The organism is Synechococcus sp. O70.1 (assembly GCF_047462215.1).
GTDB lineage: Bacteria > Cyanobacteriota > Cyanobacteriia > Thermostichales > Thermostichaceae > Thermostichus.
The window spans coordinates 1-57128 of sequence record NZ_JANSIT010000013.1; the positions used below are offsets into that span (position 1 = coordinate 1).

General features: G+C 56.8%; 50 protein-coding genes, 2 tRNA genes and 1 other RNA gene (1 of these 53 running past the window's edge). 27 read left to right on the forward strand and 26 right to left on the reverse strand.

Translation table 11 applies throughout. The annotated features are described in order from the left end of the window. Together NW833_RS08350 and NW833_RS08355 are read left to right on the forward strand one after the other, a co-directional pair. A partial coding sequence (locus NW833_RS08350) for a secretin N-terminal domain-containing protein (RefSeq protein ID WP_414412163.1) occupies positions 1-1901 on the forward strand: 1901 nt, incomplete at its 5' end. Between the two features lie 710 nt (positions 1902-2611). Further along, positions 2612-4147: an aminotransferase class I/II-fold pyridoxal phosphate-dependent enzyme gene (locus NW833_RS08355; RefSeq protein WP_414412164.1), complete on the forward strand. Its 1536-nt coding sequence runs from the start codon at positions 2612-2614 to the stop codon at positions 4145-4147. A 4-nt stretch (positions 4148-4151) separates the two neighbouring features. On the opposite strand, the gene NW833_RS08360 is transcribed toward NW833_RS08355, so the two are convergent. Next, the gene (locus NW833_RS08360) at positions 4152-5615 is read right to left on the reverse strand and encodes a hemolysin family protein (RefSeq protein WP_414412165.1); all 1464 of its coding nucleotides are present in this window, start codon (positions 5613-5615) and stop codon (positions 4152-4154) included. Between the two features lie 132 nt (positions 5616-5747). On the opposite strand from NW833_RS08360, the gene NW833_RS08365 reads away from it, so the two are divergent. Further along, positions 5748-6662 carry a branched-chain amino acid transaminase gene (locus tag NW833_RS08365; protein WP_414393039.1) on the forward strand — a complete coding sequence of 305 codons (915 nt, stop codon included), beginning with the start codon at positions 5748-5750 and terminating at the stop codon, positions 6660-6662. A gap of 67 nt (positions 6663-6729) precedes the next feature. Beyond that, entirely contained in the window at positions 6730-7248 is a 519-nt protein-coding gene (locus tag NW833_RS08370; RefSeq protein WP_414410548.1) for a phosphoribosyltransferase, read from the forward strand. Positions 7249-7329: 81 nt separating this feature from the next. Here NW833_RS08370 and NW833_RS08375 read toward each other — a convergent pair whose 3' ends face one another. Further along, positions 7330-10266 carry a methyltransferase domain-containing protein gene (locus tag NW833_RS08375; RefSeq protein ID WP_414412166.1) on the reverse strand — a complete coding sequence of 979 codons (2937 nt, stop codon included), beginning with the start codon at positions 10264-10266 and terminating at the stop codon, positions 7330-7332. Between the two features lie 203 nt (positions 10267-10469). Between NW833_RS08375 and NW833_RS08380 the strand changes: the two genes are divergently transcribed. After that, a complete protein-coding gene (locus NW833_RS08380) occupies positions 10470-11021 on the forward strand; it encodes a type IV pilin protein (protein ID WP_414412167.1) in 552 nt (183 codons plus the stop codon). A gap of 141 nt (positions 11022-11162) precedes the next feature. On the opposite strand, the gene NW833_RS08385 is transcribed toward NW833_RS08380, so the two are convergent. The 3 genes from NW833_RS08385 to NW833_RS08395 form a co-directional block, all read right to left on the reverse strand. Then, positions 11163-12113 (reverse strand): glycosyltransferase family 2 protein, encoded by a 951-nt coding sequence (locus NW833_RS08385; protein WP_414412168.1) that lies wholly within the window; start codon positions 12111-12113, stop codon positions 11163-11165. Between the two features lie 17 nt (positions 12114-12130). Then, positions 12131-13048 (reverse strand): 2OG-Fe(II) oxygenase, encoded by a 918-nt coding sequence (locus tag NW833_RS08390; RefSeq protein WP_414412169.1) that lies wholly within the window; start codon positions 13046-13048, stop codon positions 12131-12133. 561 nt (positions 13049-13609) lie between these two features. Beyond that, a complete protein-coding gene (locus NW833_RS08395) occupies positions 13610-13753 on the reverse strand; it encodes a hypothetical protein (RefSeq protein WP_011432125.1) in 144 nt (47 codons plus the stop codon). A gap of 171 nt (positions 13754-13924) precedes the next feature. On the opposite strand from NW833_RS08395, the gene NW833_RS08400 reads away from it, so the two are divergent. Both NW833_RS08400 and NW833_RS08405 read left to right on the forward strand, forming a co-directional pair. Next, positions 13925-15991, forward strand: coding sequence for a glycosyltransferase (locus tag NW833_RS08400; protein WP_414412170.1), 2067 nt, complete (start codon positions 13925-13927; stop codon positions 15989-15991). Positions 15992-16036: 45 nt separating this feature from the next. Continuing rightward, entirely contained in the window at positions 16037-18682 is a 2646-nt protein-coding gene (locus NW833_RS08405; protein ID WP_414412171.1) for a class I SAM-dependent methyltransferase, read from the forward strand. A gap of 33 nt (positions 18683-18715) precedes the next feature. Here the strand turns inward: NW833_RS08405 and NW833_RS08410 are convergent, their stop codons facing one another. From NW833_RS08410 to ssrA, 5 genes are all read right to left on the reverse strand, one after another. After that, on the reverse strand, positions 18716-19441 hold the full coding sequence (locus tag NW833_RS08410) for a Uma2 family endonuclease (protein WP_414412172.1): 726 nt from the start codon (positions 19439-19441) through the stop codon (positions 18716-18718). A gap of 23 nt (positions 19442-19464) precedes the next feature. Then, entirely contained in the window at positions 19465-20076 is a 612-nt protein-coding gene (locus tag NW833_RS08415; RefSeq protein ID WP_414412173.1) for a Uma2 family endonuclease, read from the reverse strand. 151 nt (positions 20077-20227) lie between these two features. Further along, on the reverse strand, positions 20228-21259 hold the full coding sequence (gene lpxD / locus NW833_RS08420; protein ID WP_414412174.1) for a UDP-3-O-(3-hydroxymyristoyl)glucosamine N-acyltransferase: 1032 nt from the start codon (positions 21257-21259) through the stop codon (positions 20228-20230). 15 nt (positions 21260-21274) lie between these two features. Beyond that, complete coding sequence (locus NW833_RS08425) at positions 21275-21793, reverse strand: DUF4330 domain-containing protein (RefSeq protein WP_414412175.1); 519 nt, start codon at positions 21791-21793, stop codon at positions 21275-21277. Between the two features lie 127 nt (positions 21794-21920). Beyond that, positions 21921-22316: a transfer-messenger RNA gene (gene ssrA, locus NW833_RS08430) on the reverse strand. Positions 22317-22416: 100 nt separating this feature from the next. Here ssrA and NW833_RS08435 point away from each other — a divergent pair. The 9 genes from NW833_RS08435 to NW833_RS08475 all read left to right on the forward strand — a co-directional run bounded on the left by NW833_RS08435 (position 22417) and on the right by NW833_RS08475 (position 30044). Then, a tRNA-Lys gene (locus NW833_RS08435) sits at positions 22417-22488 on the forward strand. Positions 22489-22556: 68 nt separating this feature from the next. Continuing rightward, positions 22557-23576, forward strand: coding sequence for an endonuclease domain-containing protein (locus NW833_RS08440; protein WP_414412176.1), 1020 nt, complete (start codon positions 22557-22559; stop codon positions 23574-23576). 202 nt (positions 23577-23778) lie between these two features. Beyond that, positions 23779-24267 (forward strand): hypothetical protein, encoded by a 489-nt coding sequence (locus tag NW833_RS08445; protein ID WP_414412177.1) that lies wholly within the window; start codon positions 23779-23781, stop codon positions 24265-24267. 2 nt (positions 24268-24269) lie between these two features. Continuing rightward, a complete protein-coding gene (locus NW833_RS08450; RefSeq protein ID WP_414412178.1) occupies positions 24270-26129 on the forward strand; it encodes an ATP-binding protein in 1860 nt (619 codons plus the stop codon). 111 nt (positions 26130-26240) lie between these two features. Next, the gene (locus tag NW833_RS08455; RefSeq protein WP_414412179.1) at positions 26241-27485 is read left to right on the forward strand and encodes an ATP-binding protein; all 1245 of its coding nucleotides are present in this window, start codon (positions 26241-26243) and stop codon (positions 27483-27485) included. A gap of 205 nt (positions 27486-27690) precedes the next feature. Further along, positions 27691-28581, forward strand: a complete 891-nt coding sequence (locus NW833_RS08460) for a hypothetical protein (RefSeq protein ID WP_414412180.1) — start codon at positions 27691-27693, stop codon at positions 28579-28581. A gap of 78 nt (positions 28582-28659) precedes the next feature. Further along, positions 28660-28926: a hypothetical protein gene (locus NW833_RS08465; RefSeq protein WP_414412181.1), complete on the forward strand. Its 267-nt coding sequence runs from the start codon at positions 28660-28662 to the stop codon at positions 28924-28926. Between the two features lie 20 nt (positions 28927-28946). Then, positions 28947-29654 carry an energy-coupling factor ABC transporter ATP-binding protein gene (locus tag NW833_RS08470; RefSeq protein ID WP_414412182.1) on the forward strand — a complete coding sequence of 236 codons (708 nt, stop codon included), beginning with the start codon at positions 28947-28949 and terminating at the stop codon, positions 29652-29654. Between the two features lie 177 nt (positions 29655-29831). Next, complete coding sequence (locus tag NW833_RS08475; RefSeq protein ID WP_414393069.1) at positions 29832-30044, forward strand: CP12 domain-containing protein; 213 nt, start codon at positions 29832-29834, stop codon at positions 30042-30044. A 58-nt stretch (positions 30045-30102) separates the two neighbouring features. On the opposite strand, the gene NW833_RS08480 is transcribed toward NW833_RS08475, so the two are convergent. Both NW833_RS08480 and msrB read right to left on the reverse strand, forming a co-directional pair. Further along, positions 30103-30906 (reverse strand): FTR1 family protein, encoded by an 804-nt coding sequence (locus tag NW833_RS08480; RefSeq protein ID WP_414412183.1) that lies wholly within the window; start codon positions 30904-30906, stop codon positions 30103-30105. 26 nt (positions 30907-30932) lie between these two features. Continuing rightward, entirely contained in the window at positions 30933-31343 is a 411-nt protein-coding gene (msrB, locus tag NW833_RS08485) for a peptide-methionine (R)-S-oxide reductase MsrB (protein WP_414412184.1), read from the reverse strand. 171 nt (positions 31344-31514) lie between these two features. On the opposite strand from msrB, the gene ndhN reads away from it, so the two are divergent. From ndhN to NW833_RS08500, 3 genes are read left to right on the forward strand one after another with little or no spacing between them, the layout of a single operon-like run. Next, the gene (ndhN, locus tag NW833_RS08490) at positions 31515-31970 is read left to right on the forward strand and encodes an NAD(P)H-quinone oxidoreductase subunit N (RefSeq protein ID WP_414393074.1); all 456 of its coding nucleotides are present in this window, start codon (positions 31515-31517) and stop codon (positions 31968-31970) included. A 53-nt stretch (positions 31971-32023) separates the two neighbouring features. Next, positions 32024-33028 carry an LdpA C-terminal domain-containing domain gene (locus tag NW833_RS08495; protein ID WP_414412185.1) on the forward strand — a complete coding sequence of 335 codons (1005 nt, stop codon included), beginning with the start codon at positions 32024-32026 and terminating at the stop codon, positions 33026-33028. Positions 33029-33043: 15 nt separating this feature from the next. Further along, entirely contained in the window at positions 33044-34858 is a 1815-nt protein-coding gene (locus NW833_RS08500) for a R3H domain-containing nucleic acid-binding protein (protein WP_414412186.1), read from the forward strand. Here NW833_RS08500 and NW833_RS08505 read toward each other — a convergent pair. Next, on the reverse strand, positions 34855-35757 hold the full coding sequence (locus NW833_RS08505; RefSeq protein ID WP_414412187.1) for a 4-hydroxybenzoate solanesyltransferase: 903 nt from the start codon (positions 35755-35757) through the stop codon (positions 34855-34857). The two genes, NW833_RS08500 and NW833_RS08505, sit on opposite strands and share 4 nt — an antisense overlap. Positions 35758-35965: 208 nt before the next feature. On the opposite strand from NW833_RS08505, the gene NW833_RS08510 reads away from it, so the two are divergent. After that, positions 35966-36691 carry a response regulator gene (locus NW833_RS08510; protein ID WP_414412188.1) on the forward strand — a complete coding sequence of 242 codons (726 nt, stop codon included), beginning with the start codon at positions 35966-35968 and terminating at the stop codon, positions 36689-36691. Here NW833_RS08510 and NW833_RS08515 read toward each other — a convergent pair. The 3 genes from NW833_RS08515 to NW833_RS08525 form a co-directional block, all read right to left on the reverse strand. Further along, positions 36688-38025, reverse strand: coding sequence for a CCA tRNA nucleotidyltransferase (locus NW833_RS08515; protein WP_414412189.1), 1338 nt, complete (start codon positions 38023-38025; stop codon positions 36688-36690). The two genes, NW833_RS08510 and NW833_RS08515, sit on opposite strands and share 4 nt — an antisense overlap. Positions 38026-38165: 140 nt before the next feature. Next, entirely contained in the window at positions 38166-39191 is a 1026-nt protein-coding gene (hemH, locus tag NW833_RS08520) for a ferrochelatase (RefSeq protein WP_414412190.1), read from the reverse strand. A 124-nt stretch (positions 39192-39315) separates the two neighbouring features. Then, on the reverse strand, positions 39316-39798 hold the full coding sequence (locus NW833_RS08525) for a hypothetical protein (RefSeq protein ID WP_414412191.1): 483 nt from the start codon (positions 39796-39798) through the stop codon (positions 39316-39318). 288 nt (positions 39799-40086) lie between these two features. Between NW833_RS08525 and NW833_RS08530 the strand changes: the two genes are divergently transcribed. The 3 genes from NW833_RS08530 to NW833_RS08540 all read left to right on the forward strand — a co-directional run bounded on the left by NW833_RS08530 (position 40087) and on the right by NW833_RS08540 (position 43428). Then, positions 40087-40602, forward strand: a complete 516-nt coding sequence (locus tag NW833_RS08530) for a Tic20 family protein (protein WP_414412192.1) — start codon at positions 40087-40089, stop codon at positions 40600-40602. A gap of 131 nt (positions 40603-40733) precedes the next feature. After that, positions 40734-42548, forward strand: coding sequence for a hypothetical protein (locus tag NW833_RS08535; protein ID WP_414412193.1), 1815 nt, complete (start codon positions 40734-40736; stop codon positions 42546-42548). A 253-nt stretch (positions 42549-42801) separates the two neighbouring features. Continuing rightward, entirely contained in the window at positions 42802-43428 is a 627-nt protein-coding gene (locus tag NW833_RS08540) for a GerMN domain-containing protein (RefSeq protein WP_414412194.1), read from the forward strand. A gap of 124 nt (positions 43429-43552) precedes the next feature. On the opposite strand, the gene NW833_RS08545 is transcribed toward NW833_RS08540, so the two are convergent. Together NW833_RS08545 and NW833_RS08550 are read right to left on the reverse strand one after the other, a co-directional pair. Then, on the reverse strand, positions 43553-44434 hold the full coding sequence (locus tag NW833_RS08545) for an arginase family protein (protein ID WP_414406286.1): 882 nt from the start codon (positions 44432-44434) through the stop codon (positions 43553-43555). A gap of 33 nt (positions 44435-44467) precedes the next feature. Further along, positions 44468-46201 carry a phospholipase D-like domain-containing protein gene (locus NW833_RS08550; protein ID WP_414412195.1) on the reverse strand — a complete coding sequence of 578 codons (1734 nt, stop codon included), beginning with the start codon at positions 46199-46201 and terminating at the stop codon, positions 44468-44470. A 163-nt stretch (positions 46202-46364) separates the two neighbouring features. Between NW833_RS08550 and NW833_RS08555 the strand changes: the two genes are divergently transcribed. After that, positions 46365-46538, forward strand: a complete 174-nt coding sequence (locus tag NW833_RS08555; protein WP_414393095.1) for a hypothetical protein — start codon at positions 46365-46367, stop codon at positions 46536-46538. 101 nt (positions 46539-46639) lie between these two features. After that, complete coding sequence (locus NW833_RS08560) at positions 46640-48145, forward strand: YcjF family protein (RefSeq protein ID WP_414412196.1); 1506 nt, start codon at positions 46640-46642, stop codon at positions 48143-48145. A gap of 44 nt (positions 48146-48189) precedes the next feature. Here the strand turns inward: NW833_RS08560 and NW833_RS08565 are convergent. The 8 genes from NW833_RS08565 to NW833_RS08600 form a co-directional block, all read right to left on the reverse strand. After that, positions 48190-48264: transfer RNA gene (locus tag NW833_RS08565), tRNA-Arg, on the reverse strand. 33 nt (positions 48265-48297) lie between these two features. Then, complete coding sequence (locus NW833_RS08570) at positions 48298-48783, reverse strand: molybdopterin synthase catalytic subunit (RefSeq protein WP_414393099.1); 486 nt, start codon at positions 48781-48783, stop codon at positions 48298-48300. Next, positions 48784-49083 carry a MoaD/ThiS family protein gene (locus NW833_RS08575; RefSeq protein ID WP_414412197.1) on the reverse strand — a complete coding sequence of 100 codons (300 nt, stop codon included), beginning with the start codon at positions 49081-49083 and terminating at the stop codon, positions 48784-48786. Beyond that, complete coding sequence (gene moaC / locus NW833_RS08580) at positions 49022-50116, reverse strand: cyclic pyranopterin monophosphate synthase MoaC (RefSeq protein ID WP_414412198.1); 1095 nt, start codon at positions 50114-50116, stop codon at positions 49022-49024. The genes NW833_RS08575 and moaC overlap by 62 nt, the downstream gene beginning before the upstream one ends. Before the next feature lie 4 nt (positions 50117-50120). After that, positions 50121-51059 carry a GTP 3',8-cyclase MoaA gene (gene moaA / locus NW833_RS08585; RefSeq protein ID WP_011429091.1) on the reverse strand — a complete coding sequence of 313 codons (939 nt, stop codon included), beginning with the start codon at positions 51057-51059 and terminating at the stop codon, positions 50121-50123. Between the two features lies 1 nt (position 51060). Continuing rightward, on the reverse strand, positions 51061-52224 hold the full coding sequence (locus tag NW833_RS08590) for a molybdopterin molybdotransferase MoeA (RefSeq protein WP_099812594.1): 1164 nt from the start codon (positions 52222-52224) through the stop codon (positions 51061-51063). Then, a complete protein-coding gene (locus NW833_RS08595; protein WP_011429093.1) occupies positions 52202-52675 on the reverse strand; it encodes a nitrate reductase associated protein in 474 nt (157 codons plus the stop codon). The genes NW833_RS08590 and NW833_RS08595 overlap by 23 nt, the downstream gene beginning before the upstream one ends. Next, entirely contained in the window at positions 52672-54774 is a 2103-nt protein-coding gene (locus tag NW833_RS08600) for a molybdopterin oxidoreductase family protein (protein WP_099812593.1), read from the reverse strand. Before NW833_RS08600 ends, NW833_RS08595 begins: the two co-directional genes overlap by 4 nt. Before the next feature lie 501 nt (positions 54775-55275). Here NW833_RS08600 and NW833_RS08605 point away from each other — a divergent pair. Continuing rightward, the gene (locus NW833_RS08605; protein ID WP_099812592.1) at positions 55276-55710 is read left to right on the forward strand and encodes a type IV pilin protein; all 435 of its coding nucleotides are present in this window, start codon (positions 55276-55278) and stop codon (positions 55708-55710) included. A gap of 121 nt (positions 55711-55831) precedes the next feature. Further along, positions 55832-57128 carry the 5' portion of a dihydroorotase gene (locus NW833_RS08610; protein WP_414412199.1) on the forward strand. 26 nt of this gene lie beyond the right edge of the window, so only the first 1297 of its 1323 coding nucleotides appear in the window; its start codon is at positions 55832-55834; the stop codon falls past the right edge of the window.

Sequence of the window (57128 nt, forward strand, 5' to 3'; positions counted from 1 at the left end):
ATATGTGTATAAGAGACTGGTCTTGGATTGGGGATATCGCCAATGCCCAACTGGATAGAGGTCAAGGCCGCTATCGTCAGGATTCTCCCCTGCCGGGAGTGCGCTTCATCGAAGCCAAGCAAATAGGTAGTGACAGCGTGCGGGTAGAAATTGCCGGCGTTGCGGCAGCTCCCCAAGGCTTGCTGGCCCAGCGTAGCCCAACGCAGTTGGTCTTCGAGTTTGAGGGCTTGCCCTCTGCCCTGCCAGCTCCTGTAGCTGCAGCGCCCAGCCAAGAAGTAGTGCCCAATCAACCAGCCTCGCCAACTCGAGCTCAGCCTGGTGCCCCACCGGCAACCCCTGCCTCTTCTCCGGCTGCTCAAAACTCTCCTTCTCCCCGCGTGGCAGCTGCTACTCCTCAGCCTCTTGCCCAAAACTCCCCCTCTTCCCCGCCAGCTCAGACAGCTCCTACTCCTCAGCCAGCTTCTCCTAGGCCGGTCATTTCTCAGGTGCCCTCCGTGGGCCAGCTTAACCAACCGCAATTGCCGCCAGGAAGCTTGCCCACTGGATCCCCCTTCCAGGGGAGAGCTGTGGCTCCTCCTGCTGGCGATATTGCCGTTGGCACAATCCTGCCTGATCCTCCTCCGATTGACCTTGGATCCACAGCCAAGATTAGCTTGACCCTAAAGGATGCTCCCGTAGGCGATGTGTTGAGCCTGCTGGCGCGGCGAGCAGGGTTGAATGTGGTGCTCAACGATGTCCCGCCCGATTTAACCATCTCTCTGGATGTGCAAGACTCGCCCTTGCAGGAGGCATTCAACTATATCTTGCGGCTGAAACAGTTGCAGGCTCAGCGCCGGGGTCAGACTGTATTCATTGGAAAAACGTTGCCAGGAGTGGCAGGAGTTCTGGTGCGGAACTACCGCTTGAATCAGGCAGTCGCTACCAAGGAGTTGGTGGAGCGGCTCAAAGGAGTTCTAGACGCCGTTGCACCAGGTGCTCAATTTTTTGAGGATCCACGCACCAACTCTATTACTGTGGTTGGCACGCCACAACAGCAGGATATTGTAGCTGCTCAGATTGCCCAATTGGATGTGCGTCGGCGACAGGTTTTGATTTCCCTGAGAGCAGTTGATATTCGCTTGAACAAAAACGAAAGCTTATCAGTTAACTTGGGAGGGGCATCTGGCAACTTTGCCCTTGGAACCTTGGGAGACGCCGATTTTGGTGGTCAACCGCTCAATCAACCTCAGGGATCTTCAGTAAGCTCCGTTGGCCCTGCGGGCCCATCTGGCTCTATCACCGGAATATTCAATACTCTTAACCGGCTGCAACAATCTTTGGCTTTGCGAGTCCAAGCCGCCCTCCAAAACGGAACTGGCAAAATTCTGACGGATCCCAAAGTTGTGGTAGCAGACGGGGGATCCAGTCGAATTAGCATTGCAACCAGCGTGCCTGTTAACGTTGAAACCATCACCATACCCCAGGGAGAAAACCAGCCTCCAGTTGTTACTCAGCGTTTACAGCGGGAGGATGCCGGGGTTATCCTTAACGTCTCAGAAGTTAGGATAGATGATAATGGGTTTGTCACCCTGACCATTCAGCCGGAAATTTCTATTCCTGTACCCATTCAAGTATTGGAAGGTGGAGACTTCGCAGGCATTCAACTTTTTAACATCGACAGAAGGCGGCTGGAAGCATCTCAACTCAGGTTAAGAGATGGGCAAACCTTTATTATTGCTGGCCTCATTCAAGACAGGGACACCGTTGAGGTTCAAAAAGTGCCTTTCCTAGGCGACTTGCCTCTTTTGGGTGCTTTGTTCCGCTCTCAGAGTGTGAATAACGAGCGCAATGAGGTGGTCTTCATGCTAACGCCCTACATTATGGATGATAATGTTGCTTTTGGTCTTCCTCCCAATCCGTAAAATTCCCAATCCGTAAAATAGGGTTATGCCGAACTGCCAAGTTTCGTGACATCCTCCCAACACTGATACTATAGGCACAGCGCAGGACCCATAGCTCCCCACACCCCTCATGAGTTAACTCTCGACAGTCCTGAGTTACTGGCTGCATTAGCTTCGGGATCCGTTGAGTTGCATTCAGCAGCTAATGGCTTCTTCAAGTGGCCTGGGATCCACCTCGGGCAACAAGCGCCAATTCCACCTGATTTTCTTGGGGCTGCCCCAGTTGCACCTCCACATCTCGGCCAAAGAAGCCTTGCATTCTCTTCTGGTAGCTTTCCTGCCATTGTTGATAAGGAAACCTTGGGAGAATAACAGAAGCCCTAAGGTATACCGTCCACCCCGCAGTTCTTCTCTGTACTCTCTCACCTTGGGCAGCTCTGCCTCTAGAGGGCCCCGCAGGCCGAAAAACTCCAGATATGCGTTGGCCTCGTAGCTAGTGATGTCGGCGCGGACTCGTTCACGCTCCCCTCAGCAGCAAAGGGATCCCGGCAACAGGCCGATTGGCAAAGCCCCAAGCCGTGGCGGCGACTCCAGCCAGCAAGATTCTTGAGCATTACAGGCAAAAAGCTACCTGAAACCCAGGCTAGCAGGAAATGTAGCGGCGGTGGACTTAGCCCCCACTGGGGTGAATAATTACAGAGACGTCCACCTGGTGTGTTGAGGAGTGGCCTGTGGTTCTATCTCATCTGTCCAGAGCGTCTCATCGCCTGCGCCTGCTGGATCGCAAAGCCCAGGAGCGGGCCCCTCTTTTTGAGGCCATCCGCCACTACTGCAGCTTGGATAAGGCTCCCTTTCACACGCCCGGCCATAAGCAGGGACGGGGGATCGCCACCGATTTGCGGGAGTTTTTGGGAGAGAACGTCTTCCGAGCGGATCTGACGGAGCTGCCGGAGGTGGACAACCTCCACGATCCCGATGGGGTGATCCGGGAGGCCCAGGAGCTAGCCGCAGCGGCCTACGGCGCCGATCGCAGTTGGTTTTTGGTCAACGGCTCCACCTGTGGCGTAGAAACCCTGGTGATGGCGGTGTGCGACCCAGGGGACAAGATCCTACTACCGCGCAACTGTCACAAGTCGGCCATCGCCGGCGTGATCCTCTCTGGGGCCGTGCCCGTCTACATTGAGCCAGATTTTGACTTGGAGCTGAGCATTGCCCACGGCATCACCCCTGCCAGCCTGGAGCAAGCGCTGGCCCAGCACCCCGACGCCAAGGGCGTGTTGGTGGTCAGCCCCACCTACTATGGGGTTTGCTGCGACTTAGAAGCGCTGGCAGCCATTGCCCATGCCCACAACCTGCCTCTGCTAGTGGACGAAGCCCACGGGCCCCACTTTGGCTTTCACCCAGAACTGCCCCTCTCCGCCTTGGAAGCCGGGGCTGACCTGGTGGTGCAGTCCACCCATAAAGTCATCTCCGGCATGACCCAGGCGTCGATGCTGCACCTCAAGGGATCCCGCATCGATCCCAACCGAGTCCGCAACATCCTGCAGCTGCTGCAGTCCACCAGCCCTAACTACGTGCTCATGATGTCGCTGGACGTGGCGCGGCGGCAGATGGCCCTGGAAGGGGAAGTTCTCCTGGGCCAAGCCCTGGCTTTGGCGGATCAGGCCCGCGCCCGCCTCAACCGTATTTCCGGGATCTTCTGTTTTGGCCCGGAACGCATTGGCTCCACTCCCGGCTTTTTCGATTTGGATCGCACCCGCTTGACCGTGACGGTGTCGGGGCTGGGCCTTTTTGGCTTCGACGCCCACGACTGGGTCAACGAGCACTTCCACGTGCAGCCGGAGATGTCCACCCTGCACAACGTGGTCTTTATTGTTAGCCTCGGCAACACCCAGCGGGATATCGACCGGCTGGTGGAGAGCTTTGCGGCTTTGTTGAAGTATACCCAGGGATCCCCGCCTTCCCTGGCAATGGCCGAGAAACTGCGGCGCCTGGCCGAATTGAAACGCCCCCCCCTCCCGCCCCAACGGCTCTCGCCGCGGCAGGCCTTTTTTGCCCCCATCGAGCGGATCCCTTTTCAAGAAGCTGTGGGCCGCATCTGTGCCGAAATCATTTCCCCCTACCCGCCTGGGATCCCCATTTTGGTGCCTGGCGAAGAGGTAACCCAAGAGGCAGTGGACTATCTGCTGCTGGTGCACGAGGCGGGCGGCTTCATCAACGGCCCCGAAGACGTGCGGCTGCAGACCCTCAAAGTCGTCAAAACCTAGCTCCTCAACTGCCAGGCTTCGCCGTCTGGGCGGGGGGGAGTGCTGGCAGGGGGCTGGGAGAGTTGCGGCGATGGCGGACAACCTTCACCCGATCCACCCGCGGCCCCTCCATGCGCACCACCTGGAACTCGAGGCCTTGGTAGGTAAACCTTTCCCCTACGCGCGGGATCTTCTGCAGCTGGTAAATCAAAAAGCCTCCCAGCGTTTGGTAATCCTCATGCAAGGGGAGGTTAAGGTGGCAGCGCTCGTTGACCTCTTCGATGTCCAACTGGGCCTGGATAAGGAGAGTGTTTTCGTCCAGCTCCTCGATGTCCGGCTCCTTCCTTTTGGGATCCGGCCCATCGGAGAGCTTGCCGACAATCTCCTCCACCAAGTCCTGAATGGTAATCAGGCCCGCCGTGCCGCCAAACTCATCCACTAGCACCACCATCGGCCAGTGGTGCCGCTGCATCTCCGGCAAGAGCTCTGCGATCAGCTTGTTTTCCGGCTCAAAGTGAACCTCCCGAATGAAGGGAGCAATGGGGCTGTGCAAATCCAAGGATCCCTTGGCCAGCTCGCCAATGAGCTCCTTGACGTGAATCAGCCCCCGGATGTCGTCCAAAGACTCGCCGTAGACCGGGTAGCGGGAATGCCCTGATTCGGCCACCTCCGCCAGCACCTCCTGGACTGTGGCGGTTTCGGGCACGGCGTCGATGCTGGTGCGCGGGATCATCGCCTCGCTGGCCACTTTCTCGCCAAACTCAAAGATGTTGCTCAACAGCTCCCGCTCCTCCGCCTCGATGTTGCCCGACTCCACCGACGAGGCAATCAGCAGTTGTAGCTCCTCCACCGTCATCGTGCTGTAAAAAGAAGTAGCCTCCGGAACGCGGACGCCCAAAAGGCGCAGCACGCAGCGGGAGGAAAACCGCAGGAGCTCCACAAAAGGATGTAAAAAGCGGCTTACCAGTCGGTTGAGCCAGGCCAGCTTTAGGGCAATTGGCTCCGAGTAGAGAATGGCCAGAGTCTTGGGGATCAGCTCCCCCAACACGATCTGCAAATAGGTGAGGAGTGAAAATACCGCTACCCCCGACCCACCTTGCACAAGAGCGGGATCCATACCCTGCAACCAGGGCAGTTGCCTCAGAGCCAAGAACAGCGTCGGCGCCACTTGGGTAGCCCCGATCCAGCCCAACAGGACGCTGGCTAGGGTGATGCCCAATTGGGCGGTGGAGAGGGCATACTCCAACTGCTCCTGGGCTTTTTGGACCATTGCCGCCTGGCGGTTCCCCTCACTGGCCAACTGCACCATGCGGGAGCGCCGCGCCGAAACCAAGGAAAACTCCACCGCCACAAAGAAAGCGTTGATGAGGAGAAGGGCAATAATCCAGAGGAGACTGAGAGACGCCTCTCCCCACGTAAGCTTAGAGCTAGGTGCCGAGCCTAAAGGAGGGTCGTCCATCAGGGGAGCAGCAAGACGGATAGACAGCATTCTAGCTTAGAGCGCCTCCGGCCCTTGATTCTCTGGCGCCCGTCAGGTGGGCTAGAGAACGGCGGACTCCCGCTGCTGCGTCAATCGGCGATAATATTCCTACCCCTTTTCCTGCTGCAGTAGGTGCCGACCATGCCCGATTTTCTGCCCTACGCCTACTTTCAGGGCCAGATCGTTCCCTTTGCCGAGGCGAAGATCTCCATTGCCACCCATGCTCTGCACTACGGGACGGCAGCGTTTGGCGGCCTGCGCGGGATCCCCGATCCGCAAAATCCGGATCAAGTGCTGGTGTTTCGCCTGGATCGCCACTGCCGACGGCTAAGCCAAAGTGCTCGCCTACTCTGCTTCGATTTGCCTGCGGAGAAGATCGAGCAGGTCATTGTGGAGCTGATCCGGAAAAACCGCCCTTCCACCTCTTTCTACATCCGCCCCTTGGTGTATACCTCGGACCTAGGCATCTCACCGCGGCTGCACAACATCGAGAAAGACTTCTTCGTGTACGGGTTGGAATTGGGAGACTACCTCTCGCCGGAAGGGGTAAGTTGCCGCATCAGCTCATGGGCCCGCCAGGAGGATCGCAGCCTACCGCTGCGGGGCAAGATCACTGGTGCCTACATTACCTCCTCCCTGGCCAAGACCGAGGCAGTACAGTCTGGCTTCGACGAAGCTATCTTAATCAGCTCCCAGGGCAAAGTGAGCGAAGCCTCGGGCATGAACATCTTCATCGTGCGCAACGGCGTGCTGATTACCCCCAGCTTCGACCAGGACATCCTAGAAGGGATCACCCGCGACAGCGTCCTCACCTTGGCCCGCGACCTAGGAATCCCCACCCAAGAACGCCCTGTCGATAAGTCAGAGCTGTTCATCGCTGACGAGGCCTTCCTCACTGGCACCGCCGCCAAGATCACGCCCATCCGCCAGATCGAGCAGTACGTCCTGCCGTCGTCCCGCCCCATTACCGAGCAACTGCGGCAGAAGCTCACAGCCATCATGGAAAACCGGGATCCCGCCTATTCCCACTGGGTAAAGGTGATCCCTCTGAACTAAAGTCTTAGATTGCCATCTCCAGGCTGGCTAGATGCGATATAGATAGTTAGAGCTGGAGAGGGATCCCTTGCACGAGATTTCCATCACCTGGGCCGACTACCACCGCAAAATCGAAGAGCTGGCCGTCAAGGTTTACGAAAGCGGCTGGGAGTTTAACCAAATTGTCTGCATCGCCAAAGGGGGGCTGCGCATTGGCGACACTCTAGCCCGCCTATTCGATCTCCCTCTAGCAATTCTTGCTGCTTCCTCCTACTCCGGCCCTGGCAATCGCCAGCGAGGGCAGCTAATTTTCTCGCGGGATCTGGCCATGACTACCGCCAACCTGGGCAGCCACGTGTTGTTGGTGGACGACTTGGTCGATTCCGGCATGACCCTGAAGCGCTCTGTCCACTGGCTCAAGCACCACTACGGCTTTTACATTGAGGAAATCCGCACCGGCGTGCTCTGGTATAAAGCAGCCTCCATCTATCAACCGGATTACTATGTGGACTATTTGCCGGATAACCCTTGGATTCACCAGCCCTTCGAACCCTACGAGCAGATGACACCCAAGCAGCTAATGGAGTCCCTGCGCTCTTTGGGTTAAACTGCAAATCTAACTCCTGAGTAAGCTTTTAGATCGACAAGCAGCTCAATACACCGTATTCCGGTTGCTGAAGTTGCACCCCTACTTAGTTGCAACTACATTTAGGCTAACTGGTTCCCCGAGAAAGACCATATCGCTGCAATCATTGAACAGCCCAAATCTGTCCACCTTTCGAATAACCCTGAAACCTACCTGAGCAAGTAAAGCAAATAAGTATTCCCACGAGAAGCCAACTTTATGGTAGTTTTGCTCATCTACTTGGTCACCAAACATCATACGCATAATGCGAAACCTCTGCTCTAAAGAAACTTTATCCTTCAGATAAAGACGGCAGAGAGTAGGCATATCTGGGACACTGATCATCAACTGGCCCCCAAAGCGCAAAACCCGGTGCCACTCTTTGAGAGCAGTAGGTAGTTCACGTGTGTAGTTAAAGCGCTGCAGAATATAGGGAGCGTAGATGGCTTCTATAGAGTTATCTTCAAATTGACTGAGATCAATGGCGCTTCCAACATAATCCACATGGTCTCCTACCTGACTATCTAGAATCTTCCAGTCTGGATGAGGCTGCTTACCTCCAATATGAAGACGAATAGACTCAGCGGGCTTGGGCTCAGCTTGGCAATCTTCTAGAGGAGGAATAGATTGAATAAGTTGATGCTCATAAGCTAGCTCGAAGAAAACTCTCTCCATGGCTTTAGCCAACCGCTTTGGATCCCATACTATTGATCTGTGATATGAATCTCGAATAGTTTGCTTAGCTTTAGCCAAGCGTTCTGGATTATTGCCTAGCTGGATCCCACGCTCAATAAACTCCTCCACCGACCAGGTGATGCAATCCTCGAGGCCAACATTTTTCAGCAGGCTGTAACTCATTCGGCCATAGTAATGCCTGCCCACTAGGGTAAGGACTGGCACACCCATATAGAGAGCTTCCATGGTGTGGGTTGCACCTGTGTAGGGGAAGGTATCCAGAACAAGATCCACTAAGGCTAGTTGGCCACGATGCTCTTCCACACTGCTGGCTTGAGCAAGAAATCGGACGCGATCGAGAACGCCCAGCTCTTTGGCTCTTTCCTGGTAGCGTCTAATAACCGTAGCAATTTCTCCTGATCCTTTGACAATCAAAACTCCGTTGGGAACGGCCTTTAAGATTTGCAGGTGAGCGTCGATACATTTGGGAGTACGTTTGTAAGCACTAGCTGCGGTTAGGAAAACAACATTTTTCGGCTCTATTCTCAGACTAGTCTTAAAGTTTACCTCGTTGGCAGCACAGACGTCCAGATGATCAACAGCACAGTAGCTGGGCAAGCGAATAATTCTTTCATGGTAGTCAGCTTGGGCCTCCTCAGGAAGGATATGGGGATCGGCAAAGAAGTAGTCGAATTCCGGCAAACCGACAGCATCTCCACCAAGCCAGCCAATTTGGATAGGAGCGGCCCGCAAAGCTGCTACGATGCTGGCATCGTGACTGGTAAGGGAGTCCATAAAAACCATGATATCGATGCGATCCTCACGCGCTTGAGCAGCTACTTGAGGCGGCTTGGTTTCTCCTGGAAAAAAGCGAAAATGGAGATTTTCGTGAGAGCGAAACTTTTGATACATATTGTCATGACTGGCCATATCTTCATTTTTCCACCCCTGGTAGTAGTAGTAGACAACGTCCAGAAGATCGCGAGATAGGTTCCTGAGAGTAGCCTCACTGAGAAAGCCAACCGAATGTCGCTGAAAGCAGTTACCCAGAAAGCCTACCCTCAGCTTTCGCTTAGTTCTGCCAGATCCGCAGTAGTCTTGCTGATTCTTCTGCCAATATTCCGACCAAAGAAAGTCTCGCTGAGAAGCCATTAAGCTTAGGCAGTCGTTAAAGATTCTACCACCAATTTGTTGGTAATGGCGAATCAGAGAACGATCATCAGTTAGATAGCTCCAGCAAAAGCAAACTCGAAACAGAATGGCTTTAGCAATCGTTAGACTCTCGAGTAGATTTTCATCGTTAATTCTTAGTGATCCTAAGTCGGCTTCCCTCGATAAAATTAAGTCTATAATTTTCTGGATAACAAAGTTTACACGTTCCAGCTGTGCAGCATGGATCAACTTTTCCAGCGATTCTGATAGAAGGGATAGACAAAGAGTAAAGTTCTCTTGCACCTGTGAGCTCTCGGCCGCCGTGATGAGAGCTTCTCCTAAAATGGAATAGCCATCACTGGTAGAGTTCTGGAAGAAGGCGCGGGCTGCCCTTTGAAAAAAGTCACCGATTAAGTCCTCTATCGTCCACAAACCTTCATAGCGCTTCGCCTGCTCGGGATCCACCGCATTGGCTAGCTGGGCTAGCAAAGCAGCAAATCCGGATTTCTGGTCCTCCAAAAGACGAGCTTGTAAAGCTGTGGCCACCTCGAAGAACAGATCCAGGTAGCCGTCATCCCATAGCCGAGTGAGAAGTTGAGTCAGGAGGGGCTCCTGGGTAATGTCTAGGGTCTGCTCTTCTCCCAAACTGGCCAATTGCTCTGCCAAAGCCTGCCCGTAAAAGCCCACGGCCAGCTCGTCTTGAGCTTGCAGGGATCGCAACAGTAGAACCTGGGTGTTATCCCGCCGGGATGGATCCAGCTCAAAAGCCAGCTCGCGCAGCTTCAGGCAAACCTGGAAACGTTGTTGCTGCGAATCTTCAGTGGAGCTTTTTTCCAGGCTTTCTGCCAAGGATAGCAACACCTCTACCACCTTCTCCGCCGGCAGGATTCCTGCTTCTACCAAAGGTGTGTAGAGCTGGTAGGCAAGGTTCAGCCGGTTGGCAACCAAGGCCTGCTCCAGCGCCGATAGGGTGATTGCCTCTGGCTCAGAGGGAGAAGCCGACTCATCAGCCAATGAAGATGAGGGGAGGTCACAGAAGCCCCGCAAAAACTCCCGCCAACCCTTTGCGTCTTGCTCTCGGTAGAAAGCCACCAGCCACTCCGCAAAGGCATTGGGAGCCTGCTGAAGCAGTTGCCTAGCTTCCAGGATCTGGGCTTGCAGTGTAGGGTTCATGGGTGGGAAGGAGATCACAAGTCCTAGTTTGCCCCGCTGCAGCCAGCTCAGCTAGACCACCGGTTTTTGGGCTGCCCCTAGCAGAGATCCGCAATTGCACTCCGTGGGAGGGGACTGTTATGAACTGCCCGCCAGCGGGGTAAGTTAATAGCGGCAGGTAACCTGCACGGTTAACTCTCTAGGTTGTCAAAGGATCGAGTACCATGAGTGCGAAGTCTCGTCAGTCTCTGTTTCGGGCCAAACTGGCTCAGCAAATTCTCTCCAAAGCCAAGGGCTTCACCCTGATTGAGCTGTTGGTGGTGATTGTAATTGTGGGTGTGCTGTCTGCAGTGGCAATCCCGCAGTTCTTAAACCAAGTGCGCCGCTCCCGTACAGCCGAAGCTCAAGCGGCTCTCACTGAAGTAGGCCGTGCCTCTGAAGTCTACCGACTCGACTTCGGCGTCTATCCTGAAAATTATAATAATATCAAGCACGGTGGAGACAATAGTGACAAGTACATGAACGATCCGTGGAGGGCTCCCAACTACCAGACACCAGTGGCTAGTAACCGTTCGATTGCTCCTCACGCACTAAGGTGGGACACAACATCCAAAGGTGCTCCATACATCAACAGGGCTGGTCAAAACATTCAATGCACCATTGGGCTGGGAGCGGAGGAACCAGTAGTGACGGCTTTACCTACCTTTGTTGGTAAGAGCTGCAACGTCTTTGAGGGTTCGCCTCAGAATAACAACAATAACAACAATAACAAATAACAACCCGCCAGGGGGGGGGTGAGAGTAAATAGTTTCTATCTCTACTTTATGTACTCCGTGGCTCCCTGTGGGGAGCTTTTTTATTTCAGTTGCTTCAGTCTCCCTCAAGAGTAGGCAAGGGCTCTAGGCTAAACCAGTGAACTAGAGCGAGGACAGTAACTGTGATGGGTAGGAGATGCGAGTAAGAATACCCTTTTCGATGAGGTTCTGGTTGGTTTCAGGACTGCTGTAAAGTATGAACTCTTGATAAAGAGCTGCCATGCAAGTTCTATCTCCTGAGCAATAAGCGTCCCGTGAGGCCAAGTGAAAGGGAACCCGAATAGGATTAGACTTGGAGCGCCACCAGTAGTCGGGAAAGTTTCCCAGTTGAGCATACTTTTTATAGTAGTTTTGAAAGCCGCAGTTTAAGTAGTGCAAAATAGAGGGGAATGATGTTACCAAGGTATGACATTCTGGAATATCAAAGCTATGTACGCTATTGGGTAAGAGAGTGGGATGGATCCGAGCTGCTGACTTTCCATTCTGGTAAGCCAAAAAGTATTGACTCTTACTAGAGATCTTCTGAAACTGGGTATAGAATCCGGGATCCAAAATAGCAGGGTTTCTCTTAAATAAAGTGACCTCGCGGAAGTAGTCTTCGATCTCAAACGCTTCGGGAGCTGCTTCGTGGTTTAGGAACGTAACCTGGAATATATCGTCGCTTACTTGATCAAACCAATCCAAAGCCATCATCTGGCCAGGATAAAAAAGCTCATCTCCATCAATATGAAGAATCCAGTCCATTCCCTGATCCAGGGCAAGTTGTATAGCAGTTTCTACGTTAAGGATCTGGCGAGCCATGACCTCATAGCCAACATGAGGGCCATATTTTGGGTAGAGAACATTCCCCAATGCTTGTTGGACTTGCAAAGCTTCATCGTTGGGAATAGCCGTTACATCGGAAAACTGAAGTGCTACCTGAATAGCGGGATCCTCTGGATCGTCAAAGAAGACGTAAATATGGTCGATCCCAATAGCAAGGTGATAGCGAATAAATGACTCTAGGCATAGGCCTGGATCTCGAACAGTGGTTACAATACAAACTCTGGCCATAGTGGAGCTGCAAGCCTTTAGGTGTATTGCTCGGATCCTAGCCATGTGTTGATAGTGAAGCGGCTATCAGCGAAGGCTTGGCTAGGGCTGAACACTGGCAGGATCTCATGCAGACAGCTGCTGGAGAAGAAGACGATGCTGTTATTTGTAGGGGTTACCTCATCGTATGCCCCGTGCAGGATTGGTGGATGAGGTTTTTGCCTCTGGGTATCGTAGATGCGCAGCTCACCTCCTCGATAAGGCTTTGGCTCTTTGTGGAAGTAATATACGCAGCTCACCTGGCGGAAGGCAGTTTGTGGGTAGGAGTTATCGGTGTGGGCGGTAAAGAAGCAGCCATCATGGCTGGCAATCATCTCCATCTCAAAGATTTGAATGTCAAAGTTCTCAATGCCTAGCTCAGCAAAAATCTGGGGAGCAACAGCCGCAATTTTTTCTCGCAGCAGGGATCCATACTCTTGAAAATAAGCATAATCCAGACGTAAGGATCGCCGAAACTTCAGTGACTCAGCTTCGGTGTTGTTTTGGCTATAGCTTCTGGAGGGGATAAACTTATCTTGGTGAGCGATGGCATGCTCTAGAATTGCTTGGTTGACCTCAGCAGGTAGGAAGTTATCTAGCTTAACGTACCTGCAGGGATAAAACCGCGCTGGCTCCGGTGGATCCGGCTGAGCAAAGGTGAGGAACAGTGGACTGGTAGATAGCAATAATCCAGGGGCAGTTGCTTGGATGTAAGCCAGGTCTCGTTCGCTTAAGCCTTTGCGCTGGGGATCCCAGCTTAGGAGATAGATACCTTGACCCAGATTGTGAAAAATCTTTTGCAGGTGAAAACTGGGATCCACCCCCATCAAATCTAGGCTGGCTTGGGCTATGGCTCCGTAGTGGCAATGGTTAACTAAGTACAGGGCTGAGTCGGCCAAGTAATCCCGCAGTAGCAAAGACTGAAGCAGACAGGTACGGTAGTCCGTGAGTTCAGTCCAGAAACAAACGCCAATCTGGGTCTCTGGGAAACATTGACCGAGATCTGCCAAAAGGGCAGGGATGGGGCCTTCTAGGAGTAGAACCCGTTCTTCTAATCCCAACTGAGAAATTTGGGTTTGGATATCTTCTGTGCTGATTGACTTTTCGGATGAGCTCTGTAGGGGATTCCGTAGAATCACTGCTAACTTTTCAGGATAGCGAAGCATTGCCTGCAAAACAGCTGCGGACTCTTCCCAGCCAATCTGGCAGAAGATTTGCTGGCTAGGAAGGCAGGCTAAAGCCCAATCTAAGAGCTGGGTGAGACTCTGAGCTTGCTCCAGTTCTAGGAGAAGATCCTGAGCAAGGTCTTGGCAATCCATGGGGAGGGATCCCTGACGTCTGCTCTAACTTAATGTACCCGGATCCACCCCCAGTTCTCACAACTTTTAGGCCAGGCGCTCAGCCCTTTGCTGCTCCAGTTCAGCCTTGGCAGGCATCAGTTCCCCAGCGGCAGTGGCCCACAGAATCCAGGTGGCCTCCTACCCTCCCACTTCGCTGGGTACAGCCTCAAAACCTCGCTCGGCATGGGTGGTGGAGATGAGCAAGTCCATCTGGCACGTGTGCCGCCAGCTTTCCATGGGTATGCCATTGTCGTAGGAGAGCTCGTCTTGGGTAGGGGCCATCCAGGCAGGTAAACTGGACTCGGCTCTTGCAGACAGGGATCCATGGGGTTGCTTATAACCTATGCTCGGCTTATCGTTTTCCAGGGCAGCAGAGATCCCTTGTTGTTGTGTCCAATCCTAGTAGCCTGTAGAATCTAGAAGAACCTGCCGCTCAACTTGGGGAGTCGAGAAATGCAAGACATCAAGGCCAATGCTCCGCGAATTCTCCTCAATTGGCCAACTCCGCCAGACTATATCCCGCCCCCGCAGCTTTCAGATCGGCAGGTCAGTCTTTGCCCCAAGAGGAAAGCCAAGGGCTTTGGACTAAACTTTGTCAATCTCTCTAAGGAATTGGTGGAGTGCCCAGAGGAAGACTATGACCTCTATGACTTTGTGCAGCAGTCTGAGCAAATTACAAATAAGGAGTTTGACCTAGTTGTTGTTTGGACTTCGAGCTTCGACTACAGCAATCCTCTTAATACCAAAAAGTTTGGCTGTCCAACTGTTTTACTGGCTGGAGACACCCACCACTGGGAGTTTCCCATCAACCATCTCTTGGCCTACTGGGCTACTGAAGGGTTTGACTATGTTGCCACTGCCTATAACCGCCAGCATCTCCACTGGTTTGCTGCAGTGGGCGCTGAGAATCTTGCCTGGTTGCCTCTTATCTCCATGCGCACTGTTACCCACGATTGGGTGGAAGATAGAGAAAATCAAGTGGTCTTTATCGGCCAACAGGGATCCCGCCATCCCAGGCGTTGCCGGCTGGTTCAAGCCATAAAGAATGCAGATTTGCCCATCCTCACCAAAACAGCCAACCGCCAAGAGGCAGCCAAATGGTTTGCCCATTCTCTGATTTCCTTTAACTGCAGCCAAAATGGGGATCTGAACTTAAGGAACTTGGAAGTGATTTCTGCAGGGGGCTTTCTGCTTACTGACCAGCTCTCCTTCGCCTCAGGATTGGACGAACTTTTGGCGCCCGGCACCTACTGCGACACCTACAACTCCGAAGCCGAACTCCTGGAAAAAGTTCGCTACTACCTAGACCATCCCCAAGAAGCCATTCAAATTGCCCGCCGCGCTTATCACACTTTCGACCAACACTGGCATCCCCGCCACCGCATTCAGAACCTGCTGGACTGGGTGTTTGGGGGAGAGCTGCCGGAGCCCTTTCGTTACTCGCCCCGCTCTGATGTGCGCTACTTTGTCAGCACGGCCAGCTCTGCCTGGATAGACACACGACTAGGAATCTACGAGCCCATTCAAGAGCTGCATCGCGTGCAGGAGCGACTGAGGGTATTTGTTGGCCGAGGCTGTCCTGGGGTGATAGCCGCGGACTTGCTGGACCTGCCGCGGCTGGAGCTGTATGTGGAAGAGGGGTTTGGGGATCCCTGTGGTCTGCTGCAGCAGAAGGGAGTGCCCGAGCGAGTTCATGAGGTGAGAGGGGAGCCAGCCAGTTGGCCCAGCTTTGATGCGGTGGTGTGCACAGCTGAGGACTTGCAGCGGCTGGGGCGGCCTGTGAGGGCTAACTTTGCTTTTGTCTTGGCAGAGGACCACCAACTTCTTTTGGCCAATGCCAGTAAGTTAATGGAAGCAGTGTTGACTGGCTTTGACTTTGGCAAACTCAGGTTTTCGGTAAGGCTCTACCCAGACACCGTTTTTTACGAGAGGACGTATCTTAACTTTCCTGTGTTTCTGTCTAGTCAGGTGCAGACGGTTATCGACATCGGAGCTGGGGTAGGCCTTGGTAGCGTTTGTTTTCGGGGTTTCTGCCCTGAGGCGGCCATTCATTGTTTTGAGGTGGATCCCTTGGCCTTGCACCTGCTGCAGCAGAATGCTCTTGGCCTGGGCAACTGCTTTGTGCATCCGGTGGGGCTAGCGGGGCAGAATAGCTGCAGAACTTGTCTGCTCTGGCCGGAAGATCCTCAGGCCGAGTGGGGAGTGGAGCAGGTGCTCCCTTTCCGAGAAGCCAGGGAAGCTTTGAAGGAGTTGGGTTTGGAGTCCATCGATGTGCTCAGGGTAGCTACAGGTGGAGAGGAGGTGGAGGTGTTGACCAGCCTGCAAGAGCAGCTCGAAGATATCAAGGTCATCTATGTGGAGTTTTGCTCAGAACAAGACCGCAAACAGATTGATCAGATGTTGGACCCTACCCATCTCCTCTGGCAGGGAGAAGTTGTAGCAGGCCAAAGAGGAGTCCTTTGCTATCTAAGCAGGGCTTGCTTTGTCGACAACAATTCAAGCCTTGGAGAGGAGACTTAAGGTTATGAACCCAACCATCAGGCCGCTGACAGCAAGTTTTTTGAATTGGCTCAGGGGACCATTCTCTCCATCCGAGAGAAACCTCAGGGGCACTCTGTAGATATTGGATTCTTGGATGTAGGCTGTACACCGGAGCAGTTGCAATGGATAGGTCAGTACGTTGACCACATCGTTGAGCCAGGTTGGAACTATGATATTCCCGACATTGATAGACAACCCAAGTATCCCAAGGCACTAGTTTCTAGGCCTTTCCTTCCTGAATACTTTCCAGGCTATGAAGTTTATATTTGGATTGATGCAGATGCTTGGGTGCAAGATTGGTCTGCAATTTATCTTCTTGCTTTGGGAGCAAAAAGAAAGGGCTTTGCAATAGTCCCGGAGTTATTTGCTAAACACAGCACCAGATCCTTGAGACACGCTTGGATAGCTTTGCAATATAGTCGCTACTTTCACTACACGGATTTTGCTGGTTTAGAGATAGAGCCTTTGCTGAATGCCGGTGTGTTTTCTGGGACTGAGCGATCTCCTCACTGGTCAGCGTGGAGCAGAAGACTGAGTCAAGCCATTTATAACTGCCTTGACATCCTCACAGATCAATTTGCTTTAAACGTAGCTATTTACAAGGACTTAGGTCTGGATAGAGTTGAACTCTTGCCCTTGAGTTGTAACTGGCTAGCTAATTACCAGGAACTTCTATGGGATCCTCGGAGGAGGCTTTGGGTGGATCCTTCCTCACCTCACACTCCTCTAGGCATTGTACATATTTCAGGCCAGGCTAAGGAAAAGCCAACTCACATTGTACCTACAACCGAGGGTTTTAGAGTTGAAACATACCTGAGTTACCCCATTGAGAAACTTACCTCAGTCAAGAGATACGACTACGTCTCGGCAAATCAAAAAAGAGTAAACCTTGACCCATGCTTTCCCTTTCTAGCTGCTATCGATCCACAATCTCACCCTTGGCCTCATGTGAGGAGAGAAGTTCCACATCTTTGGTACGCAGATCAACGCCAGCCTGGTATTGGCTTTGTCAGTCGAGATGAAGCCCACATTCTTTATAACACTGCCCTTAAGCTACAAGGAAAAAACGCTTTGGAGATTGGGTGTTGGTTAGGTTGGTCAACTGCTCACTTGGCAGCAGGAGGAGTTATTCTCGATGTGGTAGATCCTGCTCTAGCCGATCCCCAGATTTATGGAAGTGTGGATCAGTCTCTTCGCTCGGCTGGAGTTCGCTCTAATGTCAATCTCTACCCTGGCCATAGCCCAGCAAAGGTAGAGGAGATCGCCAAGACAGAGAATCGCCGCTGGTCTCTGATTTTTATCGATGGAGACCACACCTCACCAGCCCCCTTGCAGGATGCTCAAGTGGCAGAGCGCTATGCTGCTGAGGATGCCTTGATTCTGTTTCATAATCTAGCCTCGCCGGATGTGGCTGAAGGTTTGAATTACTTGAGAGACAGGGGCTGGAACACGATGATTTACCAGACCATGCAAATTATGGGAGTGGCCTGGCGAGGCAATGTCAAGCCCGTTGAGCATATTCCAGACCCTGCTGTGAATTGGACATTGCCAGAGCACCTCAAGGACTATCCGGTCTGTAACCTTGAGTTGTCTAGGGTGCTAGAGAAAGTTAAATCTTTTACCTTGCTGGGCTTTGAGCGTCTTTGGAGCCTTTATTCACTGGCTAAGCAGGTTTGTGAAGAAGACATTCCTGGGAACTTTGTAGAATGTGGTGTTTGCAGGGGTGGAAGCTCAGCTTTGCTGGCCTGGGTGATTAAGAACTACAGCCGTCGACCTCGCAAGCTATATGCTTTCGATACCTTCTCAGGTATGCCTGATCCAACAGAGGTGGATCGAGATTATCGAGGAGTTGCTGCCAACGATACGGGTTTTGGATCCGGTGCTTTAGCGGCACCCATTTCGGAGAACTTAGAGGTGATTGCCAGGGAACTAGGTGTCTGGGATCTCATTGTCCCCGTGCCAGGGCTGTTTGCTGACACCTTGCCTGCCTATCGAGAGCAAGTGGGTGAGATTGCTCTGCTGCATGCAGATGCTGACTGGTATCAATCAACGATGGATATTTTTCATCATTTCTATGATCAGGTTCATTCCCAAGGATTCATCCAAATCGATGATTACGGACACTGGCAAGGATGTTGCAAAGCTGTTCATGACTTCGAGCAGGAAATCAGAGCCTTTTTTCAGCTCCATAGTGTCGATTACTCAGGAGTTTGGCTGAGTCCTTCTGAGAACTGGCTAGTGGTTAGAGATGGCCTAACAGAAATCTCTAAATCAGAAAGGATCCGCTTGAGTAAGATCAACGTGGGCCTTTTCCCCTACTGGGAAATGGAGACAGAGCAGCTTATCCAAGAACTGGAGGGCTTGCTGGAGCCAATTCTGCGCAGTCCTCAGCCAGAAGACTATGCTCTGATCTTCCTAGGGGATCCGGATCCGCAACTGGCCAATCAAACTCTGGAGATAGCTGCAGGCAACATAGCTCTCAGGCTCATGGAAGAGGGGTTAGAGCTCAGTAGAGAGCCGTTCTGTTCAGTGGTAGCTGGCTTGAACCCCTATCAATGGGAGAGACTCATTCCCCAACTCAACTATCGCTATCCCTTGAAGCGGGAGCGCTTTCCCAAGGGATTACGGCCTGCTATTCAAAAGCTACCTGTGTTGCTGTTGGCCTCCTAGGGATCCATCTGTTGTCTTGAGTTACTTGGCTGTCTACAGGGCGTCTGGATCTACCCCTAGCTCTTGTAGCTTCCGGGCCAGGCGCCCTGCCCGTTGTTCGGCCTGCTCAGCCCTTTGCCGCTCCAGTTCGGCCTCAGTGGGTACCAGTTCCCCAGCAGCAGTGGCCCAGCGAATCCAGGTGGCCTCGATGTCCCGAAACCTGCCCTCCCACTTCACTAGGTACAATCCCAAAACCTCGCTCGGCAAGCAACCCTCTGCATCCTCTTGAATTGGCTCATAGCGGCCGCCCCTTAGCCGAAACCCCGCCCAGTCCTCTGGCTCAAACGGGTCAAACCAAAAGTACTCCGGCACCCGGATAATCTGCTCATAAAGTTGCTTTTTGCTTGTCTTGTCCTCCTGGGCAGTGCTGGGAGAAAGAAGCTCAATCACCACGTCCGGCCCTTTGCCCTGCTCCCAAATCACCCAGCTTTTGCGCTCGCCTTTAGGCACACCCAACACCACAAAATAATCCGGCCCTTTGAAATTGCGGCCGCGGGTCTGCTCCAAGCTGTAGTAGAGAAACATATTGCCACCGACAAAGCCATCAGGGCGCTTCTGCAGCCAGGTTTGGGTAGTGGAGATGAGCAAGTCCATCTGGCACCTGTGCCGCCAGCTTTCCATAGGTTCGCTGTCGTCGTAGGGGAGCTCGTCTTGGGTGGGGGGCAACACGGGTAGATAAACCGGATCCAGCACCTCAGTAATTGGGTTCGGGTTAGTCATTGCCAGTTCTCCTCTCTTTACCCTTACAAGGTATCGGGATCCACCCCTAGCTCCCGCAGCTTCTGGGCCAGGCGCTCTGCTCGCTGCCGCTCTTGCTCAGCCCGTTGGCGTTCGATTTTCTCTGCTTCCTCAGGAGTAGGCACCAGCTCACCATTGGGGAAGAAGTACCGAAGCTGCTGGTTGTGAATCCCCAGGTACAATCCCAGCACCCCGCTCCACCGCCACCCCTCCTTTGTGAGCGGAATCTCCTCGTATTTCTCCCCCCTTAGCCGCAAACCCATGAACTCCAGGGTCTCAGGAGAAAAATAGAAGTACTCTGGAGTTCTGAAAATCCTCTGGTACAGCTCCCGCTTCTCCTCTCGATCCACTTTGGCTGTGGACTCGGAGAGCAGCTCAACAATCAAGTCTGGATATTTCCCCCCTTCTTCCCACACCACCCAAGAAGGGCGGGGGCGGTTTTCTACCCCTTTGACCAAAAACAGATCTGGGCCGTGGAAGTCTTTGGTTTTGAGTTGGTCGCGGCTGTAGTAAACGGTAAGGTTCCAAGACAGGAAGTAGTCGTTGCGATCCTGCCAGATGCGGGTGAGGCAGCTCACCAGAATTAGAAGCTGCAAGGCGTGGAGAGAGTGTTCCATTTCGGGCTCATCGCTGAGCAGCCCCTGGCCGAAGGCATGAGCTCTGCCAGTTGCTCGCGGGTGAGGGGAGTGATTTCCTGCAGTTTCTCTTGGGCTAGCATCTTTGCGTTGGGGGCAAGCAAGTGAATTAGCCATCGGCAGGGATCCCCATCTATGTCCCACTGCTCTGCTCCAGCTTGGCCACACGAGCTTCCAGCTTGCGCAAGGTACGTTGCAGCTCAGGCAAGTGCCGCTGGACGGCCATGCTCTTGCGCCATTCGGCAATAGGCTGATGGGGGTAGCCGGCCACGGTTTGACCAGCGGGGACGTCGCTGGTTACTCCTGTCTGGGCAGCCACGCGCACGCCATCGCCAATGTGCAGGTGCCCGGCCAAGCCACATTGCCCTGCCAAGATGACGTGGTGGCCCAATTGGGTGCTGCCGGCAATGCCCACCTGAGCCACGATCAAGCAGTGGGATCCCGTCTTCACGCCGTGGCCAATCTGCACTAGGTTGTCAATCTTGGTGCCCCGGCCAATGCGGGTCTCGCCAACAGCGGCCCGGTCGATGGTGGTGTTGCTGCCCACCTCTACGCCGTCTTCCAGCACCACCCGGCCTGCCTGCAGCATGCGCCGCCAGGAGCCGTCGGGAAGAGGAATGTGGCCAAAGCCGTCGTCGCCGATGACAGCACCGCTGTGGATTAGGCAATCATCCCCAATCTCCGTGCGCTCGTGAATGACGCAGTTGGCGAAAAGCTGACAGCGGGATCCAATCCGCACGTGGGGGTAGATGGTTACATTGGGGTGGATTTGGGTGTAGTCGCCAATTTTCACCCCTTCCATCACCACTACATGCGGCCCAATGGCCACACCTTCTCCCAACTCAACGCTGGGATCAATCACAGCGGTGGGATGGATCCCAACAGGCAAGCGATAGGGCTGGTAAAACAGCTCGATGGCCTGGGCAAAGAGCAGACGGGGATCCTTCCCTCGCAGGCAAGCAATGGGGCGGGGCAGAACCAGCGATTCCTCCACAATGACGGCGCTGGCTTGGGTCTGCTCCAGCAAGGGTAGGTAGCGGGCTTCACTGAGAAAACTCAGCTCTCCTGGGCGCGCCTCTGCTAGGCTAGCCACGCTGTGAATTTCTAGGGTGGGATCTCCCTCGTAGGGGCATCCCAATTTTTGGGCGATCTCCTGTAGCTGCATTGGGCTTGAGATCCTCTACGATTGCAGCAGCCGCACATCCATCACGGTTCCACGCAAGTTGTAGCTAAAGGTCTCGAGCTCCAGGGGAACGCCGACTTTGACGCGGTTGTTGCCTAGGACAATGCCATTTTCTGTCCGCTGGCCCCGTCCCCGCAAGGTAAACACCAGATCAAAGCGGTAGGGATCTGGGTCAGGCAAGTTCTCAACCCGTCCGTCGGGAAAAACCACCGGCACAGTGCGGCTGACGTTTTCCACCCGCACCACCTCCACCTGGCCGTAGGGTTGGTTGCGGATAATCAAGTCAGCCTTCTGACCTGCTTGAAAAGGTTCCAGGGATCGGCTGCTGACCCCCCGCACAATCATATCCACTTCCACCGGCAGCGTGGGGCCACCCCCCACCTGGACGACGCTGCCCACCTGCCGCCCGGGGAAAAACAGGACAGCCACAATCGCCGCTACTACAATGGCCAGCGCCCCCAGATCCAGAAGGCTGACCTTCCCCAGCAGACGCCCCCGTTCATCGACGAGCCGCATGGCCACTTCTCTTCCAACACCCTGCTTTATTGTAGGGTGCTCTCCTAACTGGGAAACATGGTCATCGGCCAAGTGCAACCACTCGCGGGCTCCCCGCTAGGTAACCAGTGGCAGCCAACTGGCAAAGGAGTGGAGCTGACGGGAGTCGAACCCGTGTCCGAGATGGGTACTGGGGGTTCACTCCTTCACAGGCTTAGCCTCTCTGACCCTCAAGGCAGGGATCGCCGTTTAGATCCCGGCGATGGGAGTTCTCCGCCTAAGCTTAGGCTCTCCCTCGACGGAGCCGGAGAAGAGAGCTGCACCCGTTGGGGTTGTGACCCGCCCACTTAACGGGGTCGTGGGAGGATCCTCGAGCTCAGACTTCTCTTACTGAGCCTTAGGCAGCCAGAGCAGCTGCTTTACGAGCAAAAGGTACGACGTTGTTCGCACCTACTTTGTTGAGCCTAGTGGTAACGGGATAAGCTCAAGCCCGACCTGCATCATGAACCCTTGTTCGCCACCCCGTCGAAACCGTTACAGCCCCGGGGTTAGCTTACATCTAGACTAGCAAAACTCTCGGGGATCCGGCTAGAGTCTTTGCGAATGTGACAAAAGTCCTGCTATCATAACGAAAGTGTAAACTCGGGTCGGTAGCTCAGCGGTAGAGCACTCGGCTTTTAACCGATTGGCCCAGGGTTCGAATCCCTGCCGACCCAGCTTGCGATACCCTCTCCCCCCGGCCTGGCCTAGGCTAGGATTCCAAGAGGCAGGTGGGAGAGGCGAGGTGGCCGTTCTTTCGTGGCAAGACCTAGGCAAAGAGGGGGAGGTCAAGCTGTTGCTGGCGCCGTGCGTGGAGGAAGCGCTAGCGAGCCTGGCGGAGGAGGCTGAAACTCGAGAGACGGTCTTTGTCTCCAAGCTTTGGCACCGAATTCCTGCCCAGGATGCCATCCTCGATGAGTGTCTGCAGGTGCTGGCGAGGGTAGCCCTATCCCTCTGGCCTTATTGGTATGGGGAAAAGTTTGAGCCGGGCACAACGGCAGAGGTTCAAGCTCACAATCGTCTCCGCGCCCAAGAGCTACCAGCAAAACAGGATCCCACCATTGCCAACGCCTGGCTCAGGGCGGCCATGCACTTGTGCCAACAGCAACGCCTGCCTCTGCTGCCAGGGATCCAGCGGGCGATCCAGGTGCAGCAACTGGCCAAGGCCATTGCCCCTCGCGAGCTGACCTTGGCTTTGGCAGCCGACGAGACAGAGCCGGCGCCCAGCTACTTACTCGGCTTGGCCAAGGCAGCTATCTGGTTGGCTGACCACAGTCAGGCACGGCTGGTGCTGGTGGTGCCGAGCGCTTTGACTGATCACCCCGAATTGGCCTCCGTGAGCTACGGTGCCATTCGACTGCCGCTTCCTGAGAGGCTAAAGGAGTTCGACAGCTCGGTACAGGTGGTGGTGGGTTACAAGGGATCCCCTCACCCCTTCAGTCCCGCCGAGAGAAAGCTGGCCGACCGGGTGGCAGCAGATGCACAGTTAAAGAATTTGCTGGAATTCAACCAAACTGTACAGAGTGTTAACGGACGCGCTTTCCGAGCGGATCTGCTTTGGCGGGAGGGTAAGGTGGTAGTGGAAGTGGATGGGCCAGAGCACCGCGAGCCAAACCACTACTACCAGGATCGCCTGCGGGACTACGAGTTGCTCATCTCCGGCTACTTGGTGTTGCGGATTCCCAATGAGCTGGTGATGTCCGACTGCGAGCGGGCGGTGGAGATGATCCGCAAGGTGGTTCAATTGCAACAGAGCCGGCTTTGAGGCAGGGCTGGAGGTTGGGGAAATGAGCGATTTGTTGCCCAAAAGCGAAATCTTGCTCTGGAAGCTCCTGCTAACAGGGGAAGAACCGACCAAGTCGCAAGTGAAGCCAAAGCATAGGGCCAAAGAGCTCAAGCTGTTGGAGGAAAAGGGCCTCATTGAATGCAAGACTGTAGTCGAAAAGGGAAGGAGGATAACCCGGCTTGTGCTGACTGACAAGGCCTGGGACTGGGCTTCTACCACACCTCCAACAGCCATCGCCCGCTCCAAGTCGCCAGAGGCAGCAGTTGTTTTGCAAAAGGCGTTGGCAACCCTAGTGGATTACGCACAGCGGGAGAACGTTCCCTTGGCGCGGATTCTAGGCCTACGGCCCGCTGACGCGAACAGGCCAGATAGCCCTAGCAAACCCCGTCCCGACAACGGGGTAGAAGTCGATCTCGACTTCCTGGAGAAGGTCTTTCGAACTTGCGAGGGGATGGGAGGGCGCCACTCCCGGGTTTACCTATCGGATTTGCGAAAGAGATTTCCCCATGTGCCACGTCAGCAATTGGATCAGGCTCTTGTGGCTTTAGATCGCCAGGCCAAGATTGTATTGATGCCTCTTGACGATCCCTCAACTATCACTCCTGAACGCGAGGCGGCGGCTATTACCCTCTCCGGTGCCAAAAGACACTTTCTGCGAATTAGGAGTTAAGTATGCGGAGCACGGAAACTGTGATCTCTCTGCCAGAACAACAGAAGGACCTTGAGGCTCTCAAGGAAGTTGATTTTGATTGGACAGTTCATCTGAAGAAAATCTGGCAGGTACCAGAGTTTGACGTTCCCGATCTTAATCGAGAAGCCAGAGAGCAACTATTCGAGCGGCTGGAGAAGCTGATTCAATCTCCCAAAAACGGATCTCCGCTGGGGATCCCTGTCCTCGGCAGCGGCGGCACTGGGAAAACTCACCTGCTCAGGGTATTGAGGCAGCGCTGCTTTGAAAAGGGCGTGGGATTCGTCCTGGTGGACATGACAGATGTGAAGGATTTCTGGAAAACATTGGTTCAGGGATACCTTACATCTTTGATGCAGGAAGAGCCAGATGGAAGAAGCCAGTTAGAGAAGGTTCTCGATCAAATTTTCCTGAAAGCTCTGGCCAGTCCTAGGAGAGCGGAAGAGATTGGCAGACTTCCTCCCAATCTCTTATTCAGAGTTGTCAATCGAGTTCTGCAATGGCTGTCCACTCAGGATAAGAGCAACACACTTAAGTATAGAGACTGTGTGAGGGCCATGATTTTGGCCAACTCTGCCAACTTTGCGATAGCTGCGGCTGGAATAAGCTGGATAGAGGGCTTAGGCGTAGATCCAGAGATGAAGGAACAACTCGGTTTTGACTCGCCAGGCCTAGCTCCCAGCGAGACCGTCGCGGGGCTTTCTTGGCTCATGAGCCTGAGGGGGCCCACTGTAGTTGCTTTGGATCAACTGGATCCGATCATCGCACAATCTCACACAGCTTCGGGAGAACCAGGAGCAGAGGCAAAGGCAGTAGGAGATATCGTTCACAGCATTGGGGGTGGCCTTATTGCCCTACGGGATTATCTCTCTCAATCTCTTGTAGTTGTCTCCTGTTTAGAAGAGTCTTGGGAAATTCTGAAAAAGACGGTTGTTTCTACCTTTTCAGATCGTTTTGAGTCTCCTTTGATCTTAACGTTTCTTCCTTCTGCAGCAACCGCTGAGGCTGTTGTTGTCTCTCGTTTAGGAAAAGCCTATCCTAAGGTTAACTTTACCCCTCCTTATCCCTCTTACCCCTTTAAGCCGGAGTTTTTCGAAATCAATCAATTTCTGTCTCCTCGAGAGCTTCTGAGAAAATGCGATGAGCACAAGAAGATCTGCTTGGAATTAGGGACAGTTATCGAGGCTCCCATTCCTTCTCCTCCTCTTCCACGTCGTCGTCCGCGAGAACTGGATTGCGAGTTTGAGAAGTTCAAGCAAGACGTCGATATCTCTCCGTACTTACAGGAAGACAGGGATAGTCCATGGAAGAAACTTTTGACTTCTGTATGTCACTTTCTCGTCTGGCAAGAACGGTTGCCAGCCAGCATTGGTACCCAGGTCGAAACTGATTTCCCTGGAGGCAAAAGTTTTTCCCCCTTGCATTCTCGTCTGCGGCTGATCTTCCATGAGGCAAATGAGCGAGAAAAGCACCTTTGTTTGAGAGCCATTCAATCAGGTCATCACAAAGCCTTCCAGGCGCGCTTAGTAGCCGCTGAGACAGAAGCTGGGATCGATCCGGCCTTGCGATTCCGCAAGCTGGTGGTGGTGCGCACCATTCCTCGCCCAAGAGGTCCGGTAAGCCAAAGCTTGTGGCAGAGTTTTCTTAAAAAGGGTGGGATCCACTGGCAGCCCAGCAAGGAGGAAATCAGGGTTCTGCTGGCCCTAGAGCAGCTCAAATCCAGACGCGATTTTAGAGATTGGCTGGCGGAGCGGCAACCTCTTACCCAACTGGCAAATGCTGAGCCGGATTCAGCGCTGGCCAAAATCCTTGCCTGGCTGAGGGAAGGGATCCCGGCTAACTAGGCTACGAGAGCTGAGCCCGATGAAAAGGGAGTTTCCTCCCCTCCTAGGGCAGGGAACGGAAAAGCTCCTGAAGCCAAGCAAGACTTGCAGCCGCCGAGACCTTCGCCAGGTTTGTTTGTCGGACGACGCTGGATAGCCAACCGGGAGGGTGAGCCAGTTTTTCTGCCCATCGAGGAGCTGGTGCGGCACACTGTGATTTTGGCTGGCAGCGGCTCGGGGAAAACGGTGCTCTTGAGGCGAATGGTGGAAGAGGCAGCCTTGCAGGGGATCCCTTCCATCGTCATCGATGCAGCCAACGACTTGGCCCGGCTGGGGGATCCCTGGCCTGCCGCTCCCAAGGGCTGGACAGAGGAGGATCAAGCCAAGGCAGAGCGCTACTTTGCCCAAACCGAGGTGGTGGTTTGGACCCCTGGGCTGGCGGCGGGCAACCCCCTCACCCTTGCCCCCCTGCCGGACTTTGCTGCGCTGGCCGGTGATCCCGAAGAGCTGGATCAGGCCGTCGACATGGCCTGGGGCGCCCTTCAGGAGACCGTGGCTCCCGGCAAGACCGTCAGGGACGAGCTGAAGCGGGGGGTTCTCAAGGCAGCTTTGAAATACTTTGCCACCCACCAGCCGGGATCTCTAGCTGACTTTGCCGAGTTCCTTGCGGACCTGCCTCCGGAAGCAGGAGCCGGTATCAGCAAGGCGCCGCAACTGGCGCTGCAGATGGCTAATCTCCTCAAGGCTGCCATGGTTAACAACAAGTTGCTCCATCAACAGGGGATGGCGTTGGATCCGGCCATCTTGTTGGGGCTGGGCTCAGACTACGGCAAAACCCGGGTGTCGGTTGTCAACTTGGTGGGCCTTCCCACCCTGGGGGAACAGCAGCAATTTCTCAATCAACTGGCCATGGCGCTGTTTACCTGGATCAAGAAAAACCCCGCCCCGCCGGAAGCGCCAGTGCGCGGGCTGCTGGTCATCGACGAGGCCAAAGACTTTGTGCCCTCCCAGGGGACTACCCCCTGCAAGCAGAGCCTGCTGCGCCTGGCCGCCCAAGCGCGCAAATACGGCTTGGGTCTCATTTTTGCTACCCAAGCACCCAAGAGCATCGACCACAACGTCATCGCCAACTGCTCCACCCAGTTTTTTGGCCGAGTCACGTCTCCGGCAGCCATTGAGGTAGTGCGGGAGCAAATTGCCCAGCGGGGAGGAAGCGGAGAAGATGTGGCTGTCTTAAAGGTGGGACAGTTTTATCTCTCCTCGCAGCAGCTTCACCCGCCCTGCAAAATCCAAACTCCCTGGTGCCTGTCTTTTCACGCCCCCACCCCTCTAAACGAAGCTGAGGTGATCCAGCGCTCCCAGGCGGTCAAGATCTAGGCCCTTATCTCAGCAGTTCTGCCGCTGTTGGCTGTCGCGGCAATCTTCTCATTGCTCTTCTATTCCCTGGCAACTTGCTGCTGCCAATTCCTGAGGCTGCCTGGCAGTTGGGAGGCCTCTGGAGCTATGCTCCCTTAAGGCAACTCGGGCAAGCTCGAGGCTTGCACGGCCACTTTGGGGAGCAGGGATCCTCGGGAGCAGGGCAATGGGGCAGGGGCTAGGAAAAGCTCAGCAGCGGTGGTGGGTGTTGGGTCTAGTGGTGATTTGGGCTTGGCTGAGCTGGGGGAGGATGGCCTGGCCTGCTGCCTCCTGCCAGGATCCTCTCTTCCTCCGGCAAATCTTGGCCGCAATGGGCCGGCCTGAGGTGGTGGTGGAGGAAGTAGCTCTGTTTGATAGAGATCAGTGCCTTGTCCAGTTGGTGTTGGATCGCCGCGGGCTAAGGGGATCCCTGCCACCGGAGATCGGCCAGTTTCGCCGGCTGCGGGCTCTGTCCCTAAGCTACAACCAACTTTCCGGCCCTATCCCCGCCGAGCTAGGGCAGTTGAGGGAGTTGGAACAGCTTTTTCTCGACTACAACCAGTTCTCTGGCCCCATTCCGCCGGAGCTAGGACAACTGGGCAAGCTGCGGGGACTGTTTTTGGATCACAACCAGCTCTCTGGATCCATTCCTCCAGAGCTAGGTCGGCTCAGCCGCCTAGAAAACCTCTGCTTGCAAGATAACCAGCTCAGTGGCAGCATTCCTAGCCAACTCGGCCAGCTCAGCTCTCTTAAGGGGCTGTTTTTGGATCGCAACCAGCTTTCTGGGCCCATTCCGCCCCAACTGGGGCAACTGCGCAACCTGGAAAATCTGTACCTGTCGGACAATCGCCTCAGCGGACCCATACCCCCCGAGCTAGCCCAGCTTAAGCAATTGCGGGATCTACGCCTGGCCCGTAACCAGCTTACAGGTGAGCTACCCGGCTTTTTGACAGAACTGCCTCGGCTGGAACGGCTCCACATTGGGGGCAACCCCGGCCTGTGCCTGCCAGCTGTCCTTTCTAGTTGGTTTGCTGCCCTCAGTGAAGGGGATCCCGCCCCCACCTTCCCCTGTCCCTAGGGCAGGGATCTCCAGCTCTCGCCTTAACCTGCGATACTGGGATCAGGTGTCCACAGCCCACTACGCGAACGGTCAGCCATGTATACTCTCGAACTGCTCCTGAAAGGGAATCCTGTCCCTATCGTCATCCACCAAAAAGAGGAGGAAGCGGCCAACCGCGCCTATCAAAGTGTGGTTGAGGCTCTTCGCAACGGATCCCCTCAGAGCCTAGAGCTGACCTGCGACCGCACGGGCAAGAAGGTGTTCTTGCTAACTGCCGAGCTCTGTGGTGTGCAAATAACCTCCAAGTCCGGCACCGCGCCCATGGGAGTCCGCCCTGGCTTCTTGGCCCAGTTGCAGGGCTAAGGCCAGCTTCTTAGGGGTCTATGAGTTCCCTCACTGGGAGAGAACCCCCGTTGGCTATCCGGGTAGAGGGCTTGACCTTTGCCTGGCCAGGAAGTCCGCCGGTCCTGCAGGAGTGCAGCTTTGCTGTTCCCAAGGGCCAGCTATGGATGCTGCTGGGGCCCAATGGCAGCGGCAAATCGACCTTGCTGCAGCTCCTGTCGGGAGTGCTCACCCATCCCCAGCCCCTGGCGGGGTTCTGGGAGGTGCGGGGGCGGCTAGGCTACGTGTTTCAGAACCCGGATCAGCAACTGTTTATGCCAACGGTGGGGGCCGATGTAGCTTTTGGTTTGGGGGCAGAGCCCCTCACCTTGGAAGAAATCCAGGAGCGGGTGGAGAGGGCCCTGGAGCAGGTGGGCTTGCGCCACTTGATCCGCCGGCCTATCCACGGCCTCAGCGGTGGGCAGAAGCAACGGGTAGCAGTTGCCGGGGCGTTGGCCCAGCGCTGTGAAGTACTGCTGTTGGACGAGCCGACGGCCCTCTTGGATCCCGATAGCCAGAGGGATCTGCTGCGCTGCGTCCGCCAACTGGTGGATCAAGAGGGGATCACTGCTCTTTGGGTCACCCATCGGCTGGCAGAGCTGGAATGGGCAGACGGGGCGATCTTTCTGGCGCAAGGGCAGGTACGCCAACAGGGATCCCCGGAACAGGTGCGGCAGCAGATTAGCCAACTGTTTGGCGGCTTGAGGTGATCCCAAAGAGATTGCAAAAGGATGGCAACACCCTCCGGCGGGGGCTACATAGAATAGTAGGTAGTAGATTCACTGCGATTGGTTGGCCAACGGTATCATCTTCAACCTATCCGTGGACGATCTGCGTCAACCAACCCAGGGGTGAAGAGCCCTGCCGGTCGAAAGGAGCTTGAGAATATGGGACTGTCTGAAGTCATTGCCAAAGAGCTGGAGAACGCGCGCAAAGTCTGCTCTGAGTACGGCGAAGGGGATCCCCACTGCCGTGCAGCCTGGGATGCGGTAGAGGAGGTGCTGGCAGCCCGCAGCCACCAGCCAAAAGCCCCCACCAGCCTCGAGCAGCACTGTGCTGAAAACCCCGACGCCGTCGAGTGCCGCGTTTACGACACCTGATTTCTGGGTTAAAACGCAGCAGCCTGCCAGCTCCCTAGGGGCGGGCTCTGTTTTTCTCTCACGGAGAGAGCTTTTGAGCAGAATCAGCCCGCAGCCACTGCCTCATCCACAAGACAAAGGCTATTCCCAACAGCGCCGTTTGCGGGATCAGCGTCTGCCAAGTGGGATAGATCCCCAACCAGCGCAGCTTCGGGATCCCGGATAGGGGGGTTGTCGGAAGCCAGCCTGCAACCTGCAAAGCGTGGAGGCTGCTGCCCAGGAACTTAAAGCCCAAGTAAAAGATCAGCAGGCTTAAACCCCGGAAAAAAGCCCCCAAGGGCAGTTTTAGACCCAAGGGCAAAAGCAAAACTGCCACTCCTGCAAGCAGAAGAGCTCCCAAGCCAATTCCGAGCCAGAGATCCCGAGCCGGCAGGGAAGGCGCCAATCCCACATAGAACACCACCGTTTCCGCCCCTTCGCGAAACACGGCTGTAAAGGCCAGAAAAGCTAGGGAAAAAACCTGACCGCTGGCAAGGGCTACTTGAGCTTGTTCGTGGACGAAAGTTTGCCGGGCAGCGGTGGCCGACCGCCGGTGCAGCCAGAGGCTGATCGAAAACAGTAGACCTGCTGCCACCAGCCCCGTGATCCCCTCCAGCACCTCCTGGCGGGTGTGGGTAAGTAGCTGCTGGAAAAACAGCTTGACCAAGAGGCCAAGCAGCACCGCTGCCAATAGACCCGCTGCTCCTCCCAGCCATACCCAGCGCTGCTGGGCCGACTGCCCGCTCTTCCCAAGAAGCGCCACCAGGGCCAGCAGCACCAAGAGAGCTTCCAGGCCCTCCCGCAGCAGGATCGAGGTAGCATCCAAGAAAGTGTAGTCCGACATGCTGAGCCGGCAGGCGGCTTAAAGGCCTAGGCGTTGGCTGGAATAAACTTCAAAGCTGCCGAGTTGATGCAGTAGCGCAAGCCTGTTGGAGGGGGGCCATCCGGAAACACATGCCCCAGGTGACCGCCACAGTTGGAGCAGTGCACTTCGGTGCGGGGCACAAGCAGCTTCCAGTCGGTCTTGGTGCCAATCACCCCTGGAGCAACTGGCTGCCAAAAGCTGGGCCAGCCGGTGCCGCTGTCGTATTTGGCCTCTGAAGAGAACAGCGCCTGCCCACAGCCCGCGCAGACATAGATCCCTGGGGCTTTGTTGTTGTAGTAGGCATTGCGGAAGGGGGGTTCAGTCCCTTCTTGACGCAGCACGTAGTACTGTTCTTCAGTAAGCAGCTGCCGCCACTCGGCGTCGCTTTTGGTTACGGGGTAGCTTGGTTGAGCCATTGGTGGTTGCTCTCCTGTCGTCCTCAATTCTAACGCTTCTTCCTGCTCTGCCTCCGCTCTTCGGCACGTCGGGGAGAACCGGGGAGTTTCTAGGAGTTCTATCGGAAACTTCTATCCTCGGCTAGGGGCATACTCCCGCTACAATGGGCGCAGGCAAAGACGGAGCTTCTTATGTTGCTAGTCGGCTCAGGTGCCAAGTTTGTGCAACAGCTCGAGCAGGCTGGGGCTTTGGCCATGTTTGTCACGCCGGAAGGGGGATCCGAAGGACACTACCTGCGGCGGCTGCGTGGAGCCGGCTATGAGGTGGTTACCCTCTCTAGCAAGGGAATTGGGGATCTAGCCAGCTATCTGACGCGCAGCCATGGGGTGCGGCCTGCCACCCTGGGCAAGTCGCAGCGGCGCACCTACTTCTACCCTTCGCTAATTGAGCAGTACCGGGCCACTTTGCCCCCCAAGGCCAAGGGATTGGTCTTTTGGTTTTACGAAGGGCATGTCCTCAGCCGGCAAGAACTTTCCTACTTGGTGAAGCTAAGCCAAGAAGACAAGGGCGTGAAGTTTGTGGTGGAGCTGGCTCGAGAGCGGTCCATTCGCTGGCAACCTTTAGAGAGCGCCCTGCAGAGCGCCTGAGGATCTTTGCTACTATCTCAAGTAGGCGGCCTTGCTGGTGGCTAGTTGTACCCGTGACCTTGCCGAAAGCCTCGCTGCACCAGGGCACTTGGTTCAAGCTCATCTGTGGCGCAAGTTTCCACCACTTGCCCTCAATTCGGGAGTTAGCCTTTCTCTACACCCTAGCTGGGGCCGATTGCATCGACGTTGCCGCTGAGCCGGCTATTGTCCGAGCTGCCCAACAAGGGATCCAGCGAGCCCAAGCAGAAGACCCGCAAGCGGGATCCCCTTGGCTGATGGTTAGCCTTAACGACGGCGAGGATGTCCATTTCCGCAAGGCAGTCCTGACAGAGCCCACCTGCCCTGCCGAGTGTCCACAGCCTTGTGTGGCGGTCTGTCCGCCCCATGCCTTGGTGCCTCTAGGCCCCTCTGCCCGGGTTTACATCCAGGCGGAGCTGTGCTACGGCTGTGGCCGCTGCGAGCCCGTCTGTCCCTACCGGCGCATTGTTACCTCTGGCTATCAGGTGGTAGTAGCGGAGGTCTTGCCCTCTCTAGTGGAGCTGGGCGTTCAGGCAGTAGAAATCCACACCTGTATCGGCCGGCAGAAGCAGTTTGAGCAAGTGTGGAGAGCCCTGAAGCCATGGCTGGGACGGCTGCAGGCCGTCTCGATTAGCTTTAACGATGGTCCGGGCCTTGAGGCCTATTTGCGGGATTTGCTAACCCTGATGGATCCTGTGCCGGAGGTGTTGATCTGGCAGGTGGACGGCCGGCCCATGAGCGGAGATATTGGGGCTGGCACCAGCAAGGCCACCCTAAAGCTGGCCCGCAAGGTGCTGGACATGGGCCTACCTGGCTATGTGCAATTGGCAGGTGGAACCAATGCGCAAACAGTGTCGCTGTTGGATCCCTGCTGGCCAGTGGCGGGGATCGCCTTTGGCAGTTATGCCCGCCAGTTGGTGGCTGCCCATCTAGAGGAAGGATCTGGCCTGACCACAGCGATCCTGTTAGCCAAGCAGTTGGTGCAGCAGGTAAAGCAGCGGCCAGTTGCCCTCCGACCGAGCTGTTTTTCCAGTGCTTGACAGCGTCGCTTGACCATGAGTTTCCCAGCCCAGCCCTTGAACAGGGAACCCACCTCCTTTCCCGGACAAGTCCTCTACAACGACGACTTAAACAAGCTCCTGGACGTTCTGCCCGCAGCCATCCGGGAGCGGCTGCAGCAGCATCCTCACTTAAATCAGCTGGTGGAGGTGGTGCTGGATCTGGGCCGCCGCCCGGAAGCCCGTTTCCCCGGCTTTGCGGAGTACCTCTCCGAGGAAGTAGTTAGCCGCGCCGACCTGGATTTGGTCATCAGCCAAGTGGGGGAGTTTAGCAGCGACAACCGGGCTGGCATTGCCTCAACACTGCACCGGATTAGCGCCATCCGCAACCGCCAGGGCACGATCATCGGCCTCACCTGTCGGGTGGGCCGTTGCGTGGTCGGTGTCATCAACATGATCCGGGATCTGGTGGAGCAGGGCCGCTCAATGCTGTTGCTAGGCCGGCCAGGAGTAGGCAAAACCACTGCCCTGCGGGAAATTGCCCGCGTTTTGGCAGACGAGCTGCACAAGCGGGTCATCATCATCGACACCTCTAACGAGATTGCCGGGGATGGCGACGTGCCCCACCCAGGGATCGGTCGGGCCAGACGCATGCAGGTGGCCAGCCCAGAGCTGCAGCACAAGGTGATGATCGAGGCGGTGGAAAACCACATGCCGGAAGTGGTGATCATCGACGAGATTGGCACAGAGTTGGAAGCTTTAGCCTCCCGCACCATTGCCGAGCGAGGGGTGCAACTGGTGGCCACTGCCCATGGCAACCGCATCGAAAACCTGATTAAAAACCCCACCCTCTCGGATCTAATAGGCGGGATCCAATCCGTCACGCTGGGGGACGAGGAGGCACGGCGGCGGGGCTGTCAGAAGAGTGTCCTGGAGCGCAAGGCTCCCCCGACTTTTGAGATTGCGGTGGAGATGCTAGAGCGGCATCGCTGGGTCATCCACGAAGATGTGGCAGCCACAGTGGATTGCCTCCTACGTAACCGCGAGGCGTCAATCCAAATACGCAGCCTGGACGAACGCGGCCAAGTGGTGATTGTGCGCAGTACCACTGGCATGAACGGACGCTCAAGCCTCTCGCGACTCCAGTGGCCCCCTGCCGACACTGCCCTGTTTGCTGGGGGGGGCACTTGGGGATCCTCCGGCCGCCTGGAGCCTTTACCTTTGGAACCGGTTGCGACCCGTCTGCAGCAACCTGGATTGTCCTTAGCGAGGGAGGAAGAACCTACCTCCTCCGCGGGGTCGCTAGCCAGCCCCCGGTCAGAGTCCAAAGCCGAGGAGGAAAAGGAAGCGGAGCTCCCGCAAGACCCGGAGGGGCCCTTGAGGATCTACCCCTATGGGGTTAGCCGTTTCCACCTAGAGCAGGTCATCCGGACCCTGCAGCTGCCGGCGCAGGTTACCAAAGACCTGGATGAGGCCGATATTGTCTTGGCTTTGCGATCCCAGGTGCGCAGCCGCTCCAAGATTCAGCAACTGGCCCACTCCCGCCAGATCCCCATTCATACCGTTAAGGCCAATACCCTGATTGCTCTGGCCGGCGCCCTGCGCCGCATCCTCAACATTGAAAGTGAGGAGGGGGCCCAGTCAGACCTGGAGCTGTTTATTCAGGCTAGCACAGCAGAAGAAGCAGAAGCTCTGGAAGAAGCTCGCCTGGCGGTGGAGCAAATCGTCATCCCCAAGTCGCAGCCGGTGGAACTCCTACCCCGCTCTGCCCACATCCGCAAGCTGCAGCATCAGCTGGTTGAGTCCTATCACTTGCGCGCTCAGAGCTTTGGCGAAGAGCCCAACCGCCGCCTACGCATCTATCCCAACTAGGCTAGCCGGCAGCCGGCAATCATCCCCGCCAGCAGGATAAAGCCTTGCACCACGTTCTCGCCAAAGATAGCTGGGTAGAGGCTGGGGGAGGAATGGACCCGGTGAAGCTGCCAGGTTTGCCGAGCCCAGAGGCCGGCGGCAACTGCCAGGCTGAGGAAATAGATCGCGTGCAACTGTAGGCTAAGCCCCACCCCCAAGAGGGCAATGGTGGTGCCTAGGAAAAAGAGCCCCACCGCCCTTGGGGTTTGCCGGCCAAAGAAACGGGCGCTGGAGTGGATCCCAGCTCGCTCGTCGTCTTCGCGATCCGAGAGCGCATAAACCGTATCAAACCCAAGGGTCCACAGCACCGTGGCCAGCCACAGCCAGCCCAGCCCCTCCTCCCACAGGGGTAGTTGGGGATCCTGACCTCTCACCGCTGTCCAACTGATGAGCACGGCAAATCCCCAGGCCAACGCCAGGATCAGTTGGGGCACTGGAAAAACCCGCTTGGCCCCTGGGTAGAGCAAAATCACCGGCACCGCTGCCACGCAGAGGGCAAAGCTAACGGGGTTGAGCAACAGCGCCAGCCCTCCCGCACAGGCCAAGCAGAGCAACGCCATTGCGATGCCGACGCCAACACTCAATTCGCGGCTGGCTAGGGGGCGGGTGCGGGTGCGCTCCACCAACGGATCCAAGTCCCGATCCCAGAGGTCGTTGATGACACAGCCTGCCCCGCTAGCGGCCAAACTGCCTAGAACGAGAATCCCGACCAATGGCCAAGGCGGCGCTCCGCGTCCGGCTAGGAAAGCTCCCCACAGAGCAGGGATCATCAAAATCAAGCGTCCTGCCGGCTTGTGCCAGCGCAGCAACCGTAAAATTGCTCCGCCCCTAGTCCAGAGTGCAGAAAGAGAAGCAAGCATGTCCGGCCAGGCCAGTGGCTTCGGCTCCGCCCCAATCTTAAATCATCCTGAACCAACCGATGTTGGAACTTTTGAGGTTCCACCGGCCGTCTTAGAGCCTTGAATCGCGGTTTGGGACCTTTCTCCCCTCTGTTGGCCAACCCTGAAGTTTGATATCCTAGCGGGCGGCTGCTTTTTCCCTGGGAGAGCAAGGCGGAGTTTGCTTTCCATGACCAGTCAACTTCCCCAAGCTAAGGAAGCTTCCCCCCTTCAGGAGACTCTGCTGGTGGTGGAGGATGAGGATGCGATCCGGGAAACCGTTGCCCTTGCTCTGGAAGAACAGGGGTACAGAGTCTTGCAAGCTGCCGACGGCCGGGAGGCACTAGAGCTGGTGCATACAGCCGAGCGGCTGGACTTGATGATCCTCGATCTGATGCTGCCCAGTTTGAATGGCTTGGATCTGTGCCGGCTGTTGCGTAGGGAGGGTAACGCCCTTCCTATTTTGATGCTGACGGCCAAAAGCAGCGAGACTGACCGGGTGGTGGGCCTGGAGCTGGGGGCCGACGACTACCTAACTAAACCCTTTGGCATGCGGGAGCTGATTGCCCGCTGCCGCTCTGTGTTGCGCCGTCGGCAGCAGGCTTACACCAGCGAGGCCACAGTGCTCCGCTACGGGGATATTTGCCTGTTTACCCAGGAGTGCCGCGTGTTGGTGCGGGGGGTGGAGGTCAGTTTCTCGCCTAAAGAGTTCCGCCTGTTGGAGCTGTTCATGTCCCATCCCCGCCGCGTCTGGACGCGGGAACAGCTTCTGGAGCGGGTCTGGGGATCCGACTACATGGGCGACAGCAAAACCGTGGATGTTCACATCCGCTGGCTGCGAGAAAAGCTGGAGGTGGATCCCAGTAACCCCGAGTATTTGGTAACGGTGCGCGGCTTTGGCTATCGCTTTGGCTAGGTTTGGGAGCTTCTCTCGCGCCAGCGGCGGGCAAAGGAGAGGGCCTCGGCGCGGGTTTGGATCTGGCCCCAAGCTTGGGCCTCCTGGAGCTCTTGCAACAGCTGGCCTACCCAGGGGCCGGGTTGACCGCCTAGGGTGTGCAGTAGGTCGCAACCATCCAGCAGGGGCACCAGATGGGCCAGGGGATCCTGGGGATCTTCGTAGCGGCTAAGCCAAAGCTGGATCGTCTCTGCCGAGCTGCCGGTGGCTGCAGCCAGCAGGGCTAGGCCGCCAAAGAGGGATCCCGCCTGCTGGTAGAGCCGCCACTGCTGGGGAGGGGTGGGGGAGCTGGCCAAAAGCCTCTGGAAGTGGGGCAGAAGCTGGTGCAGCCTTTGGACGGCCCGCATCTCGGCCCGGCTAAAGCGCAGCCGTTCCAGTTCGGTTTCCACCGTCTCGGCAGGGGTGCCTGCCGGATCCCAGAGCAGGGCTGCCAACACCGTCGCCAACAGGCTGCTGCGCCGATCCGCCAAAGGCTGGGCCAGCTCCGCCAGAGTGCGGGGGTACTGGGGTTGCCAGATCTCGGCCCATTGCCAGACGGCTTGGGCCTGGGCAAAGCCGGGGCTCTGGGGGGCTAGGCGGGGCAGCCAAGCCGCCAGCAGACCTGCCGCCACGGCTGCCTGCAGGTGGGCCAGGCCCGGGATCCCCGTCTCCAACAGGGTCACCACCTCGGCCCGCACCCGTTCTGCTGCCACATTGGCCAAGAGGGGAGCCCGCTGGCGAATCGCCTCTGCCGTGGCCGGATCCAGAGCAAACCCCAGTTGGGCTGCTTGGCGATAGGCCCGCAACAGCCGCACCGGATCGGCGCTGAGGTTGTCGGGGTGAACCATGCGCAGACACCCCTGCTGAATGTCCGCCCGCCCCCCTGTGGGATCCAACAGTTGCCCCTCCCGGAGCTCCAGGGCCAGGGCATTGCAGGTGAAGTCCCGTTGCCGCAGATCCGCCTCTGGGGTGGGGCCCGCCTGCAGGGCTACGTCCAACGTCGCCGCTGTGGGAGGGGAAGCCCCTCCTTGGCCCAGCACGATGCGGGCAATCTGTCGCTCCGCATCTAGCACCACAAAGCCGGCTTTCAGCCGCCGCGCCACCCCTGCTGCCCACCCCACCGGATCCGCCGGACACATTAAATCCAAATCCACTGGCCCCTTGGAGTCTCCAGACTGGCCTCGCAGCCAAGCCAGGTAGGCATCCCGCAGGGAGCCCCCCACCCAGTAGCTCCCCTGGGGCAGCCACTCTTTGGGAAAGGGCAGCCGTTGGTGGAAATAGGCCAGCAGCCACTCGGTCAGCAGGGCTTCGCTCATCGATTTTGCACAGGGGGAAACTTTGATTTAAAGGCTAGGATCCCCAGAGCACAAGTACTTGGCCAGGCCGTGCCTGCACCTAACCGCTGGGCAAAAACAGGCGCTAACTGTGGCCTGCCCCCCGCCTAGAGTCCTTTTGCCTAACGCTCCAGCAGCGAGCTGCCCACCGCAGCCGGCACAAAAGCAGGTGCTGAAGGAACCAGATGGGGCTGCACCAGAGCTGCCAGGCCAGCAATAAACAGCGGGTCAGTGTTCAAAGCGGGCACACGGCGAAAATCGCGGATCCCAGCCCGGTGGGCCAGCTCTCGATACTCGATGTCGATCTCTTGCAGGGTCTCGATGTGCTCTGAGACAAAGCTAATCGGCACCACCAGCAGTTGCTTTACTCCCCGCGCGCCTAGCTCTGGGATTACTCTCTCGGTGTAGGGCTGCAGCCAGCGCAGCGAGCCCACCCGGCTCTGGTAGGAGAGCGTGTAGCCATTTGGGCGTCCCACCTGGCGCCAGATGAGCTCGACGCAGGCCTCCATCTCTTGCTGGTAGGGATCCCCGGCCTGGGTGACGTAGCTTTCGGGAATGCCGTGAGCGCTAAAGAGCACATGCACTTCTAGGGGATCCTCGAAGGCGTCCAACTGCTCCCGGATGGCCCTAGCCATGGCCTGGACATACTGGGGCTGATCGTACCAGGAACAGATCTGGCGGCGCTCGATGCGGGCCAGCTCTGGGTCTTCGGCCCAGAGGCGATCCAGGAGCTTGAAGCTGGAGCCAGTTGTGCTGATGGAGTACTGCGGGTACAGCGGCAGCACCACCAGGCGGGTGATCCCGTCCGACTTGATCTGCTGCACCACAGACTCTATGAGCGGGTGCCAGTAGCGCATGGCGACATACACTGGCACGTCGTAGCCCGCCGCCACCAGTTGGGCCTGCAGCTTTCGGGCCTGTTCAGCGGTGATGCGCCGCAAAGGAGATCCCCCCCCGATGGCAGCGTAGTTGCGCCGGGATTTGGGCGCTCGCAGGATGGAGATGGCCCAGGCAAATGCCCCCTGCAAAAAGGGAAAGGGCAGCCGGATGAGCTCCGGATCGGCAAAGAGGTTGTAGAGAAAGGGCTGCACATCAGCCTGCGTTTCTGGCCCCCCCAAGTTCAGCAGGAGCACGCCGCATTTGGACATAACAAGCTCAATGACCTTCCTTATCCACTGTAGAAGGTCTTAGCCTCTAGCGAGAAAGGAGTTCTCAGCTTTCCGTGGGTCGGATCGTCTCCCCACCCTCTACTCCGCTGCTCTTGGGTCGGCGTTAGAACTCTTGGCCGCGGTAAACCCGCTGCAGGGCTGGCGTGACCGAATAGCTATCGACATCGGCCAGGCTCAACTTCAAGCGCAGCGTATTGAGCAACTTCCAGTAGGGGGGCACAAAAGGGGTTAAGGACTCCGTCCCGCTGACGCGAACGGGAAAGGGTTGATGGGGGAGGGAGTGGGCAACCCTCTCCAGAGGGCAGCCACGGTAGCGGAGCAAGCTAGACCCGACCAGGGAAGCTGAGGATTCCCCTTGGCTGGGATCCACCGTCAGGCCGCGAAACTGGATCGCCCCTGGACGAGAGGCTTGTCGATAGCGCAGGTAGCGACCCCAGAGTTGTGCCAGCCACTCCGGCAAAGCCTCAGGCCGAACGTGGAAGCGCTCCGGCAACAGACGGTCGTTGAGAAAGCCGATGAGCCCAGACCAGGCCTTCCAGAGCAAGGCGGCGACGAGGCGAGTAGGGGGAGAGGATGAGATTTTCATAGATCTCTGCACAGCCGAGAGTTGGCGTCGATTATACCAGTCCAGAAAGGACTCCGTCCCGCTGCGCGAACGGCTGGAATGCTCGCCCTGAACGTTTTGCCGCAAAAAAGGGAAGCTGACTTTTGATCCAGCCCGTGGAGCCCCCCAAACCCAAAGGACTCCGTCCCGCTGCGCGAACGACTACAATGGGCCCAAGGCTTGTCTGCCCTTTTTCCCTGGCAAGGGAGCGGCATTGCCCAAACAAGCAGACTCTAGCGACCACTGCAGTGAGCTGAGGGACTCGAGGACATGACCTGGCGCGGCAACATCACTCCCAGCGAAAGGCCTCCGGCCCGCTGGCGCGAACGGCTGTGGGGATCCCTTCCTTACCTTCTGCCTTTGGTATCGGCTTTGCCCTTGGGCTTTGTCCCCTCGGGGCTGTTTCAATCCCTGCCAGGGCTGATCCCTATCTTTCTACCGCTACTGCATTTGTTGCCTCTGGTCACGGGCTGGCTGGGGACGGGGCTGTTCTTTGCCCTCCTCTTTTTCGTCATCCGCAACGGCCGCATCGCCCACTTTGTTCGCTTCAATACCATGCAGGCGCTGCTGCTCAACATTGCCCTGTTCTTGGTGCAAGTGCTGCTGCAGGTGTTAGGTAGGCTCCTTGGCAGCCTAGCGCTAGGGGCAGTGGGCAGCATTTTGGCCAACACTGCCCTTCTGGGAGTGATGGCTGTCACTCTCTACGCTTGGGCCCAGAACTTGCGTGGCCGCTACGCTGAGGTGCCAGTGCTCTCTGAGGCTGCCTATGCTTGGATTCGCTATTAGTTCCCGGCAAAGAGGGAGGTAGGCCCAAGGCTGTCTGTCTGGCTAACGCCTGCTACAGAAGCTGGAAGTTGACCTGCAGCCTGGAGCTGTCGAAAACATCCGCCCGGTGCGCGAAAGGTGGGCTCTTGGAAATGGTGAAAGCGTTACGCCAACCGGGGTTGTTGGTCGGGCTTGCGCTGCTGGCCGGAGTGTTGGCCCTGCTCTGGCCAATGCTGCAGCAAGGCTATCCCATGACTCACTCCACCCACTTCAACCTCAGTTGGGCCTTTCAGTATCAGCGCCAGTTTTTCGGCGGGCAGTTTTACCCCCGCTGGCTGGAGTACTCCAACTTCGGCTACGGCAATCCCACCTTTGCCTTCTACCCGCCTTTGTGTATGGTAGCCACCCTGCCCTTTCGCGCCCTGGGGCTGGACCTGCCTGGATCCCTGGTGGCCAGCATGGGTCTGGCGATGGCGGTCTTTGGGCTGGGGCTATACGTTCTGCTGCGGCAGGTGCTTCCTTGGGCTTTGGCGCTGGTCTTGGCCCTGCTGAGCATGGCCGGCCCCTATTGGTTGGTGGATATCTACCAACGGGGTGCAATTGGAGAAGTGTGGGCCATTGCCGTCTCCCCCTGGGTTTTCTGGGCCTCGCTGCAGGTGATTTGCCGGCCTCAGTCCCTCTGGCCGATCGGGGCTTTGGCTCTGAGCTATGGCCTACTAGCGCTCTCCCACCTGCCCACTTTGCTGATTTTTACTCTGGTTTGGCTGCCTCTGCCGTGGGTGGTGGGGGGAAGGGATCCCTTCTGGACTAGGGTGGGACGCTGCTACCTGGGATTTGGTCTGGGACTGGGGTGGGCGGCTTTTTATTTGCTGCCGGCTTTCTGGGATCAGCGCCATGTCCAGGTGGATTTTGTCAACTTTGCCGAGGAATACATGCCCCAGCATCGCTTAATGCTGAGCGGGCTAACTCAGCTTCAGCCGCGCTGGACAGAGCACTGGTTTGAGAGCAACCTGGTCGGGTACTGGGTCTGGATGGCAGCGGTTGTGGTGGGCGTTGGGATCTTAGTTTTTCTAGAATGGCTGGTCCGCCGGCCGGGGAGGAGTTTTGATGCGGCTGGATCCCTTGCCAGAGCTACCTTGCTCTACAGCTTTGGGGCTAGCCTAGTGGCGCTGCTGATGACGACGGATCTGCTGGCTTGGCTCTACGAGTGGTTTCTGCCCCTGCAACGCATTCAATTTTCCTGGCGCTGGATGGCAGTGACGGCGGTAACCGTGCCCTGGCTTTTGGGATCTCTAGCGGGTTGGGGATGGGGGCAAAGGCGCCTGCGGCTTCTCTTGCTGGTGGGGATCGGACTGGCTATGGGGGTGCAAACTTGGCAGGGCTTTCAACTCTTGTCCAAGGCCGGCTTTGATCCGCAGCTTGTTCAAACTTTTCAAGAGCTGGCTACAGCTAAGCAGTTTCCCAAGGAGCCCCAAGAGAGGCCCGGCATTGCTTTCTTGCACCTGCACTGGCGCTTTCCCGATGGGCTGGCGCTGGTGGATGCGCAGGAATACCGGCCCCGCCAGGCCACGCTGCCCATGCCGCCCCCGCAGGTGGATCCGCTGCTCCAGTGGCAAGGCGAGCTGGAGGATCCGGCCGCGCAGCTACAGGTGGAAGAGTGGCGCTATGGCTATCGCCGCTTTCGCGCCATCAATCCCACTACTCAAGAGCAGCCCGTAGTCTTGCGCACGTTTTACTATCCCGCTTGGCGAGTTCAAATTGATGGACCGTTTAGGGCTGCCGAACACGACGGGTCGGGGCTGTTGCAGGTACGGATTCCCCCGGGAGAGCATCGCGTGGAAGTGCGCTACCTGGGCACGGCAGCCGAGTGGCTGGGCTGGATCCTGACCGGTGTAGCTGGTGTGCTGCTGGTAGAGCTGCGACGGCTTGTGCGTTGGTTGAGGTTGACCAGAGAAAAGGCGGCGTAGGCCCTGGCGTGCCACTTTTCTAGAGCGGACTTTTCTTTCTTCCTGCTTCCACAACCGGCTACTACCCCCCAGAGGGATCTCCCCCGGCTCGAGCTGACGGTAGTTGCCCCTTGCTCTTGAGAGAGCAAGCTGGGAAAGGATCCCCCTCTAGGGCTGGGTAGAACGTCAATTGAGCTTCTCTTAGGCTTGTCTCCCGGCAGAGAGAGCTTTTCTCCGCTACCCTAGAGCTAGTAAAGCAAAGAGATTGGCAGCAATGAGCCACTACGAAGGGCGGCCTGCCCAACTCGGCTTCCTCAGGGAGGGGGAGCAACGCCCCCGCCGACCGCGTGGCCAGGCCCTGCAAGTGGGAGTGCTTGGCTTCTTGGTGGGATTGGGGCTTGTGGGAGGAGCCTGGTGGTACAGCAGGGGGCCGCGGCAAACTCTTTCCCTGTATTGGCTGACCGCGGCTGACAACTCTATCTACTACGTGCAGCAGGAGCGCTCTCTTCGCGCCTTCGACGCCCAAGAGGCCATTCGTAGGGCTCTGGAGGAGTTGATCGCTGGACCCAAGGATCCCCGCCTCACCACCGCTATTCCTCCCCAGACGCGGGTACTGGATGTACGGGTGGAAGGCGACGATATCTTTTTGAACTTCTCCCCCGAATTTACGCAAGGGGGGGGATCCACCGCAATGATGGGTCGGATTGCCCAGGTACTCTACACGGTTACTAGCCAAAACCCTAATGCACGGGTTTGGATCTCCGTGGAGGGACAGGCCCTCGAAGTGCTGGGGGGAGAAGGGCTGATTCTTGACCAACCCTTGACGCGGGCCTCGTTCTTGCCCAGTTTCCCGCTTCCGGCAGAATCCAAGGCAGAGCCGTCGGCCGCATCGGCCTCTTAAGCAGCCATGCTCTCGGGGGTGGTGAAGCTATCTCCAGCGTCCGCCCTTGGCCAACCAACGGTGAAGCTGGGCCAAAAGGTGCTGCTGGTAGACCCCACCTCCGGAAGAACACCTGCGAAAGACTTCATAGGCCAGACTCATTTTCCAGCCGCTCGAGACTAGCGGGGTTGGGATCCAGCTTCAGGGAGTAGAGGCCGTAACAGGCCAGCAGCCAATTGAGAAGACGAGCTGCAATGCGGGCAGTTGGTCGCGTTGCCGAGCTTACCGCCACCCCTCCCAGGGAAACGCCGACCACAGGACGAGCAGCGAAGATGGCCTCACAAGTTTGTAACAACCGAAACCAGCTCAGCCCCCCTGGCTCTGGGTGGTGCACTGCTGGTGCTAGCGAGGGATCCAGCACGCTACAGTCCACCACCAAAAACACTGGCTGCTCCGGCAAAGCCTCGACGACCTGCTGCGGATCCCAGGCCTCTTGAGCCCAGAAAATGGGGCTGTGGTGGTCTCTTAGCCAAGCGTAGGCGCGGGCACTGCTGCTGCGCAGCCCCACGTGCACTACCGGCAGGCCGTGCTGGTAGAGCAGCTCTACCCAAGCGCCGTTGCCGTAGCTCATATCTTGATCTGGCTGGGTCATCTCTATGGGGGGCATGAAGTTGGCATGAGCGCTGCAATGCACCACACTGAGACTCAAGTAGTGCTTCCAAAGGGCACGAATGGCCCCCCAACTGGCTGCTAGAACCGAAGGCAACAAGACCGGCCACTGTTGTCGTCGCCAGGCCTGGGTCACTGCTGCCTCACACAGGCCATAGGGTGGCTCATCCATCAGCCCCGGCAACTGCGCCACCGCCAGCTGATCCACATCGATCCCCAAGCGCGGCTCAAAAGCACACAGTTCTGCGCCTGCATTGAGGATGGTCAACGGAGCTTGGGTATCCGGGCCAAAGGCAGTGGGAATGAGGAGAACCCTGGCGCTGGACTGGGAGCAGGGATGGAGGGACCACTGGGCCATAGGCGGCGTTTCTGCTTGCCAAAGGGGGGATCCCTACCAAGTTACTCGACCCCGCAGTTGCTCCATCTTGGCTGGGCCGATGCCCTTAACGCGCTGCAGATCCTCCAAAGAAGAAAAGGGGCGGGCCTCGATAATCCGTTGCGCCAGGTCTGGGCCGATGCCAGGCAACTGCTCCAGTTCGGCTGCCGTGGCTGTGTTCAAGTTAATGCGAGGGGGACTGGGGGTAGCTAGCGAAGGGGAGGACCTCGAGGTGGCCTCTAGCAGCTCCGGCTCTACTGTGGGGGAAGTAGGGGCAAGCGGAAGGGGGTTGGGGCAGCGGCGGGCTGCTTCCTCTACTTCCTCCCGCAAGCGACGGCTGGGGCCAAAGCGGGCCTCGGCCAGGAGCCGCTCGAACTCTCGCACAAAGTGATCCACCACCTGCCTATTGCGGATAATCAAGAGGTTTTCGTCGTTGAGGTGGTTGGCCGAGACTGACCAGTTGTGGGAGCCGGTGATCACCGTGGCCTGGGGGGTGCCGGGATCGAGAATAGCGAACTTGTGGTGTAGCTTGTCGCCGGGGGCGAGGTTGGGTATGCCTATGGCTTGGGGGGGCTGCTGCCAGGGCAGGCGGGCCGGATCCAGGCGGCAGTTTTCGTCTGGAAGCGCCAACCCCCACATCTCTAGGGTGCGGCTGTAGTCGCGGAAGGCAAAGCCAGGATCGAACAGGCCGCGGATCTCCACCTTGCGCTCCTGGTGCAGTTGCCGGAGCTGGTTGGCAATGCCAGAGTCGGTAAAGACAAACAGAGCCAGATCCACCCGCTTCTGCGCTTGGGCCAGGGTGGCCGCAATAATGCCATTAGAAGTAGCTTCATAGGGCAGGGAACGACTGGCGGGGGAAAAATGCACCTCCACGACAGCATCGTCAATCAACACCGTCTGCAGGGGTCGCTTGCGCTTTTGCACGCCAAAGCGGCTATCGGGCAGCCCTCCCGGCCCGTCCCCCCACATGAGGTTGAACTCCTCCGTATAGATGCGGGCCAGCTCGGGGCTATCCAGTAGCAGCAGGTGGTTGGCATTGCCCACGCTGCCAGGAGCATCGAAATCCCCATGGATATCGGAGAGGGTGAAATTGGCTGAGCCAGTCAGCACCCGCTGCCCGTCGATAACCACGAACTTGTGATGCATCAAGCCGCTGCCCTTGGAGCCGTCGGCGGTGTCGTCCAGCCAGGGCACCTGGCCTCTATCCAGCAAGGCGTACACATCCCGGCTGGCGACCTCCTCGGGGGAAAACCGCCCGTCCCGGTTTACATCCACCAGACGGCGATACTCTTCGAACTTTTGACGGCTGCGCTCGTCCAGCGCCTGCACTTCGGCAGGGGTCAGCCGGTGCCAGGCCCGCACGTAGGTGTTTTCGGTAATCACGCGCACTGGGATCCCGGCCTGCCGCCGCTCTGCAAGGGCCTGGGCGATGAGGGGCAAGTTGAGCTCCTGTACCGCCACATCCACCGACCGCCGAGCAGAACGAATCTGGGAGATAATCAACTCCTCCAGGTTGTAGCCGTAGCGGTGGATCTGGCGATAGGGATCCCGATAGGTGCTCTCGCGGCTTTGGTTAAACGCCACCCGGATGCGAGGGTGCTGCGGCAGAGGGGCCAGGGTGGGCAGCTCTGGTTCTTGGGGAGAGGGCCGAGGGCCTACCCAGTAGCCAACTGCTACCAGGATCAACAGCAGGGCGGCCCAGGGCAGCCAACGGCGCAGTTGCCGCCACCAAGACGGGATCCGGTTCATCCCCTTTTCCCCTTGCAGCAACCCCCTTCAGAATACCGAACTTTGCCGAAAAACTGGGCATAAAGCCCCGTCCTACATTCGAGCCGTCAACGGCCTCATCTACGTCATCGCCAGAGCTTTGGGGCAATAAGATAAGTCTAGCGGTTGATTGAGGAGGCCCGGCGTGGAACGGCCCAAGTGGGTAGCTATTATTACGGGAGTTCTGGCCATTGCTCTGGGGGTGGGCTATTTGTTGCTGACGCAGCTATTGGATTACCGCGGGGGTAAGTTCTTGCCAGCGCCGTCGGAGCCACCAGGGGTCTTGAGCGTCTTGGCAGGGATCCCTGGCCTGAATTAGCTGAGAGCGATTGACTGTATGCTCAGCTACAGCACGCTCCCTGCTCAAGAAGCGGCTGGGGGGAGATAGGGAAACATTTGGGCAGACGGGGAGTTGGCATAGTGTTGTCGCGCTCCACTTGGCTGTGGTTATTAACAGGGCTAGGACTAGTGGCCTTGAGCCAGTACCTGCAGTGGGTTGGCGGCATCCACAGCTCTATCGCCTCCTACTCGGAACCGCTGGCCGACCTGACCGTGGCCGGCATTCTGGGAGGAACGGTGACTACGGGGCTGGTGGTGCGCCACTGGTGGCAGCAGGTTTGCCGAGGACAAAAGGAACCCCCCCCAGGGGCCAAGCCGCAGCGGCGGGTTAAGTTGACGCGGGCTCAGGTGCAGGCAGATCTGCAGGATGTCGATTCCCTTATCCAGAAGTTGCAAAACGACATCAGCCGCCGTGCCCTGCAAGCCAAGAAACAGGAGATCGATCGGCGGCTGGCTGAGGAGGCATTGCACCTAGTGGTGTTTGGCACGGCTTCTGCTGGCAAAACCTCTCTCATCAACGCTCTACTGGGGCGACCGGTTGGGGAAACTGCCCCCACTCTGGGCACCACCCAGCAGGGCTCCGTTCACACCTATCAACTGGAAGGTTGGAACAGCCCCATTTACCTCACCGATACCCCTGGGCTATTGACCATCGGCGGTGCCGGCGAAGCAGAGGCCCGCGCCCTCGCCCAGAAAGCGGATCTGTTGATTGTGGTGGTGGCCGGGGATCTGCTGGCTTCAGAATACGCGGAGCTGCTGGAGTTGGCTCGGTTGGGGAAAGCCACTATCCTAGCCCTCAACAAGACGGATCAAATGCTGCCGGAAGATGTGGAGACCGTCCTAACCCACCTGCGCCGCCGCACTGCCGGTGTCATCCCTCCTGAGCAGGTGGTGGCCATCGCCGCTGACCCCGAGCCCTTGAAAGTCCGCTACTGCTTCCCGGACGGATCCCGTCAGGAGACCTGGGAGCCCCAGCCCCCTGATACCGCCGCCCTCATCCAGCAGATGGCCCGCCTACTGCAGCAAAAGGGATCCCATCTGCGCCTAGCCAACGCCCTGCTGCAAACCCGAACCTTGAGCGAGGCTGTCCAGCAAGCCCTGCGGGAAGAGCGCTGCCAACGGGGCCGCCAGATCGTGGAGCGGATGCAGTGGGCAACGGCTGCAGCTCTGGCGGTAACCCCCCTCCCTGCCTTGGATGTCCTAGCGGGGGTGGCCATTCAGGCCCGCATGATTGGAGAGCTGCACCAAGTCTTCGATCGCCGCATTACCCTGCAGCAGGCTCAGGCAATTGCTCACCGGTTGGCCCAAATGATTGTGCAACTGGGCGGACTGGAGCTAGCTACCCATGCCTTCAGCTCTGCCCTCAAAGCCAGCCCCTGGATGCTCATGGGGATCCCTCTGCAGGCAGCTAGCGGGGCCTATCTGACGCGGGTGGCAGGGCTCAGCTACCTGGAGTGGCTGCAGTCAGGGGATCCCTGGCAGGAGGAGCTCCTGCAAGAGCGGCTGAGGCAGCAGCTCCAGAACGGCCATCCCCTGGCTTTCCTCAGACAGTTAGCTCGCCAGGCCCCCTCCAGCTCCAGCAGCTAGCCGAAGACTTTTCCAAGAACCCGCTAGGAAACCAGCAGGGCTGACGGGACTGGGCGGATTTGAACCGCCGACCTAGCGCTTAGGAGGCGCTTGCTCTATCCAGGCTGAGCTACAGCCCCAGGTCAGGTACCTCACTGATACTAGCAGAGAGGCTAGGGGGTATCGCCGCAAGGCTGCCGAGCAATAGCGTTCTTATGGAATTGCTGGAACAAAGGCTTTGCTTTCTGACACAAAACCCAACGCGGCGGCTCACCCCAGCAGTACTCTTTTTTCCAAATGGGCAAGCGCTCCTTGATTGCATCAATGATGTAACGTGCTCCAGCAAAAGCGGCGCCGCGATGTTCAGCTGTAGCACCAACCCAAACCGCAATATCACCAATTGCAAGATGACCCTGGCGGTGACAGGCAACAGCACCGCAGAGGCCAAACTTGGCGTGGGCTTCTCGGAGGATCTTCTCGCCCTCCTTCTGGGCAAGGATCTCGTAGACTTCGTACTCCAAGCTGAGAACAGGTTTGCCCTGGCTGTGGTTGCGTACCCAGCCCTCGAAGGTTACTAAGGCACCCGCTGTGTTATTGACGAGCAAACGACTGAGTTCAGCTGGCTGGATGGTGCTATCCACAATTAGAAAACGCAGCATTTAGCCCCCACAAACTGGTGGAATGAAAACTACCAAGGCACCTTCATCTATCGGCCTAGTCAAGTCACAGAACTCATGATTGACAGCAACCTTAACGTCCTCCGCTGCTAGCGAAAATCCATACTTTGCTTGCAGCTGCTGATAGAGCTCTAGGTAGTTTGCTGCACTGGTTTGCAGCACTTCGCTGCTCCGCTGAGCCTGTTCCCGCAGCACTGCTACATATTGAATTGTTACGGTCTTACCTAGGACAGATTGAGTTACCATGGCTGCAACTACCCCAAACTGATTGGAAAGTGGCATACTCCTCGGCGGTATTGACGTTCATGAGCTCGACCTCATGGTTGGGGGTAACTAGGGTGCAGGGCTGCCTGCTGAGGATTTCCACAGGGCAGTACACCCCTTCCGCGTAAGCCCTTTCTAGTACCGCTGCAGCTTGAGGAGTATAGATGGCGCAAAGAGCTTCCGGGAAGCCGCGCTCGGGGTTAACATAGCAAGTTGCGATTGTTTCGGCTTGGTAGTGATCCAGCAGCTTTTGGATTGTTTCTGACCGAAGGTTCAGTAGATCACAGGCAACAACCAACCAGTTAGCTTCAGGATGAGTATTCAAGGCAGTCAATAGGCCACTGATCGGGCCAACGCTTTCTACTAGATCTGGTAGTGTGGGCAAGAGCTCTAGAGCTGTGCCCGACCACTGACCGGCACGCGCTGACAAGTAAACCTGCTGGCAGTAGGGCTGCAGCAGTTCATAGAGATAGGCGGCGTGGGGTTTGCCAAAAGGGTTCAGCAGCGCTTTATCGCGACCCATGCGCTTGCTACGTCCCCCTGTGAGCACCAAGCCATAGAGGGGACGTTCCAGGAGGGCGTTTTTGCCGCCGGACTTAGTTACTAGGCGGGTCTCCTGGATGCAGATATGGGGCGACACCGACTTGCACATGTCATAGATTGTCAGCGCTGCTGTTGCCGCACCACAGAGAGCTTCCATTTCAACCCCTGTCTTAGCGCTGGTCTTGACAGTGCAGTGGATGGTTACAAGCAAGTGATCATCAATTGTGATATCAAAGGTGCAGTCTTCAACAGGGATCTGATGACAAAAGGGGATCAGTTGGTCAGTTCTTTTAACAGCCATTGTACCGGCAATGGTTGCTGTCTGAAATACCGGTCCTTTTTTCAGGTGGATATCTTGGCCAACAACATAGGATCTGAGAGCAGGTGGCAGTTGAACTCTTGCCCGTGCTGTGGCCGTTCGCAAAGACACCGATTTGTGGCTAATATCTACCATATGCGGATAGCCTTGAGCATTAAGATGGGCCCATGTACGATCAGCTTTGTCCATAGAGCTAGCCCCCTAAGCCGTACATTGGGTGTGAGACCTGCTCAACCCGGCGCAGTGGTTTCATCCCCAAAAGCTGCTGGTAAATTTGCTGACGTTGGCCTGGTGTTTTGTCTCGAACCGAGAGACCCTCCTCACTAAATAGGCAGGCAAAGAGACGACCATCAGCTGTCAAGCGCCACCGGGAACAGCTGCTGCAGAAGGGCTGAGACTCAGAGGCAATAAATCCAACTTTAACATTCTCGTCGATTGTAAAGTAAAACGCTGTCGAATCAGGTGCCGCTGGAAGGGGGGTTAGAGTATAGCGTTCTTGCAGACGGGCAATGCACTCTTGTGCTGAAACGTAGTGTTCTTCATAGAGAGAGTTGGCATAGCCGACCCGCATCAGCTCCAGAAAGCGAACTGTCACGCCTGTCTTGCGGGCAAACTCAACGAAATCAAATAGCTCGCAATCGTTGATCCCCCGCATTACAACCGTATTGACTTTGAGGCTAAATCCCCGGGCAATACCCTCCTGGATATTACGGAGAATATCCGCCAGGCAGTCGCGACGGGCAATTGCAGCTTGGGTGGAGGGCTGTAGGCTATCGAGGCTAACATTAAGGTTGAGAACGTTGGCAGCCTTGAGAACGTCCCAGTAGCGGTGGAGCAGCAGGCCATTGGTTGTTAGGCTGAGGGACGGGATCTTCAGCTTGGCAAGTTCCTGAATGACTTCATCAAAGTCTTGCCGAACCAGAGGCTCACCACCTGTAATGCGAACTTCTTCAATGCCATAGTCCAGCAACTCGCCAATAATTTCTTTGTATTGCTGCGGAGTTAAGTAGCTACTTTTGTCCAGAAATTCTGGATGCAAAGGCATGCAGTAGCGGCAGCGAAGGTTGCATTGATCGGTTAGAGAAACCCTTAGCTTGCGAATGCGACGATTCCATTGATCCACTAGCTGCATCTTAGTACCACGGATAGAATTGGATGCTTTGCTCGGGGCTGAGGATAGTTTGAGCCGGGGGTAACTCTACAAAGCCATCGCTGTCTGTTAGAGCGATGAAGTCTCCGGAGTTGTTAGGCATAATCGGTGTAAAGACTCGGTTGGCGCTCATCTTAACGGGCACAAAAAGAGTGAGATTGGGTTTGAAGGTAATGACTTCACTTAGGTGCCCAGAGTCAGTGTTACGGTTGAGGAGATAACGATGCAAACATACAAGAGCTGAGATGGGGTTGCCTGGGAGGCCCCAAACTATAGTATTGGCCTGATGGTCGATGCCAAACCACATTGGCTTGCCTGGCTTTTGCGCCACGCCGTGGATGTAGGCAGTAACACCACAGCTTTGCCAGATGGCCGGCAAGTAGTCACACTTTCCCCTTGAAACACCCCCAGAGTAAATCAAGAGGTCGTAGTTTGGGGTATTGGCTTGGTAGTGGGTGGCAATGGCAGCAGGATCGTCCGGAAGGTGATCGGTCTCAACCTCGGTATACCCGTAGGCAAGAAGAGCCGCTCGGAGGGCCTCAGCGTTGGAGCGCCGCAGTTGGTAGGGTGCAGGGGTTTGCTCAATGGGAATCAATTCGCTGCCAGTTGCCACAACTTTGATGCGAGGAGTCCTCTCAACTTGGATGCGGCTGTAGCCAAAGGAGGCCAAGATCCCGACGTGGATGCTCTTGAGGGTAATGCCGGGGCGGAGAACCAGCGCTCCTGCAGAACAATCGCTACCTTGGGGATGAACAAAATCACCCCTGTTGCGTTCGACTTCCTGGATGATGGTGGCAATTCCTCCCTCGATACGAATTTGCTCGTAGGGAATGACGAGATCACTACCCAGCGGCAGGGCACAGCCAGTCATCACTTCCAAGCACTGCTGCGGATCGGGCAGGGTGGCAGGGCTTGTCCCCGCAGGGGCTATGCCTGCAACAGCAAAGCTTCGCTGCCCAGCAGCATAAGCGGCATAGTTGATGGCGATACCGTCCATCAGGACCCGGTTAATTGGCGGGTAGTCCCGATCGGCGTAGATCGGCTCTGCCAAAACCCGGCCCACACAGCTTGCAATCGGGATCGACTCGGTTTTGGCTGGCAGCCAGTGGTCTTTAATAATGGCTTCAGCTTCCTGGACAGTGACCATAGGTGTGGGGTGCGGAAAATTCCTGAAAGGCGGGTAGGAAATTGCGGTTTTCGTGGCCAGGGCGACTGAGCTTAATGAGGGCAAAGCGCTGCAACGGGGTCAGCTTTTGCCATAGCTCAAGAGTCAGCACGACCCCCTTGGCTGCCGCCTGCTCAAGAACGCAGTCAGGGATGGTGGTAGCGTCTTCCCAGGCAGGGTTTGGATCAACAGTTACCTCAGCGGCCTGCTCTTGGCAGACACTTTCGATAAGGTGAATTAGGTAGGCGCGGTAGGCAGCTCGGTTGTCAGCAGTATCCGTTGGCAGGTCAACCAAACTTTGGCGCTGCTGGTAACTAAAACGCAGCCACTGATGTAACTTGAGCTTGATGCCGCACTGATCGAGCTTTAAGCGCACGATCATGGGAATGCAGCGAAGGCTGTCGGCAAAGTCTTGCTCAAACTTAAAGATCATTTTGGTGGCCGCTCGATGCGACTAAGCTTGACGGCACAGGCTTTGAGTTCAGGTTGCTTTGAGCTGGGGCAGGCAACCGGGTGGGTGAGAGCGTTACAGCTTGTATCATTGCCCCACAATGCCCCCCAGTGCATGGGCATGAACACTGTGCCAGGGCTGATGGCGCAGGTAATTTTAACCGGCAGGGTAGCCTTGCCGCGCCGTGATTCAATCCTCACCCAGTCACCCTCAGTTAGCCCTACCTTGCTGGCATCGCGGGGATGGATTTCGAGAAAGGGTTGGGGGTGCATTGCTCGGATTTTGGCGACATGTCCAGTGCGGGTTTGGGTGTGCCAATGGCCATAGAGACGTCCTGTGGTGAGGATGTAGGGATATTCAGGGTCGGGCGGCTCGGCAAGGCCGCGGGAATGGCTGGGGATAAAGCGGGCACGACCTGTGGGCGTTGGGAAACGGTGAAAGGACTCCGTCCCGCTGGCGCGATCGGTATAGAGGTTGCGGGTCTCCACTGAACCTGTGCGCGGATATGGCCATTGCTGAGGCCCCTGGCGCAGGAGCTCATGGCTGAGGCCAGACTGATCGCAGAGACGCCCGGCAGTTAGACCCACATATTCGGCAAAGACCTCAGCGCTATCGGCAAAGTCAAATGCCTTGGCAAAGCCCAGGCGGCGGCCTACTTCCGCCCAAATTTCCCAATCAGCCCGCGCTTCACCAGGAGGGTTACGCCAAGCTGGACAGAGGGTAACGCGGCGCTCCGAATTGGTCATGGTGCCTGTCTTTTCGCCCCACTGGGCAGCAGGGAGTACCAGATGGGCATAGGCAGTGCTTTCGGTGGGGAAGTAGGCGTCTTGGACAATCGTAAAGGGCGACCGCGCCAGAGCTGCTTCTACCCGACGTAGATCAGGCAGGCTCACCAGGGGATTGGTGGCGGCAATCCAGAAAATATCGAGGGCATCGGCTTCGAGGGCACGGATCATCCCCAGCGCATCAAGGCCAGGTTCAGGGTTAATTGGGCCAAGCTGCCAGTGCTGCTCCACTGCTGCCCGATCCTCTGGATTCGTAACCTTGCGGTAGCCGGGCAATAGATGTGCCAAGCCGCCCGCTTCTCGACCGCCCATAGCATTGGGCTGACCTGTTAGCGAAAAGGGCCCTGCCCCTGCAAACCCTATCTGGCCGGTGAGCAAATGGAGATTGATGAGGCTGGTCACCTTGGCCGTGCCTTCGCTGGACTGGTTAAGCCCCATCGACCACATGGAAAGCGTTTTCTGCGACTGCTGCCACAGTCGCGCAACAGCAAGTACCTCCTCAACTTCTAGGCCACAGCGGCTGGCTACTTGCTCAGGGGTGTAGTCGGCAACCAGGGCAGCATAGGCTTCAAAGCCTTCGGTGTGCTGGGCAATGAAGTCATGGTTGATGGCGCCCCACTGAATGAGTAGGTGAGCAATGCCATTGAGCAAGTCAATATCGCTACCTGGAGTAATCCTCAGATACAAATCGGCCTCCTCAGCCGTCTGCGTACGACGGGGATCCACCACAACAATCTTTAGGCTTGGGTCGCTTTTGTGGCGCTTGCGCAAGCGATTGAACAGAATTGGGTGGCATTCAGCGGTATTGGTGCCGATCAAAAAAGCCAGCTCGCAGCTATCGAGATCCGTGTAGCTACAGGGGGGGCCGTCCGAGCCGAGACTCTGGCTGTAGCCCTCTACGGCAGAAGACATGCAGAGGCGGGAATTGCTGTCGAAGTTATTGCTTCCTAGACACCCCTTAAGTAGCTTTTGGGCAATGTAGTAATCTTCGGTTAGCAACTGCCCTGAGCCGTAGATGGCAATCCTTTCGGGAGAGGTCTGGCGAATGCGCTCGACAATTAAATCCAGCGCTTGATCCCAGCTCACCGGCTGGAAATCCTCGCTGAGGCTAGGGCGATAGAGAGGCACCGTAGCCCGATTGCAATCGAGGGTTTCCAGGAGAGTCGCACCCTTAACGCAAACCATGCCCTGGCTGGACGGATGAGCTCGATCGCCGCGAATTTTTGTGCCGTCGGCCAGAATTTCTAGGCCACAACCAACCCCACAGTAGGGACAAAGGCTGCGTACGTTATCCATGTTCCCCCTCTGTTGTTACTTGGCTTGGTGTGAGCAAGGCGGCCGTAGGGAAAGAAGCTAGGGGTGTTGGGCCTAAGGCCTGCTTATCTAGCTGTCCTTGCCGCGGTTCTCACAAGTTCCAACGCCCCAGCCTAGAGACATTGACCTGGAACTTTTGTAGCTTGCGTTACTTTTTGCTCCTCACTATGCGGAAACATCATAGGAGGAATGCTTGAGCAGCATAGCCACCTCCTGCCAACTGCGGTTAGGTCTCTAGGCAAAGCAAGGGAGAAACAGGCAAGGAGTGCTCCTAAAGGCTCCGTCCTGCTAGACGAGGCGAGGAAAGTTTTAGGTCTGTAAAGGGCAACCTGAGATCAAGCTGCATAGGGGAGAAAGGCCCCCGAGTCGTTTGCACTTGGATACTGACGCTCCAAAGGGGAAGCAGACGCTGCTATGAGCTGACTTTCTCTTCATAAAGCCTATCTAATGCTCTGCCGTCGAGCAACTAAAGCTCCGCACGTCATGACCTTGATCAAGCTGCTGGCGGTAATCGTAATTGTCGGCATTCTCTCTGCTATTAGCATTCCCAATTTTCTTAACCACATTCGCCGTTCCAGAGTTGCAGAAGCCCAGACAGCTCTAGCAGCTATTGGCGGTGCTTCAGAAGTTTTCCGAATGGACTTCATGGTTTATCCTCCTGCCTACGCCGATATTGAATTTGGCGGGATCCACAGGGATCGCTATTTGCAAGATCCTTGGCAAGCCCCCAACTATCGTCTTCCTGAAGTTGTTCCTCCCACTGCCAGCTCAAGCGGCGTTCGTTGGATGACTGAGTCTCACACACATACAACTGTTAGTGGGGATCTCCTGCGCTGCGACCTTGGCTTAGGGGATCGCCAGCAAGAGGTTTTGGCCTCTGGCTACGACCTGCGCAGCTCTTGCAACCTCTATCGCTAGGAAGACAAGACTCGGGCAACTTGAGCTTGAGCTGCCGACTAGCTGTTCCATCGATTGGCCGGTTCTTAACCTGCTCGACAGGTGTTATCTTGAAAGCGCCTGTGAAAGGGGAAGCGGAGCTTTGGCCAGTAGCCTGCTGATCCGCAATGCCGAGCTGGTGGTACCGGAAGGGGATCCCTGGGTGGGAGATGTGCTGGTGCAGGAGGGGCGGATTGCCCAGATTGGCCAACATCTCTCCACAGAAGGGGTGGCTAGGGTCATCGAGGCCAAGGGCCATACCCTGATGCCGGGGGTGATCGATCCCCAGGTTCACTTTCGCGAGCCAGGCCGCGAGCACAAAGAAGACCTGCAGACGGGATCCTGGGCTTGCGCTCGCGGTGGGGTAACCAGCTTTTTGGAGATGCCCAATACGGATCCGCCAACAATTGACCAGAGAGCGCTAGAGGACAAATTGGCGCGGGCTGCCAGCAAGTGCGTCGTCAACTACGGCTTTTTCATTGGAGCCACTGCCGATAACTTAAAGGAGCTGCAACGGGTGCAAGGAGCCTGCGGCATCAAGATCTTCATGGGATCCATGCATGGTCCGCTACTGGTGGATGATCAGGCTGCTCTAGAGAGGATCTTTGCCGAAACGGATCCCAACCTGGTCATTGCTGTCCACGCTGAGGATCACGCGCGGATTCAGGCCCGCCGAGCTCTTTTTGCCGGACGTACGGATGTGGCGGTTCACTCCCTCATTCAGGACGAAGAAGCAGCCTTGATTGCCTCGCACCGAGCTCTAGACTTGGCCACCCGCTACCGCCACCGCCTGCACATTTTGCACCTCTCCACTGGCCTGGAGGTGGAGCTGCTGCGCCAGCACAAGCCGGCCTGGGTCAGCGCTGAGGTTACCCCCCAACACCTGCTGCTGAGCACTGCCGATTACGCTCGCCTAGGATCCCTGGCTCAGATGAACCCGCCGCTGCGGGATCCCGCCAATTTGGAGCAACTCTGGCAGGGACTGCACGACGGCATTCTGGACTGCATCGCCACTGACCATGCCCCCCACACCCTGGCCGAGAAGGCCCAGCCCTACCCCCACTCCCCCTCTGGCATGCCTGGGGTGGAGACGGCCTTGCCCCTGATGCTGACGGCCGCGCAGCAGGGCCGCTGTACTCTACACCAGGTGGTGCAGTGGATGTGCGAGGCGCCGGCCCGCCTCTACGGGATCCCCAACAAGGGGCGGCTGCAGGTGGGCTACGACGCCGACCTGGTGCTGGTGGATCGGCATACGCCCAAGCCAGTGCGACGGGAAGAGCTGCTGACCAAATGTGGCTGGAGCCCCTTCGAGGGCTGGGAGTTGGTGGGCTGGCCGTTGCTAACCATTGTGGGCGGGCAGATCGTCTTTCAAAACGGCCAGGTGGATCCCTCGGTGCGCG

Excerpts from the sequence above, each read along its gene's own strand:
- NW833_RS08360 (WP_414412165.1), bottom strand. The coding sequence starts at position 5,615 with ATGCTGTCTATCCGTCTTGCTGCTCCCCTGATGGACGACCCTCCTTTA.
- NW833_RS08365 (WP_414393039.1), top strand. The coding sequence starts at position 5,748 with ATGCCCGATTTTCTGCCCTACGCCTACTTTCAGGGCCAGATCGTTCCC.
- NW833_RS08375 (WP_414412166.1), bottom strand. The coding sequence starts at position 10,266 with ATGAACCCTACACTGCAAGCCCAGATCCTGGAAGCTAGGCAACTGCTT.
- NW833_RS08380 (WP_414412167.1), top strand. The coding sequence starts at position 10,470 with ATGAGTGCGAAGTCTCGTCAGTCTCTGTTTCGGGCCAAACTGGCTCAG.
- NW833_RS08385 (WP_414412168.1), bottom strand. The coding sequence starts at position 12,113 with ATGGCCAGAGTTTGTATTGTAACCACTGTTCGAGATCCAGGCCTATGC.
- NW833_RS08395 (WP_011432125.1), bottom strand. The coding sequence starts at position 13,753 with ATGGCCCCTACCCAAGACGAGCTCTCCTACGACAATGGCATACCCATG.
- NW833_RS08400 (WP_414412170.1), top strand. The coding sequence starts at position 13,925 with ATGCAAGACATCAAGGCCAATGCTCCGCGAATTCTCCTCAATTGGCCA.
- NW833_RS08410 (WP_414412172.1), bottom strand. The coding sequence starts at position 19,441 with ATGACTAACCCGAACCCAATTACTGAGGTGCTGGATCCGGTTTATCTA.
- NW833_RS08415 (WP_414412173.1), bottom strand. The coding sequence starts at position 20,076 with ATGGAACACTCTCTCCACGCCTTGCAGCTTCTAATTCTGGTGAGCTGC.
- lpxD (WP_414412174.1), bottom strand. The coding sequence starts at position 21,259 with ATGCAGCTACAGGAGATCGCCCAAAAATTGGGATGCCCCTACGAGGGA.
- NW833_RS08425 (WP_414412175.1), bottom strand. The coding sequence starts at position 21,793 with ATGCGGCTCGTCGATGAACGGGGGCGTCTGCTGGGGAAGGTCAGCCTT.
- NW833_RS08450 (WP_414412178.1), top strand. The coding sequence starts at position 24,270 with ATGCGGAGCACGGAAACTGTGATCTCTCTGCCAGAACAACAGAAGGAC.
- NW833_RS08460 (WP_414412180.1), top strand. The coding sequence starts at position 27,691 with ATGGGGCAGGGGCTAGGAAAAGCTCAGCAGCGGTGGTGGGTGTTGGGT.
- NW833_RS08465 (WP_414412181.1), top strand. The coding sequence starts at position 28,660 with ATGTATACTCTCGAACTGCTCCTGAAAGGGAATCCTGTCCCTATCGTC.
- NW833_RS08470 (WP_414412182.1), top strand. The coding sequence starts at position 28,947 with ATGAGTTCCCTCACTGGGAGAGAACCCCCGTTGGCTATCCGGGTAGAG.
- NW833_RS08475 (WP_414393069.1), top strand. The coding sequence starts at position 29,832 with ATGGGACTGTCTGAAGTCATTGCCAAAGAGCTGGAGAACGCGCGCAAA.
- NW833_RS08480 (WP_414412183.1), bottom strand. The coding sequence starts at position 30,906 with ATGTCGGACTACACTTTCTTGGATGCTACCTCGATCCTGCTGCGGGAG.
- msrB (WP_414412184.1), bottom strand. The coding sequence starts at position 31,343 with ATGGCTCAACCAAGCTACCCCGTAACCAAAAGCGACGCCGAGTGGCGG.
- ndhN (WP_414393074.1), top strand. The coding sequence starts at position 31,515 with ATGTTGCTAGTCGGCTCAGGTGCCAAGTTTGTGCAACAGCTCGAGCAG.
- NW833_RS08500 (WP_414412186.1), top strand. The coding sequence starts at position 33,044 with ATGAGTTTCCCAGCCCAGCCCTTGAACAGGGAACCCACCTCCTTTCCC.
- NW833_RS08505 (WP_414412187.1), bottom strand. The coding sequence starts at position 35,757 with ATGCTTGCTTCTCTTTCTGCACTCTGGACTAGGGGCGGAGCAATTTTA.
- NW833_RS08510 (WP_414412188.1), top strand. The coding sequence starts at position 35,966 with ATGACCAGTCAACTTCCCCAAGCTAAGGAAGCTTCCCCCCTTCAGGAG.
- NW833_RS08515 (WP_414412189.1), bottom strand. The coding sequence starts at position 38,025 with ATGAGCGAAGCCCTGCTGACCGAGTGGCTGCTGGCCTATTTCCACCAA.
- hemH (WP_414412190.1), bottom strand. The coding sequence starts at position 39,191 with ATGTCCAAATGCGGCGTGCTCCTGCTGAACTTGGGGGGGCCAGAAACG.
- NW833_RS08525 (WP_414412191.1), bottom strand. The coding sequence starts at position 39,798 with ATGAAAATCTCATCCTCTCCCCCTACTCGCCTCGTCGCCGCCTTGCTC.
- NW833_RS08530 (WP_414412192.1), top strand. The coding sequence starts at position 40,087 with ATGACCTGGCGCGGCAACATCACTCCCAGCGAAAGGCCTCCGGCCCGC.
- NW833_RS08535 (WP_414412193.1), top strand. The coding sequence starts at position 40,734 with ATGGTGAAAGCGTTACGCCAACCGGGGTTGTTGGTCGGGCTTGCGCTG.
- NW833_RS08540 (WP_414412194.1), top strand. The coding sequence starts at position 42,802 with ATGAGCCACTACGAAGGGCGGCCTGCCCAACTCGGCTTCCTCAGGGAG.
- NW833_RS08545 (WP_414406286.1), bottom strand. The coding sequence starts at position 44,434 with ATGGCCCAGTGGTCCCTCCATCCCTGCTCCCAGTCCAGCGCCAGGGTT.
- NW833_RS08550 (WP_414412195.1), bottom strand. The coding sequence starts at position 46,201 with ATGAACCGGATCCCGTCTTGGTGGCGGCAACTGCGCCGTTGGCTGCCC.
- NW833_RS08570 (WP_414393099.1), bottom strand. The coding sequence starts at position 48,783 with ATGCTGCGTTTTCTAATTGTGGATAGCACCATCCAGCCAGCTGAACTC.
- NW833_RS08575 (WP_414412197.1), bottom strand. The coding sequence starts at position 49,083 with ATGCCACTTTCCAATCAGTTTGGGGTAGTTGCAGCCATGGTAACTCAA.
- moaC (WP_414412198.1), bottom strand. The coding sequence starts at position 50,116 with ATGGACAAAGCTGATCGTACATGGGCCCATCTTAATGCTCAAGGCTAT.
- moaA (WP_011429091.1), bottom strand. The coding sequence starts at position 51,059 with ATGCAGCTAGTGGATCAATGGAATCGTCGCATTCGCAAGCTAAGGGTT.
- NW833_RS08590 (WP_099812594.1), bottom strand. The coding sequence starts at position 52,224 with ATGGTCACTGTCCAGGAAGCTGAAGCCATTATTAAAGACCACTGGCTG.
- NW833_RS08595 (WP_011429093.1), bottom strand. The coding sequence starts at position 52,675 with ATGATCTTTAAGTTTGAGCAAGACTTTGCCGACAGCCTTCGCTGCATT.
- NW833_RS08600 (WP_099812593.1), bottom strand. The coding sequence starts at position 54,774 with ATGGATAACGTACGCAGCCTTTGTCCCTACTGTGGGGTTGGTTGTGGC.
- NW833_RS08605 (WP_099812592.1), top strand. The coding sequence starts at position 55,276 with ATGACCTTGATCAAGCTGCTGGCGGTAATCGTAATTGTCGGCATTCTC.